This is a genomic window from Xenorhabdus japonica, from assembly GCF_900115195.1.
Taxonomy (GTDB): domain Bacteria; phylum Pseudomonadota; class Gammaproteobacteria; order Enterobacterales; family Enterobacteriaceae; genus Xenorhabdus; species Xenorhabdus japonica.
Window position 1 is genome coordinate 1 of record NZ_FOVO01000008.1, and the last position, 57,671, is coordinate 57,671.

Consider the following 57,671-nt stretch of genomic DNA (forward strand, 5'->3'; position numbering starts at 1 on the left):
CACTGAAATCGATTAATGCCCTGACACGGGATATCGATATACTGTTTCAATCTGCGCTCATGAGGTCGAAGAACGGGGCGGATATTCCCAATAAAACGGAATTTGTGCGGAATATCGGGCTGGGGAATGCAATGAGGGTGGGGGAGTATGGAATTGGTTCTGTTAGTGGAAGAGCAATCCCCAATGACGATTACAATAATGCGATTGTGAGTGGCGTTTACGCGGGGCCGGGTGTGTCAGCCAAGAATGGTAAACACAGTACCGTATATAGACCGTGTCTGGTTCTCAGCAGAAATGGCGATCATATTTATCAGCAGGCACACCTTGGTCGGCAATTCTACTACAGATATAGAGAAGCGGGCGCCTGGAGTGATTGGTGGGGTGTTTGGTCAGAGGGCAATACCACTGTCGTTGATGGATATCTAAAAACAGCCTCCCCCATCATTGAAATTCACACTGACGGCAAATTTACCACCAATGACGAATCCGAAGGCGCGACTGTTGAACGTCTATCCGAGGGCATCTATCTCATTAAAAACGTGCTGGGATTTAATGCCGATGCGGCATGGGGTGGTGTTGATGGCGGGGTTGAAATCCCAATCTGCAAAAATAAATTGCCGTTAATTTGGGTGGATTACAAAGTGCTGCCGGATGGTGCCATCAAATTAATGACCTACCACCGAGAGCACCCAAACGCACCAGAATTTGCCCGAAATGTGAAAGAGGGCTATGTGGATGGCGCTCCGATTGATATCCCTGCCGGTCGGTCTATATCTGTCCGTGTCCAAATGCCCGAAGATTCGGTGTGGAATTTGGGGTAGGGGGAGAGTGGATTGGGGACGTGATGGGGAAAGCCCTCGGGGTGAGGGCTTATAATTCATTAGGCTGCTTTTACTATGTAATTGAATGCTATGTTGCGAGGCCGAGTTTCATTTGCTGTACGCACCGCGCGGGATGCATCAAATGTCCAAGTTGCTGCGCCATAACCTGTATTAGAAGATAGCTTAAGCCCTGTTGAATGTAACCAATTTGATGCTTGGAATGGGCCAGAGGCTACTGCACCATGAAACAGTTGTGTTCTTCCAAATGTTCCTACAATATTCTGAATAGCATCAGTCTGGGATGATAATAATGCGCGCCCAGCATCATTGCCGCTCCCGCCATCCCAACCACGAATAAACTCGCCGCGTAAGTCAGGCAATTTCCCAGATGGGTAAGCAAGAGCAAGTTTCGGATATCTTGCTATATCAAATGAGTCACCGTTACACATCAACCAACCTTTTGGTGGTGTTTCTGTTGGCCAAGGAACGGGAACGCCAACAGGTAAACTAGAACCATCCATATGTGCATTAGTGACGTTTTGATTGGCGGTATTGGCTAACTCGTAGGCTTTCTTAACAGCTTTAGAGGTTGCAACGGTTATTTCACTGTCACTGCCTGTCTCATTACTTAGTGTGACCAATCCCGGCTCTACCTGAGTTGCATATGGATGATTGCGGCTTAGGGAGTGTTCTTCAATAGCTTTTTTGACATATTTAGGGGTTGGAACGACAACAAAATAACCATCTTTAGGGGTTGAAACGACAACAAGATCACCATCTTCTGGGACTGGTACATCAGGCTTTTTATCTTGAATGCTCATATTTATTCCCTTATTTAATCAACAATACACATTGCTAAATAACATGAAGGCGGGTTACTTCTCCGCCTGTGAACATCAATAAAATGGATTCATCAATACTGGATAGGACTTCTGATTAGGATGACACGAAGTGACTGTTTGGAAATTAATAAAATCCATATCCCACTGATAAGACTATGAGATAAAGGGGGGGGCACCTTTAACTCCTGCATTGTGCAGGTATCCCATAGGTTAAGGGTGGATTGCTGTCCTATAGTGATAGTAGCTCGTTCTCATCACCACCCTATAATTCCCCACTTTCCCTGTCTAACGTGCGTAAGATCCATAGCTATATGCCGTATAGCGTGCGTTTTCTGTTTGTACATGAATGTGTATATTCATGATTTTATAGATGCTTATTCTTTATTTAACTAATTGTTTTTAAATATTTAATTTGAAACTAAATATATTTCAGTCCAAATAGTTGCAAAATTGAAACCCCAATCGGAAGATTGAAATAGGATGAATTGACAGCCTCGTCCTTGCAGAAATAGGACGAGGTTATGTTTTAGCTTTGCTTGTCTCATAAATTTGATCGTGTCACAAAATGGCTATGATTTCGCTTTGTGAGATTAATTTAGCCCCTTTCGCTGCCATTTCCTCAAATGCTTGCTGGCTGTCATTTGCCTGAATATTGACACCACGGCAACCATCAGTAATGACACAGATTTCATAGCCTAGTGCTAAAGCATCAAGCACAGTAAATTTTACGCAGTAATCAGTGGCGATACCCAGCACAAACAGGCGTTGAATATTCTGTTTGGTTAGCCAATCGTGCAGGTGGGTTTCTCTTTTATGGTCATTATCAAAAAACGCACTGTAGCTATCTATTTGAGCATTTTCACCTTTTCGGAAAACTTCTTGAATGGCGGATTGGTTTAATGAAGGATGGAACTCTGCACCAAACTGTCCTTGTACACAATGGTTCGGCCACCATACTTGGGGAATGCCATTAAGTTCTCCTAATTCCCCTGCCTTCTGTCCGGCGTTTTCTGCAAAGCTCATGTGATTTGCTGGATGCCAATCCTGACTTGCGATGACAGTGATATTGTTTTTCTGACATAGTGTAATCACGTTATTTGCTACTTTAATCACCGCATCACTCTCTTTGACAGCCAGCGCACCTCCAGTACAAAAATCATTTTGCAGATCGATAAGTATTAATGCTGTTTTCATCATCTTTCTCGATTTACCTATTTATTTATTATTCATCGGTATAACTTAATTCTCCACGCATATTTTGTTGCATCAGGTGGCGAATTTCTTCAGGTGTATAAGGTTGACTCAATAAATAGTGTAATTTCGTTAAAGTTGCTTCGAAAGTCATGTCATAGCCACTGATAACACCTGACGCCGCCAGAGAATGACCAGTAGCATAGCCTCCCATATTGACTCGACCAGAAATACATTGTGTTAAATTGATCACAATTATGCCTCGCTCAGTGGCTTCCTGTAACGTTTTTAGTAAATCAGCATGTTGAGGTGCATTACCAACACCGTATGATCGTAAAATCAATGCCTTGACTGGTTGCATCAGGATATTTTCTACCACCTGACTGGATAATCCGGGATAGATAGTCACAACGCCAATCGGTTGTGATGTAATCGGATTCACAACAAACTTACCGTGACTGACAGGTATGGGATTTGTTTTAAAGGTGCGGATATTTATCCCGGCTTTCATTAGTGGTGAGCAGTTTGGTGATGAGAAGGCATCAAAGCCATCAGCATGGGCTTTAATCGTTCTATTTCCACGAAATAATTTATTGTTGAAGAACAGACTGACTTCGTTAATAGGGTAATTCGCTGCGAGATACAGTGCATTGAGGAGATTGGTTTGCCCATCGGAACGAAGTGCTTCTAGAGGAATTTGTGACCCTGTCACAATAATCGGCTTATTGAGGTTTTCAAACATGAAAGAAAGTGCTGATGCCGTGAAAGCCATAGTATCCGTACCATGCAGAATCACAAAGCCATCATAATCATGATAATTCTGATAGATATCATTTGCGATAATACCCCAGTCATCAGGACTCATATCAGAAGAATCGATCAGGGGGTAATGTTCACGAATAGTGAATGTTGGCATTTCAGGACGGTGAAATTCGGGCATTTTTGAGAGTTGTTGTTGTAAATGACCGGAAACGGGAATATATCCATTGGGAGAATGTTGCATACCAATAGTGCCGCCAGTGTAAACAACATAGATAGACTTCTTCTGCATGATAACATCTCAATAAAAATAATTAGCTGGATTATAGGGAGTATCAGAAATAAAAAAAGCCTGACGGTGAAATCAGGCTTTAAATTTGCTAGAAACTCTGTCAGACGTTGTTAACGGATATCGACACAATTCAGACAGTACGTGTAGATATTCTGTGGATCATTCATATTGCTATAAAACGCAGCTTGTTTTTTCATATCTCGGGCAGTTTCGGCGAATGGCGCTGGCAACATTGACTGCAAGGTATTTGGCAATAGAGCTTGTTCTGATGAGGTTAGCCCTTGCATAATTTTTTCAGAAAATGATAATTCAGGTTGTATCCAGTTCAGTGATGCTTTTGTGATGCCTGCCAATTCAGTAGCTTTTTTAACGGCATCATCAAAATCACCCAGTTGATCGACTAATCCGTGTTTTTTGGCATCAAGGCCACTCCAAACACGTCCTTGGGCGACATTATTGATTTCTTCCGGTGATTTGTCGCGGGCATTTGCAACTAGTCCGATAAACTTATTGTAACCATTCTCAATAGATAGCTGCATTACATCTGAGAACGCCTGATTGATACCTTTGTTTGTAGAAATATCAGCAAACGGGGTTGTTGAAACACCATCAGCATTCACGCCAATATAATTGAGGCTCTTCTCAATGGTCTGAAAAACACCAAAAATACCAATCGAGCCGGTTAATGTGTTGGGATCAGCAATAATGTAGTTAGCGGGAGTGGAGATCCAGTAACCGCCGGAAGCAGCTACTCCACCCATTGAAACAACGATGGGTTTCGCATTTCCTGTCTTATCTTCCCGGATAGCTACCAACTCATTACGAATAATTTCAGATGCACCGACACTGCCACCTGGGCTATTTATTCGTAATACGATCGCTTTTATGTTGGAGTTATGATGTGCTTCACGCAGTTGCTCAACAATAGAATCGCTTCCAACGATACCTGAGGAGTGCTTGCCTTCTGTAATAGCACCGTCGGCAATAATGACAGCAATGTTGGCTTCATTATCATTGTCTTGTACTGGTTCTAGAGCAATGTAGTCATAAATACTGATGTAATTGAAATGTTTTTTTTCTTTATCTAAACCGAATACATCCTGCATTTTCTTTTCAACGACACTGCGTGGCTTAATATAATCTACCAGCTTGTTTTGATATGCATACAGTGAATTATCTCCGCCAGCTTTACGGAGTTTCTCAATAAATTTTGTTGCCCCGGGGAAGACTTGTTCGGCAGGGATATGCCTGTTAACTGCAACAGTGTTTAAATAACTGCCCCAAAGTTCGTTGAGCCAGAGGCTGTCAGCTTCACGAGCTTCTTTTGACATATTGTCACGCATCATGGGTTCAACAGCTGATTTATACGTTCCCACTCGGAAAATATGGGTGGATACTTTCAACGTATCCAACAATGATTTGTAATATAAATGGTTGGTGGAGTAACCGTGGATATCAACGACACCTAATGGAGATAAATGTATTTTATTAGCATAGCTGGCTAAATAATATTGTGATTGGCTGTAACTATCACCAATCGCATAAACAGGCTTGTTTGTTGCTTTAAATTCATTTATGGCCTTGCCAATATATCTCATGGAAGTTGGATCTGCGCCGATAAAGTCACTCAGCTTTAATACCATTCCTGTAATTTTTTTATCGTCTTTTGCTCGACGAATGCTGTCAACAACGTCAAATAAGGAAGTTTCTTTATAATTGCGATTGGATAGATCAAAAAGACTTTTCCCGTATTGTTCAAATGGATCGGGAACAGTTACGCGATCACGAACAACTCCAGACAAGTTGACATACAATGCACCTTGATAGTTATTTTCAATCTTGGATGATTTTTGATAAGTAATGTACCCAAAAACGACAATAGCAGTCAGTAGGATAAAAATAAGATTGAAAATAAGTTGGCGAGTAAAATTTAGAAGTTTCCAACTCCATTTCAGTAATGCAGCTATGAAGTGCCATAAAGTACGCATATCGTCTCCAATTATGGTATCAAATAGGGTTATCCTAAACAGCTCGTCTAGAAATGTCAGCTGAAAATAGTGTTATTGGTTGAAAAAACAGTTTATGTACTTTCATTCATTCGTGAATAAACAGAGAATGTTAGTTTGTGACAGATTATCTTATTCAGGAGAAAATAATGAGTGCTTTGGAACTTTTGTTAAATCGTCGTTCAGTTTCACGTTTAACAATCCCCGCCCCAGAGGGAAATGAATTGCAGCATATTTTAGCAGCAGGGATGAGGGCGCCTGATCATGGCGCTTTACGTCCTTGGCATTTTGTTGTGATGCAGGGAGAAGGTATTAATAAATTCAGTAAACTCCTCGAAAAAGCAGCAATTGAGGGTGAATTAGGAAAAGAAGTTGAAGAAAAAGCGAAAAATGCCCCTTTCCGAGCACCAATGATTATTACAGTTATCGCCAAGGTTGTTGAGCATGTGAAAGTTCCTGCATGGGAGCAAGTCGTTGCTGCGGGGTGTGCTGTGCATGCCATGCAGATGGCCGCAGTTGCTCAAGGTTTTGGTGGTATATGGCGTTCGGGCTCGTGGACAGAAGATCCAACTGTTAGAGCAGGTTTGGGATGTGGGGAGAATGACAAAATTGTTGGATTTCTTTACTTAGGAACCCCAGAACTCAAGGCGCCTGCAAAAGTCGCAACACCAGATTTGACCAACTTTGTCAGTTACTTCTAACTGGAGAGGCTAATGTCAACTAAAATCCGTCTGACTCAATATAGCCATGGTGCCGGATGCGGTTGCAAAATTTCGCCCAAAGTGCTGGAAACTATTTTGCACAGTAAACAGGCAAAATTTTTCGATCCCAATCTTCTAGTAGGCAATGAAACCCGTGATGATGCCGCTGTGTATGATATTGGTAATGGTACAGGCATCATTAGTACTACCGATTTTTTTATGCCTATTGTTGATGATCCTTTTGACTTTGGTCGTATTGCCGCCACTAATGCTATCAGCGATATTTACTCGATGGGTGGAAAGCCAATAATGGCAATTGCGATTTTGGGGTGGCCAATTAATAAGCTGGCTCCGGAAGTTGCTCAAAATGTCATTGAGGGCGGCAGGGCTGTTTGCAAGGATGCGGGTATTTCCCTGGCGGGAGGGCATTCGATTGATGCACCTGAGCCGATATTCGGCTTGGCAGTGACTGGTATCATCAATATTGAGCGTGTGAAGCGTAATAATCAGGCAAAAGCGGGAAGTTTCCTGTTCCTGACTAAACCTTTGGGCGTTGGTGTATTGACTACGGCTGAAAAGAAAGGCTTGCTACAGCCTGAACATCAAGGTATTGCGAAAGAAATTATGTGTCGGCTGAATAACGCAGGGACAGATTTTGCAGGAATTGACGGTGTTACAGCTATGACGGATGTAACAGGCTTTGGCCTGTTAGGGCATTTGAGCGAAGTTTGTGAAGGTTCGGGAGTTCAAGCGAAGGTCAAATTTTCACAAATTCCGAGATTGCCAAATGTTGATGTTTATATCGAAAAAGGTTGCGTACCTGGTGGCACAGGACGCAACTTTGACAGTTATGGTCACTTAATTGGAAAGATGACAACGCTTCAACGTTATCTCTTGTGTGACCCACAAACTTCGGGTGGTTTATTGCTGGCGATTTTGCCGGATGCCGTGGAAGAGGCAGAAGTCATTGCACGAAGCCACGATATTGATTTTATTGCTATTGGTGAACTGACTGAGCCGTGCTCAGACAGTGCATTAATTGAAGTTCTTGAATAATTCCATGCGTCTTTTTATTGCAGAAAAACCCAGCCTCGCGAGAGCTATAGCAGACATTTTACCAAAGCCACATCGACGTGGGGATGGGTTCATTGAATGCGGTAATAACCAGTTTGTGACTTGGTGTGTTGGTCACTTATTGGAGCAGGCTGAACCAGATGCCTACGATAGCCGTTATGCTCGTTGGGTATTGGCTGATTTACCGATCATTCCTGAAAAATGGCAGTTGAAGCCACGGGCAGCCGTGGCTAAACAGCTCAACACTATTAAATCCCTGTTGGAAAGGGCGAATGAAATAGTCCATGCAGGTGACCCCGATCGTGAAGGGCAATTGCTGGTGGATGAAGTACTGGATTTTTTAGATCTGGACACTGAGAAAAAACAGAATGTCCAACGGTGTCTGATTAATGACCTGAATCCTCAGGCAGTCACAAAAGCCGTTGAGCGGCTGAGGAGCAATCGGGAATTTATCCCCTTATGTGTTTCTGCACTCGCCAGAGCCAGGGCAGACTGGCTTTATGGCATTAATATGACCCGTGCTTATACATTATTGGGCAAAAATGCGGGTTATCAGGGTGTATTATCGGTTGGACGTGTCCAAACACCAATTTTAGGGTTGGTTGTGCGTCGTGATGAAGAGATAGAACATTTTGTGCCGAAAGACTTCTTTGAAGTCAAAGCTCATGTTGTGACACCAAATGAAGAGCGATTTACAGCTTTATGGCAACCAAGTGAATCTTGCATTGATTTTCAGGACGAAGAAGGGAGAATTATTCATCGGCCATTGGCTGAGCATGTCGTAGCACGTATTACAGGGCAACCCGCTTATGTTTCCGCTTATCAGGACAAGCGTGAATCAGAAACTGCACCGTTGCCGTTTTCCCTTTCATCTTTGCAGATTGAAGCGGCCAAACGTTTTGGCTTGAGTGCTCAGGACGTATTTGATATTTGTCAGCGGCTTTATGAAACCCATAAGTTGATCACCTATCCACGTTCTGATAGCCGTTATCTGCCGGAAGAACATTTTGTGGGGCGTCATGCGGTCTTGAATGCCATTTCGGTCCATGCTACACATTTGCTCCCACAGGACGCATTGGATGTAGAGAAAAAGAATCGTTGTTGGGATGATAAGAAGGTTGATGCCCACCATGCAATTGTTCCCACTGCGCGTAGTAGCCAAGTCAATTTAACAGAAAATGAAGGGCATATTTATGGTTTGATTGCCCGACAGTACCTGATGCAGTTTTTTCTTGATGCAGTATTCCGAAAATGTACGATTGAACTTGATATTGCAGGCGGAAAATTTATCGCTAAAGCGCGTTTTCTGGCAGAAACGGGTTGGAGAACTTTGCTTGGCAACAAAGAACGGGATGAGGAGAATGAAGGTACTCCGTTACCCGTTGTTACTAAAGGCGATGAATTGTTGTGTGAGAAGGGGGATGTGGTGGAAAGGGAGACACAACCACCAAGGCCTTTCACTGATGCAACATTATTGTCTGCAATGACTGGCATAGCTCGATTTGTACAGGACAAGGCCTTGAAAAAGGTGCTTCGTGCAACCGATGGATTAGGTACAGAAGCGACTAGAGCAGGGATAATCGAACTGCTCTTCAAACGAGAATTTCTGTACAAAAAAGGGCGCTATATTCACGCTACTCCGGCTGGTAAGGCTTTGATCCATGTATTGCCGGATATGGCGGTATTACCAGATATGACTGCACATTGGGAATCTCGGTTGACGCAAATCAGCGAAAAGCAATTTCGTTATCAGGATTTTATGTTGCCGCTTCAGGAAACATTGCAGCAATTAATCTGGCAGGCAAAACAGTATCGTAATTTGAAAGCTTTTAGGGATCTGCCCCCTGTTTCTGCTAGTACCAAAAAAGGGAAAGGAAAGCAGGCAAAATCCAGTAAAAGTAGGACAAAGAAAGATTAGGGCAATCAGGTATAATCCGAAATGACGACACAGCACCATAATGAATGGTGCTGTGTTTCATGATCGTTGCTTATATTTTAAATTCTGTCCAAACAGGGGCATGATCGGAGGGTTTTTCCATGCTTCGAATAGCGTAATCAATACCAGAAGAGATGCATTTTTCTGCTAATGGCTGGCTGGCAAGCAGTAAATCAATGCGTAACCCACGATTATCATCAAATCCTTTTGAACGATAATCGAACCAAGAAAATTGGTCATTGACTTCAGGATGAAGTACTCGGAATGTATCAATGAATCCCCAATTTTTCAGACGTTCCAACCATTCTCTTTCTTCTGGTAAGAAAGAGCACTTTCCAGTTTTCAACCAGCGTTTTTGGTTATTTTCTCCGATGCCAATATCAAGATCAGTTGGACTGATATTCATGTCTCCCATAATCAGAATATGCGATTTAGGAGAATGGTGAGTGTTTAGATAGGACTGTAGATCCTGATAAAATTTTTCTTTTGCAGGAAATTTAAGCGGGTGATCACGGCTTTCCCCTTGAGGAAAATAGCCATTGATTACCGTTAATAGACCAAGAGGCGTCTCAATATCGGCCATAATAATGCGGCGTTGTGCATCATCGTCATCAGTAGGAAAACCTTTACGAATATCTACTGGCTGTTGACGGGTCAGTAGGGCGACACCGTAGTGTGATTTTTGACCATGATAAAAGACATGATAACCTAATTTACTGACTTCTTCCAGAGGAAACATTTCATCATGGACTTTTATTTCTTGTAATCCGATAACCTCAGGTTGGTGCTGTTCAACAATAGCAGCGAGTTGATGAGGGCGTGCTCTTAGTCCATTAATGTTAAATGATATAAATTTCATATCGTTATAATCACCTATAGAATATGCTTATTTTTAATGTTAACAGATATAAATAAATATGTAACCATTTATTAAATAATAAATTTCATCAAACTATCTTTATAACTCGCTATTTTACTCCTATATATAATACTATATTGAGTATAATACTCTCGTTACCCAAAATTTAGAGTGGCTAATCGTTTTTTAAATAATAAAAAATACAGAATTAACAAGTGTTAAATTAATGTATATATTATAATCTACTAGTTATAAGATGTTATATTTAATATCTGATATTATAATTTTCCGTAAAGGTTTTTGTCCTTGAAATTTATTTTATGGCATGCGTTATAAAAATTAATTAATGAAAAAGTAGAAGAGTTAATCAATCTCTGATAGAAATTTGAACTTGTAGGCCATGGTTATATTTATTAATGGCTTATAATCACGGTGGAATATTCATCATGATATAGGTGAATAATATAGTTCATCTAAACCGCATTATTGCATCAGGGACTGGCATTTTATATAAATGCCATTTGAAAAATATCTGTTTTTATTGTACAAAATTATACCTTCATAATATCAAGTTTGATTTAGCGGTTACCTGATGAGAAGGCCATTTCAAGGAAATTATTTTAGCCACAAGTTACATAGGAACAATGAATTATGTTTTTTTCTCGTAAATTAGAAGCATTCATGGCGGTGGTGGAAATGGGTTCTTTAAGCAAGGCGGCAAGAGTAATGAACCGTACGACTCCCCCAGTCGCTAAATCAATTAAAGACTTTGAAGCGACGTTAGGAAAGCGCTTATTTAAAAGGGAGAAGTTTGGGATGATTCTGACCAAAGACGGAGTGGAATTATATAATGACCTAAAAGAGCTCTATTTGAAAGAGAAAGAAATTACAAAGAAACACATCAGCGGGAGTATTTGTAATGTTGTAAATATATACCATGATTGGGGTAAGAAAAAGCATCTGATTTCGCTTTATAAAGCAGCGGACAGAAATAATGCTCAAGTTAATATATTACGCTTCAGTTATGATAACATTGATGAAATAGTTGACTATGAGGGCAATACAATAATTTTAAGTTCAGAAAAAATACTGAGTGATCGATTCAGTCTTGTACGGAAAATTGATGGACCAAATTTGGGGATCTGCTGCCGTAAAGAGTTATTAGATGAAGTAAATGGGGACTTTATTCAATTGTTGAAAAAGAGAACATGGTTATGTGACCCAGTACTCTATAAAGGCAATTTGATAAAGAATTTGGAAGAGGAAATGGTAAAAAATGGAGAAAAAGTTAATATTCGTCAGATGGATAATATAGAATGTTGTCTCAATTTTATTCAGTCAACTAATTATATTTTTATTACAGATTCCCATTCCGGTGCGTTGGAAGAGGGAGAAAGCCTAGGCTTCATTCCAATATCACGGCCTGATGCACTTAATCAGTGTTATGTCTACAAATCAAAATCTCATTCAAGCGTGTTAAATCGTTTCATCGACTCTGTCAGCGATATGGAATAACCGATTGCATAAGCGGAGCGAACTATCAGATTCCCTGCTCCGCTATTGATACCTGCCCAACAAATGCATTAATTTTGAAGACATTGATTTGATCGTTAATCTAAAGTGCTTTGTTGACCTGTTTTATTTCAAATATGTCTATTGTGAACAGGTTTTTTTAACATATATTGAACGTGTTAGCACTTTCCAAATCGATACATTCTATAAATTGTTATGTTGTAACTGTTGTTGCGTTGTAACTTACTGTTTATAAAGCATTAGTAGGATTTATTTTTGATTTGGATGTAATGGAATGTGAATCGTTGATGGTGGTGGGGGAAGGATTCGAACCTTCGAAGTCTGTGACGGCAGATTTACAGTCTGCTCCCTTTGGCCGCTCGGGAACCCCACCAGATTTTTGAATTGTATGCTGTCGTTATCAGCGGACGGCATGATATCAAATAGGCCGCCGCTGTAAAGTAGATAATTGAAAATAAAGTACCGAAAGGTTGTTTTTTGATCTCAATGATTGGATTGTAACCTATTTGGTGATGCTATCAATAGGAAACCCTCTATTACAGATTATATTTTCTCCTATCAGGTATAGGTGCAATACTTTATTATTTTATCTTTTATCAAAGAATAACGGTACGGTTACCATATACAAAAACACGCTGAGAAAATATCCAGTACAATGCTTGGCTCAACACATTCTTCTCAACATCTAGTCCTGCACGCATCATCTCTTCAGCTGTATAGGTATGATCCACATTTATTACATCTTGAGTGATGATTGGTCCTTCATCCAAATTGTCATTTACATAATGAGCCGTTGCGCCAATAATTTTCACGCCACGCTCATAAGCTTGATGATAGGGACGTGCACCGATGAATGCAGGCAAGAATGAGTGATGAATATTGATTATTTGATTCGGGTAATGCTGAACAAATGCTGGTGTTAAGACTCGCATATATTTAGCAAGCACAATATAGTCGGGTTTATATTGATCAATCTGAGTCATCAATGATTCATCATGTTGTTCGCGGGTTAATCCCTCATGACTGATGTAATGGAATGGAATATCAAACTGTTCAACCAGCTGTTGCAAGGTAGTATGATTGCCGATGACAGCGGCAATTTCGACATCCAGTCCGCCATAAGCGCTTTTTACTAAGATATCGCCAATGCAATGTGCTTCTTTTGTCACCATAATAACGATACGGCGTCGACCTGCTTTATTTAATTCACGGTTTGAACCCGCTGGCAGGGCGTCATCCAAATCGGCCAGAAGGGTTTCATCATTAAAAATACCTTCCAGTTCAGTACGCATAAAAAATCGTCCAGTACGATGATCAACAAATTCATTATTTTGAACGATGTTTAATTGATGCTTATAACAAATATTTGTGATTTTTGCGATTAATCCTTTGGAATCAGGACAAATTGTACGCAAGATTTTTCTTTGTATGTTTGTGTTTTGCATGGATTACAAAATCCTAAAATATTCTTCACTGTGTGTGAATTGTTATGTTTAATATTTAGATACTGTTTTAACCACAGCACTTCTTGTATTTTTTGCCTGAACCACATGGGCAAAGGCTGTTTCGGCCTACCTGAGGACGAATGCCATCTATATAAAACCAACATTGGTCAATGCGCAAAAAACGTGAGCGCTCATGAATCAATTGCCTATCTTGCTTTCCTTGTTCAATAAAGCAAGCTGAAAATTCGATATAGGCTTCGTTATTATGTTTCCCTTGATTAGTTTCGAGAATATTTAATCCCAGCCATTGTACCCCAGCAAAACTTTGTTCTATTTCTGTACGCCAGTTTTCAGCCTGGCAATCTGGGTGCCAGGTAGCGATGAGATAGCCTGCATTTTGTGTGACGTAAGCACTATATCTGGAACGCATTAAGGATTCAGCATTTGGGGCAGGGTGATGATTTTCAAGATAGGGGCTACAGCAAAGGGCGAAAGATGAGCCACTGCCGCAGGGACACATTTTTGTCAAAATAACTCCAGTTATTTAAAGTGGTTGCTGTTAGTACCAGTGATCTTGCAAAGATATGAAGAGTATAAATAGTACAGATTTATTGGGTTATCATCGAACGATAATACTCGAATATGGGCAAGAGCTGCAATGTTTGGTAAAGGCTGCCGTTATGAAAAAGAATTGAGAGGAAAGAGAATATTAACTGTAGAAGATGAGCCGGCTTTTTGCTCTTTACTAACTGGCTATTTGAATTTATTGGGGATAGCAAAATTTCCTTTAACATATTGAAGATAATTCCTTCAATAAATTTATAACTTTTAAGCCTTATTTTATAGTAATGCCTGATATCTAATCATTGAAATATGATCAGAAGCTAGCACACTGTATATCTGGTCTAATTAACTGGTATACTCGTGCGCATTATTTTTGCGAGTGCTATTTTCCTCACACATACGATTTTTTCTGAGAGTTAATGCTATTATTTAAGCTGTAAAGGAGTTTTTCAGTGAAAACATAGCAGTAGGAGACGATGTAATGTCAGTAATAAATAAAAAAGTAAAAAAAGCTGTTATACCTGTTGCTGGCTTGGGGACCCGGATGTTGCCCGCCACCAAAGCGATTCCGAAAGAAATGCTTCCTTTGGTAGATAAACCGCTTATTCAATATGTCGTCAATGAATGTATCAAGGCTGGCATTAATGAGATCATTCTGGTCACACATTCATCTAAAAACTCGATAGAAAACCATTTTGATACCAGTTTTGAGTTGGAAGCCATTCTTGAGAAAAGAGTTAAGCGCCAATTATTGGACGAAGTACAGTCTATCTGTCCAAATCATGTGACAATCATGCAAATCCGTCAAGGAATTGCAAAAGGATTGGGACATGCCGTGCTATGTGCTAAACCACTTATTGGCGATGAGCCGTTTGCTGTTATTCTGCCCGATGTCATTCTGGATGAGTACAGCACTGACCTATCAAAATATAATTTGAGCGAAATGTTGTCGCGCTTTAACAGTAGTGGCGCAAGTCAGCTCCTCGTTGAACCTGTTCCTGTAGAAAGTGTTTCGGATTATGGCATTGTTGATTGCTTGGGTGAGAATTTACAGCCTGGTGATAGTAAACCTATTGCCCGTGTTGTTGAAAAACCAAAACCAGAAGAAGCGCCATCGAATCTCTCCATTGTTGGTCGTTATGTATTATCCGAAAAAATCTGGCCATTATTGGCGAAAACTGCACCAGGAGCAGGGGATGAAATACAATTGACAGATGCTATTGCCATGCTGATGGAAAAAGAGCCTGTTGAGGCTTATCACTTACAGGGTCGTAGCCATGATTGTGGCAATAAATTGGGTTATATGCAGGCATTTGTTGAATATGGCATGAAACATAATGAATTGGGCAAATCATTCACGGATTGGATCATGGCCTTGCAAAATCAGATTGAAAAATAATCTATTAGTACTTTAAGGTGTGATATGAAAGTTACTGTATTTGGTATTGGCTACGTAGGCTTAGTGCAAGCAACCGTATTTGCTGAAGTTGGACATGACGTACTTTGTGTTGATGTTGATGCAAAAAAAGTCGAAAACCTGAAAAATGGTCAAATTCCTATTTTTGAACCGGGTTTGACGCCTTTAGTAAAGAAAAATCATGCTGAAGGACGGCTGAATTTTACAACGAATGCCAAAGCCGGTATTGCTCATGGTAAATTACAGTTTATTGCAGTAGGAACACCCCCTGATGAAGATGGCTCTGCTGATCTCAAGTATGTCACTGCCGTAGCCAGAACTATTGCGGAAAATATGGATGATCATAAAGTCATTGTCGATAAGTCAACTGTGCCAGTAGGTACGGCTGATAAAGTCAGAGCGGTGATGCAAGCAACATTGGCAGGGCGCAATATAGAGCTTCCGTTTGATGTTGTTTCCAATCCTGAGTTTTTGAAGGAAGGAGCCGCTGTTGCTGATTGTATGCGCCCTGAACGCATTATTATTGGCTGTGATAATGACGATGTGGTTGATGTAATGCGTGAATTGTATGAGCCGTTTAATCGTAATCATGATCGTATGATTGTCATGGATATCCGCAGTGCTGAGCTGACTAAATATGCTGCCAACTGCATGTTGGCGACAAAAATCAGTTTCATGAATGAAATTGCTAACTTGGCAGAAATGCTGGGGGCGGACATTGAAAATATACGTCAGGGAATTGGTTCCGATTCACGAATCGGATATCACTTTATTTACCCTGGATGTGGATATGGCGGTTCATGTTTCCCTAAAGATGTTCAGGCATTGATCCGGACTTCTGAACAAATTGGATATACGCCAAAAATTCTTCAGGCAGTGGAACAGGTTAACGAGAAACAGAAAAGCAAATTACCTACTTTTGTAAAATGCCATTTTGGTAATGATTTATCGGGCAAAACATTTGCTGTTTGGGGACTGTCATTTAAGCCTAATACAGATGATATGCGTGAGGCATCAAGCTGTGTATTGATGGAAATGTTATGGGAATGTGGTGCTAAAGTTCAGGCGTATGATCCTGAAGCTATGCAAGAGGCCCAGCGTATTTATGGGCAGCGTGATAATCTCTCTTTAATGGGAACAAAAGAAGCGGCACTAAAAGGTGCTGATGCTTTGATTATCTGTACAGAATGGCAAAACTTCAGAGCACCTGATTTTGATGTGATTAAGGATTCATTAAAAACTCCTGTGATTTTTGATGGACGCAATCTTTATGATCCAGAACGCCTGCAATCACGTGGTTTTATATACTATGGCATTGGTCGCGGCGCCTCAATCAAACCAGTTATTTGAGTTAATATATGAAATTTTTAGTTACAGGTTCTGCTGGGTTTATTGGTTTTCATGTTAGTCGGCGGTTATTGAATATGGGGCATGAGGTTGTCGGTATTGATAACTTCAATGATTATTATGACGTTAATTTGAAACAGGCGAGATTAAATTTATTACTCCCTCATTCAAATTTTAAATTTGAAAAATTAGATCTGGCTGACAGAGTTGCAATACCTGAATTGTTTGCTAAACATCAATTTCAGCGGGTGATCCATTTAGGCGCTCAGCCAGGTGTACGTTATTCAATAGAAAACCCAATGGCATATATAGATGCCAATATCATCGGTCATATCAATATTCTTGAAGGTTGCCGCCATCATTGTGTAGAACATCTATTATATGCCTCTTCCAGTTCAGTATATGGCTTAAATAAAAAGCAACCTTTTTCTACAGGTGATTCTGTTGATCATCCTGTTTCTTTATATGCAGCAACGAAAAAGTCTGATGAGTTAATGTCTCACAGCTATTCACACCTTTATCAACTGCCCACAACAGGATTGAGATTTTTTACCGTATATGGCCCTTGGGGGCGCCCTGATATGGCTTTATTTAAATTCACTAAAGCTATGTTAGAAGGTAAGTCGATTGATGTTTATAATCATGGCAATATGGTGAGAGATTTCACATATATTGATGATATTGTTGAATCTATAATCAGATTGCAGGATATCATTCCTACTTCAAATAAAGATTGGTTAGTTGAAGATGGGCAGATATCTGCCAGCTCTGCGCCATATCGAGTTTACAATATCGGTAATGGTCAGCCGACAAAACTGGGTGATTTTATTGACGCTATTGAGACCTCATTAGGGATTGAGGCAAAGAAAAACTTTATGGAAATTCAAGATGGCGAAGTATTATCAACGTGTGCAGATTCAAGCGCACTTTTCAATAAGATTGGCTTTTCGCCTAACACCCCGGTAAGGGAAGGGGTGAAACGGTTTGTAGATTGGTATTTGGGCTTTTATCAGAAGTAGGTACAGTAAAAATAGAATAAAGGAGCGAATAGCTCCTTTTTTATAAGATTATGTTAAAAAAAAACTAAGTTAGTGTTAAATTTTTTTTATCACATAGAGAATATTAAAGCGATTTAGTCATTAATATAACTCTTTGTATTCCTACATCAGCCCGTAATTAACCTAGTTAGTTATATTTATAATAAAACAAAAATACCCTTGATAGGGTATTTTTGTAATTAATTTCACAAAACAATTGATTAGATCAAGAAATCTTCCAGTTTTTTGCCTTCTTCATCAATCGCTTTTTTGATTACAGCTGGTGTACGGCCTTGGCCAGTCCAGGTTTTAATTTCACCTTCATCAACGTATGAATATTTAGCCGGACGTGCAGCACGTTTAGATTTACCAGTAGATTTACCACTTAAAGCATCCACTAAATCGCTTAATTCAATACCGTCTTTCTCCAGCATTTCACGGTATTCTTGAAGCTTACGTGTACGTTCTTCTATTTGTGCACGAGCCTGGCTATCTTCATCGCGACGTTCTTCAACAACAGTTGTAAGTTTTTCCAGCATTTCTTCTAAAGTACTAAGTTCACATTCTCTAGCTTGCGCGCGCAAGGTACGGATGTTATTTAAAGATTTTAAATTCTCGCTCATTGTCCTGGTCTCAAATTATAATGATGATGGCTGATGTAGGGATAATAATAGAATGCTATTTTATTTTCTGCAATAGTGAATTTACTTTCTCAGACTAAAACATGTCATTTTAAAATGCAATTTTTTTGATAATCGATATATTGTGTTTTAATTCTGCTATTGAGCTTACCATTTTTCAATAAGTATGAAGAAGGATTACTGTAAAGTTTAGTAAGGGTAAATCATGAGGTATAAAACTAATTTATAGTCAATTTGTAAGGAACGTTAATTATTTTGCTATGAATAAGCTGAAGAGCAAGGATGAGATGAAAGTTTTTTATGGATAATCTATTGATTATGATTATGGTGTGTGAATTGAACAAAAGTAAACCACCATGATTATTAATATTCAAATGGTGGGGGTGAAATAACGATTTATTTTTGTTGTTGACTTTGTTCATTTGACACTCAGCAAATACTTATGGTGTTGATTTTATATACGCAAATGTGATAATTATCATGAAAATAATCTTTTCTTATTCATTCTAATTTGTTTTTGCCAGTCCATATTTGACAATAACAAGGATAATCTCTTTCAGAGTTTGTGATAAACTAACGCTGATATATCACCTGATTAAATTTGACAAGAGGATGGACGGGCCAATGGCTCAGCTTTATTTTTATTATTCTGCCATGAACGCAGGGAAATCAACTTCCTTATTGCAATCTTCCTATAACTATAACGAAAGAGGAATGAGAACGCTGATCTTTACAGCGGAAATCGATACTCGATTCGGAAAAGGAAATGTCAGCTCCCGTATTGGCTTATCCGCTGAAGCTTTGTTGTTTTCACCAAAAACAAATATTGCTGAGCTTATCAGAAGTGAAAATGAGGCAGAAAAAGTTCATTGCGTTTTGATTGATGAATGCCAATTCTTGACGAAAGAACATGTCGAACAACTTTGTGAAATTGTAGATTATGACGATATCCCTGCTCTTTGTTATGGTTTAAGGACCGATTTTCAAGGTGAGTTATTCAGTGGAAGTGAATATCTTCTCGCGTGGTCAGATAAATTGGTGGAGCTAAAAACAATTTGTCATTGTGGGAGAAAAGCTAGCCGTGTGCTTCGTTTTAGCAGCGATGGTAGCGTTGTTTATGATGGTGCTCAGGTAGATATCGGCGGTAATGAAAAATACGTATCTGTGTGTCGTAGGCACTATACTGATGTTATTCGTGAAGCTAAGGCAAAAAAGGTCTAATACGTCACCAGTTGTAATCGAGTAGTATAAAACTATTACGCTAAGAAATAGGCTAAGAAATAATTGGTTAGAAAATAAAATAATAAAAGGCGTTGGATTGTTCCAACGCCTTTTAAGTTTTATCAATCAGCCTATCATTTCTTATTATTTCTTATTATTCTTTCAATTCGCTTTTGCTGCCTCCTGAGATTTGCCCTGTTCTGTGAATTCACAACCATAAAAAGAATCTAACAGTAGTTGTTTCAGTTCAGAAATTAATGGATAACGTGGGTTAGCACCAGTGCATTGATCATCAAATGAATCTTCTGCGAGTTTGTCTATTTTGGCCAGGAAGTCAGCCTCTTGCACACCTGTCTCACGAATTGACGCTGGGATGTTTAGTTGAGATTTCATTTCTTCTAGCCAAGCTAATAGTTTTTCAACTTTGACAGCTGTACGATCACTTGATGTGGTTAACCCCAAATGGTCTGCAATTTCCGCATAGCGACGTCGCGCTTGTGGGCGGTCATATTGGCTGAATGCAGTTTGTTTTGTCGGGTTATCGTTAGCGTTGTAGCGAATCACGTTACAAATTAACAGCGCATTAGCTAAACCATGTGGGATATGAAACTCAGAACCCAGTTTATGAGCCATGGAGTGACATACTCCCAAGAATGCATTAGCAAAGGCAATACCGGCTATAGTGGCTGCATTATGGACACGTTCACGGGCAACGGGGTTTTTGGCACCTTCGTGATAACTGGCAGGCAGAAAATCTTTCAGTAGCTTTAATGCTTGCAATGCCTGACCATCAGAATATTCATTGGCTAAAACAGAAACATAGGCTTCCAGTGCGTGGGTCACTGCATCCAGACCACCAAAAGCACATAGAGATTTTGGCATATTCATGACTAGGTTTGCGTCGACGATCGCCATATCGGGGGTCAGTGCGTAGTCTGCCAAAGGGTATTTCTGTCCGGTTATATCATCGGTTACAACCGCAAAAGGGGTTACTTCTGAACCTGTACCTGAAGTGGTGGTAATGGCAATCATTTTAGCTTTCACACCCATTTTCGGGAACTTATAGATACGTTTGCGGATATCCATAAATCGCAAAGCCAGTTCTTCAAAATGTGTTTCGGGATGCTCATACATCACCCACATAATTTTGGCAGCATCCATGGGGGAACCACCGCCAAGGGCAATAATGACATCAGGTTTAAACAGATGCATTTGTTCAGCGCCTTTGCGGACGATGCTCAGTGTTGGATCTGCTTCGACTTCAAAAAATACTTCGGTTTCAACGCCATAAGATTTCAAGACATTAATAACCTGATCGGCATAGCCGTTATTGAACAAGAAACGATCGGTTACAATAAAGGCGCGTTTGGTGCCATCGGTCGCGACTTCTTCCAATGCGATGGGCAAAGAACCGCGTCGGAAATAGATTGATTTTGGAAGTTTGTGCCACAACATATTCTCGGCTCTTTTGGCGACGGTTTTCGTATTGATCAGGTGTTTTGGTCCAACATTTTCAGAAATAGAATTACCACCCCAAGAACCACAACCCAGTGTCAGAGAAGGGGACAGCTTAAAATTATACAAATCGCCGATACCGCCTTGAGATGCAGGCGTGTTGATCAAAATACGCGCGGTCTTCATTTTATTGCCAAAGTATTTAATGCGTTCCGCCTGATTATCTTGTTCGGTATAGAGGCATGAAGTGTGTCCAATACCTCCCATTTCAACCAATTTCTCGGCTTTTTCGACAGCATCTTCAAAGTTTTTTCCTCGGTACATGGCAAGCAATGGTGATAATTTTTCATGGGCAAAGGGTTCTGCTTCATCTATCAGAGTAACTTCACCGATAAGAATTTTAGTATTTTCAGGTACATCGATACCAGCCATTTCAGCAATTTTTGTTGCTGGCTGACCAACAATTGCTGCATTTAAGTTACCATTTTTCAAAATAACGTCTTGAACGGCTTTTAGCTCTTTGCCCTGAAGAAGATATCCACCGTGAGTTGAAAACCGTTCACGGACTTGTGCATACACAGAATCAACGACGATGACTGATTGTTCTGAAGCACAAATCACACCATTATCAAACGTCTTAGACATCAGGATGGATGCGACAGCGCGTTTGATATCTGCTGATTCATCAATCACGACAGGGGTATTACCTGCACCAACACCAATCGCGGGTTTACCTGAGCTATAGGCTGCTTTTACCATGCCTGGGCCACCTGTTGCCAGAATAAGATTAATATCAGGGTGGTGCATTAAGGCATTTGAAAGCTCAACGGAAGGTTCATCTATCCAACCGATGATATCCTTTGGTGCGCCTGCTTCAATTGCTGCGTTTAAGACGATTGAAGCCGCTCTGTTGGTTGCTTTTTTGGCGCGTGGATGAGGAGAAAAAATAATACCATTACGGGTTTTCAGGCTGATAAGCGCTTTAAAAATTGCGGTAGATGTTGGGTTTGTTGTTGGAACAATACCGCAAATTAAGCCAATAGGTTCAGCAATAGTAATGGTACCGAAAGTATTATCTTCAGATAAGATACCGCAAGTTTTATCATCTTTATAAGCATTATAGATATATTCAGAAGCAAAGTGGTTTTTGATCACTTTATCTTCCACAATTCCCATACCAGATTCGGATACAGCTAATTTAGCTAATGGAATACGGGCATCAGCAGCAGCAAGAGCTGCCGCTCGGAAAATTCGGTCAACTTGCCCCTGAGAAAAATTAGCAAATTCATGTTGGGCTTTTTTTACGCGAGCAACTAATTCATTGAGTTCTGAGATCTGAGTTACAGCCATAAAAATTACTCCTGATAAACGTTAAATTTTTTAAGGTAATTAGCTGTAAGATGATTAAGTTATCAAATAATATTATGAGATTAATCGTTTGGATTTAATCGTGAATACCGCTAATTACCTTAAAAAATTGCTTAATAAAATAATTGATATGTGAATAGTTTTTTTCCTTGATATTTTAGATTGAATCCAGCTTACCATTTACAGACTTTTATATTGTGATTTAGATCACGAAAACATCAAGCTGACTCAATTCAGCTATTGTATTTGGAATAATGAATTGGGTTGATATTTAGGTGGTTTTAAATTTTTATTTAACCCAAGAGATACAATTTATTAACTTTTGCTTTTTGCTGCTGGTTGTTACTCCGCTCAGCATCTTTGTTGGTAAAATTTTTGGGACAAACCGGCATTAATGTGATTACTCGAATTATGGAGTTATTGTTAATGTCGCTGGGTGTTGAGTTTATTGTCACTGGAGTAAAAACTTTGTTTCTGGATTACTGTGATATAACAAAGATAACTTATGTATTTATTTAATCTATTAATGTAATAAGGCAAAATTTTATACTTAAACTGAAAGTATATTAAACAAAGATTAACTAATAAATAACCAATTAAAGTGTGATGGGTCAATAACATCATTTCTGCGTAATTTCTTCGAAGTCATTGTTTATATTTTATTCCTTTTTAGTTTGTACTTTCCTCAAAATAATACTGTGATTTTTCACACTATTTTGTTTTTTATAACCTTACCTGCTTGGTGGCTTGTTTCATTGTTTTGTGATGAAGGTGGACTTTTACTCTGCAGTGATTGCATTTTGTTAAAATAATGTTTATTTTCTATTTCGATAGAATTTCATAAATATCGCCTTGAGGTAATAGAATAAATCTACTGTTATCAATAGGTTACATTAATTATGTGAATGAATTGTATACAAGGTTAATGAATTGCCTTAATGTTTTAATAAATTTATTATAAAAATTATATAACAATTATTATGTGGTCATAGTTTTTTAGTGGGGTTAATTACCATTTGTTAACGTGATAAGTAACTTATTAGAGTTAGTAGATTAAAAACGATTTATTTGCTGTTTATAATTTGGAGCGAAAACGAAAAATGAGAAAAAAAACATCAAAGTTGGGTTGGTTGATTTCGAGTATCGTTTTATTATCTTTTCCTGCTGTACAGGGCATTGCTGCGACTATTCCTGCAGGAGTGACACTAGCCGAAAAACAAGAAGTCACCGTTAACAATGGGGTTGAAGTTACTTCATTGGATCCGCATAAAGTTGAAGGTAATCCAGAAACTGCCATTATCCGCAATTTGTTGGAAGGGTTGGTAACCACTGAGTCAAATGGTGAAACTGTGCCTGGCGTAGCAGAAAGATGGGAAAATGAAGGTTATAAAGTATGGACATTCTATTTACGTGACGATGCCAAATGGAATGATGGCAAGCCTGTTACTGCGCAGGATTTTGTCTACAGTTGGCGTCGTCTCGCCGATCCAAGCACAGGGTCACCCTATGCCAGTTATTTACAATATGCCTATGTTCAGAATGTTGACGATATTCTGAAAGGCATAAAGTCACCAGAACAGTTGGGCGTTAAGGCACTGGATGATCGTCGTTTCCAAATCACACTTAGTCAGGCGGTTCCTTATCTGGTCGATATGTTGAGCCATACAGCAGTAAAACCCGTCAGACAGGATGTTGTTGAAAAATGGGGTAATAAGTGGACATTGCCAGAAAATTATATTGGTAATGGAGCTTATATATTGAAAGATTGGGTGGTCAATGAACGAATTATTCTAACGCGTAATTCTCAGTACTGGAACAATAAAGAAACCGTCATTGAAAAAGGTATTTTTCTGCCTATTGTCTCAGGAGTGAGTGATGTTAACCGTTATCGTAGTGGGGAAGTGGATATTACTAACAATGCCATTCCTCCTGATCTGTATCAAAAAATGAAACGGGATATTCCTGATCAATTAAAAACTTCACCTTACCTGTGTACGTTCTACTACGAAATCAATAATCAGAATCCGTTGTTTAAAGATAAGCGGGTACGTGAAGCCATAAAACTGAGTCTTGATCGGGATATTATAACGGAAAGAATCATGGGGCAGGGGCAAATCCCCGCGTATGGTTTTACCCCAACTTATATTGGTGGTGGCTTGACCCTCAAGCCGGAATGGGTAAGTTGGACACAGGAACAGCGCAATCAGCGGGCAAGGGAATTGTTGAAAGAAGCTGGTTTTAATGCCAGTAATCCTCTTAAATTTGCTTTGTTGTACAACACATCAGAACAAAATAAACAACAAGCTATCGCTGCGGCTTCTATGTGGCAAAAAAATATTGGTGCGAAGGTCACTTTGCAAAATCAGGAGTGGAAAACCTCTCTCCAGAACCGTCATCAAGGAAATTATGATGTCGCGAGGGCGACATGGTGTGGCGATTATAACGAACCCTCTTCTTTCTTGAATATATTGTTGTCAAGTAGCAGCAACAATACCACTTTTTATCAAAGTACCGATTTTGATGATTATCTTAATCAGGCTCTTATTGCTAAAGACAACTCTACACGTAAGGAACTTTATCAGTTGGCTGAAGCTCAGCTTGATAAAGATTCAGGATTAATACCGGTTTATTACCGTGTCAGTGTGCGCCTCATTCGCCCCACGGTTGGGGGAATGACAGGAAAAGATCCGCTGGATTATATCGATTTAAAGAATTTATATATTAAAATGGTGAATAATTAACCAATATCACAGGGTATTGTCTTGCTGTAAACAAAATAGTTATTTTTGCACGCGGATAATAACCATCCCAATGTGTGGATATGACTTTAATGGGTCAGATGATTTCAAGTGGAGTAATAAGATGATAAACACAACAAAGAAAAAACTTGCTATTGGCATTACGGTAGCGCTAAGCATGATGATGGGGCAGTCCTTTGCAGCGCAAGTGCCCGCTGGCGTGCAACTTGCGGACGCTGCAAAACAGGTGTTAGTCCGCAATAATGGCTCTGAACCCCAATCATTGGATCCACATAAAATTGAAGGTGTGCCTGAATCCAACATCGCACGTGATTTGTTTGAAACTCTGGTGATAAATGAACCTGATGGTAAAATTATACCGGGAGTTGCAGAAAGTTGGGAAAATAAGGATTTTAAGGTTTGGACGTTTCACTTACGTAAAGATGCAAAATGGTCTAATGGTGACCCTGTCACTGCACAGGATTTTGTTTACAGCTGGCGTCGTGTAACAGATCCAAATACTGCATCTCCTTATGCAAGTTTTCTTCAATATGCTCACATTCTTAATGTTGACGATATCATCAGAGGTAAACAAAAGCCGGAAACATTGGGTATCAAAGCATTGGATGATCATACGTTAGAATTAACACTCAGCGAGCCTGTACCTTATTTAGTCAGATTACTTGTCCATACAAGTACATCACCGGTCCATCGTGGAACCGTAGAAAAATATGGCGAGAGGTGGACACAACCACACAATTTTGTTGGCAATGGCGCTTATAAACTGAAGAGTTGGGTAATCAATGAACGCCTTATCTTCGAACGTAGCCCAACTTATTGGGATAATAAAAACACGGTCATTAATCAAGTTACTGTCCTGCCTATTTCCTCTGAAGTTACTGACGTTAATCGCTATCGGGCTGGCGAAATCGAGATGAGCTATGACAACTTGCCGATTGAATTATTCCAGAAATTGAAAAAAGAGATCCCTGAACAACTACGTGTTAACCCGAAATTGTGCACTTACTACTACGAAATTAATAACGAAAGGCCACCATTTAACGATCCACGAGTACGTACTGCACTGAAGCTGGGTATGGATAGCGATCTTATGACTAATAAGGTGAAAAATCAGGGGGATATACCAGCTTATGGATATACACCACCCTATATCGCCGATTTTAAAGATGAAAAACCAGACTGGTATGCTAAATTGAATCAGCCACAGCGTAATGTAGAAGCGAAAAAACTTTTATCTGAAGCTGGATTTACTAAAGAGAATCCCCTGAAAATTAAGCTACTGTACAACACTTCCGATCTGCATAAAAAGTTAGCCATTGCCGCCGCTTCCGTTTGGAAAAAGAATATCGGTATTGACGTTTCCCTCGAAAATCAGGAATGGAAAACTTTCCTTGATTCCCGTCATCAGGGTAATTATGACATTGCCCGTGCCGGATGGTGTGCTGATTATAATGAAGCCTCTACCTTCTTGAATCCCATGTTATCTGATAGTAGTAACAATACTGCTCACTATAAGAGTAAAGAATTTGATGCATTAATGAAACAATCACTCCAAGTAAAAACTGATAAAGAACGAGCTGAAGTTTATGCCAAAGCTAATGCTCAATTGGATAAAGATTCTGCGATTGTTCCAATCTATTACTATACAAATACTCGTTTATTAAAACCTTATATTGGTGGTTATACCGGAAAGGATCCATTAGATAATTTCCATACCAAAGATCTATACATAATAAAACATTAGGAATTAGCGGATGATCCGGTTTGGTCATCCGCTTGTCAGATAATTAAAAGCCATGGTTTGGTTAAACAATAGGAACGGGCAATGCTAAAATTTATTTTACGCCGCTGCTTAGAGGCGATCCCGACACTTTTTATACTTATTACTATTTCGTTTTTTATGATGCGGCTTGCACCGGGCAGCCCGTTTACAGGGGAAAGGAAGCTACCGCCAGAAGTTATGGCAAATATTGAAGCGAAATATCATCTGAATGACCCTATCTATAAACAATATTTCAATTATTTAATCCAGCTTTCCAAAGGGGATTTTGGTCCTTCATTCAAATATAAAGACTACAGTGTAAATGATCTGGTTGCAGAAGCTTTGCCTGTTTCTGCTAAATTGGGATTTGCAGCCTTTGTTATGGCAGTAATATTCGGAGTCAGTGCAGGGGTTATTGCCGCATTGAACCAGAATACAAAATGGGACTACACGGTGATGGGGTTTGCCATGACAGGGGTTGTGATACCCAGTTTCGTGGTTGCCCCCTTATTAGTTTTAATATTCGCCATTACATTAAAATGGTTACCGGGAGGAGGCTGGAATGGTGGAGCGCCTAAATATATGCTCTTGCCTATGGTTGCACTTTCCCTCTCCTATATTGCCAGTATCTCCCGTATTACCCGTGGTTCTATGATCGAAATCTTACACTCCAACTTTATTCGTACTGCACGAGCGAAGGGCTTGCCATTGCGGAAGATTATTTTCCGTCACGCACTAAAACCCGCTTTATTGCCAGTTATTTCTTATATGGGTCCAGCATTCGTCGGCATCATTACCGGTTCTATGGTTATTGAAACTATTTTCGGTTTGCCGGGGTTGGGGCAATTGTTTGTTAATGGCGCATTAAACCGTGATTACTCACTGGTACTTAGTTTAACGATTTTGGTGGGGGGCTTGACAATTATGTTTAATGCCATTGTTGATGTGCTATATGCCGTTATTGATCCGAAAATTCGTTACTAAGACTGGAGCACGCAATGTTACTGAATAAAAAAAATAGCGAAGCTCTGGAAAATTTTTCTGAGCAGCTGGAAATTGAAGGCCGCAGTTTATGGCAGGATGCACGCCGTCGTTTTATACATAACAAGGCGGCGATTACGAGTTTATGTATTCTATTCCTGATCACATTATTTGTAATTTTAGCCCCGATGCTGTCTCAATTTGCTTATGATGACACTGATTGGAATATGATGACGATGTCGCCAGATTTTGAATCCAAACACTATTTCGGCACTGACTCATCGGGACGTGATTTGTTAGTTCGTATAGCTATTGGCGGACGTATTTCATTAATGGTCGGAATTGCTGCAGCTTTGATTGCCGTGTTATTCGGTACCCTATATGGTGCAACGTCAGGTTATCTCGGCGGCAAAATTGACATGGTCATGATGCGTTTGTTGGAGATCCTTAATTCTTTCCCATTCATGTTCTTCGTTATCCTTCTGGTTACTTTCTTCGGTCAAAACATCTTGTTAATTTTCGTTGCAATAGGCATGGTGTCGTGGCTGGACATGGCGCGTATTGTCCGTGGTCAGACATTGAGTTTAAAACGCAAGGAGTTCATTGAAGCCGCGTTGGTTGGTGGGGTTTCTACCCGTCATATCGTTTTGCGTCATATCGTGCCAAATGTATTGGGTGTTGTAGTGGTTTATGCTTCATTGCTCGTTCCCAGTATGATCCTGTTTGAATCGTTTTTGAGCTTCCTTGGTTTGGGAACTCAGGAACCACTCAGCAGTTGGGGAGCTTTGTTAAGTGATGGTGCCAACTCAATGGAAGTAGCTCCGTGGTTACTGTTATTTCCGGCAGGCTTTCTGGTAATGACCCTGTTTTGTTTTAACTTTATTGGTGACGGCCTGCGAGATGCCCTCGACCCGAAAGACCGTTAAGGAGAGCCTATGAATAGCGTAGAAACTTCGAAAAATGTTGAATCACTCTTATCGGTAAAAGACCTGAATGTAGTATTCAGCACTCCTGATGGCAATGTGACTGCCGTGAACAAATTGAATTTTGACTTACAGGCCGGCGAAACACTGGGGATCGTGGGAGAATCTGGTTCAGGTAAATCACAGACGGCGTTTGCATTAATGGGGTTATTGGCCAGTAACGGTTCTGTCAGTGGTTCTACCACCTTTAATGGACGAGAAATCCTCAATCTGAAAGAAAAAGAATTGAACCGGATGCGGGCAGAAGAGATCTCAATGATATTCCAAGATCCCATGACTTCTCTAAATCCTTATATGCAGGTGGGTGATCAATTAATAGAAGTATTGATGTTGCATAAAAATATGGGTAAAAGTGAGGCTCTTGACGAATCCATCCGCATGCTGGATGCCGTTAAGATGCCGGAAGCGCGTAAGCGCATGAAAATGTACCCGCATGAGTTTTCTGGTGGTATGCGTCAACGAGTCATGATTGCAATGGCACTATTGTGTCAACCTAAGCTGTTGATTGCTGATGAACCAACAACTGCATTGGACGTAACAGTTCAGGCACAGATCATGACGTTGCTCAACGAGCTGAAAAAAGAGTTTAATACTGCCATCATCATGATTACCCATGACTTGGGTGTGGTTGCCGGCATTTGTGACAAAGTATTAGTCATGTATGCAGGGAGAACAATGGAATATGGTACGGCGCGTGATGTATTTTACCATCCTACACATCCATACTCGATCGGGTTATTGAATGCTGTTCCTCGTCTGGATGGCGATGAAGAAGCATTGGAAACAATTCAAGGTAATCCTCCTAACTTATTGCGTTTGCCAAAGGGATGCCCATTCCAGCCACGTTGCCAATTTGCTACTGAGCGTTGTGCTTGTGAGGAACCACAGTTGGAAAAATTTGGCATGGGGCGCTTGCGTGCCTGCTTTAAACTCCAGGAGGAATTAGTATGAGCACAATAGCTGAAAAACGCGTCTTATTGGAAGTTGACGATCTCAAAGTTTATTTTGACATTAAAGATGGAAAACAGTGGTTCTGGCAGTCGGCAAAAACCTTAAAGGCGGTAGATGGCGTCACCTTAAGGTTATATGAGGGTGAAACACTGGGAGTTGTGGGAGAATCTGGCTGCGGGAAATCAACACTTGCCAGGGCAGTGATTGGGCTGGTGAAAGCGTCGGGTGGTGCAGTTTCATGGCTTGGCCAGAGCTTGCTGGATATGAATAACAAGCAATGGCGCGATATTCGCAATGATATCCAGATGATTTTCCAAGACCCTCTGGCATCACTGAATCCGCGCATGACCATTGGCGATATTATCGCAGAGCCATTGAGAACTTATTACCCTAAAATGAAAGATGGGGAAGTAAAAGAAAAAGTCAAAAAGCTGATGATGCGGGTAGGGTTGTTGCCTAACTTGATAAACCGTTATCCTCATGAATTCTCTGGAGGGCAGTGCCAGCGTATTGGAATTGCTCGCGCTTTGATTCTGGAGCCTAAATTAGTTATCTGTGACGAACCTGTTTCGGCACTTGATGTTTCCATTCAGGCACAAGTCGTTAACTTGTTGCAGGAATTACAGCGGGAAATGGGGCTTTCCCTGATTTTTATTGCTCATGACTTATCGATAGTAAAACACATATCAGACCGCGTCTTGGTAATGTATTTGGGGAATGCCGTAGAATTAGGTACTTACGACGAGGTTTATCATAATCCGTTGCATCCATATACCCGAGCGCTGATGTCGGCAGTGCCAATCCCCGATCCAGATAAAGAGCGCAATAAACATATTGAATTGTTGGAGGGAGAACTCCCTTCACCGATTGATCCCCCATCCGGATGTGTATTTCGCACCCGTTGTCCGATGGCAGATGCTGAATGCGCTAAAACCCGTCCATTGCTTGAGGGAAGTTTTAAACATGCGGTGTCTTGCTTGAAGGTTGATCCTCTCTAGTCAGTTATATGCAAACAGTTATATGCAAATATGTCAGCGTGACATTGTCACGAATTTAGATTTAATGCCCTCAAGATGAGGGCATTTTTATCGGTTAGGGAGACATATTAAAAAAGACAGAATTATTATTTTTTCCATAGAATATGGCAGATAGAGTGAGATTTTTCCCGACAGATCAAGATACGGGCAAAGATATCATCAATTTCAGCATCATCTGATTCAGCTAATCCAATAATAACTTCTGAAAAAAAGTCCGGATCCAAATCAAAATCAACATGTTCAAGCCAGACTCGTGAAGGACCCAATAATTCAGCGCCGCCCCGTTCCTCAAATTGCAGATTAAACAATAGACTATCAGCCGGATCGAGATTAGAAAGCGCTTGTTCTAAAAAGATATCGTAAGCTTTTTCAAGCGCTTCATCTTCAGTTATTCGGTTGTTTAAATCCAATTGCATAGAATGTGTCGATTGATGTTCCATAATGGCAATGTCCGAGATTAATAACAAAGTGAAATTAAAACATGTTCTATATTGAATAAATACTTATTCGCGTTGAAAAAATTATTGACCAATTTGCTTTCTTTCTGCTTTTTACCATGAGTTATATTTGCTATGAGCTATAAAAGTGGGCTGAAAAAGTAGCAAATACGTTCAAGGATACGATGCCACACTGGACGTTTTTCCCATTTGCTGTTTGCAAGCAATGTTGAACGCATAATGTAGTCTTGTTGAACCAGTGTTAAATCACTGCCAAAGTATTCATCGTCAATCACAACTGTAATTTCAAAATTCAACCACAGGCTACGCATATCTAAATTGACAGAACCGACCATACTGAGTTGTCCATCGACCAAAACACTCTTGGTATGTAACAAGCCATCTTCAAATTGATAAATTTTTACGCCAGCTTCCAGTAATTCTGAAAAAAACGCACGGCTGGCCCAGCGAACAAGAAATGAGTTGTTCTGACTTGGCACAATGATGTTGACATCTACACCTCGCATAGCCGCAGTGCAAATTGCATGCATTAAATCATCACTGGGAACAAAATATGGGGTAGTAAGAATAAGCTGTTTGCGGGCAGAAAAAATAGCGGTCATTAAGGACTGTTGGATCAATTCATCCGGGAATCCTGGCCCGGAAGCAATAACTTGAGCTGTATGACCACTGGCTTGCTCGAAGGGCATTATGATACTGTCTGGCGGAGAAGGAAGGTGACGTTGGCCTGTTTCCATTTCCCAGTCAAAGGCGTAAATGATCCCCAAAGTTGTTGTAACAGGGCCTTCCATTCTCACCATGATATCGATCCATTGACCAACACCGGCATCTTGTTTAAAAAAACGTGGGTCGACCATATTCATGCTACCAGTGTATGAAATATGATTATCGATAAGAATAATTTTTCTATGCTGACGTAAATCCATGCGACGCAAGAATAAACGGAATATGTTGACTTTTAGCGATTCGACAAAGGCAATACCAGCCTTCCGCATAATATCAGGATAAGGGCTACGGAAAAATTGCCAGCTTCCTGCTGAGTCCACCATGATTCGACATTTCACACCGCGTTTGGCCGCGCGCATCAGGGCATCAGTGACCTGATCAACCAGCCCTCCGGATTGCCATATATAAAACACCATCTCGATATTGTATTTGGCATTTTCGATATCATGAACGATCGCTTTCAGTGAGTTATCATAAGATGTCATTAACTGCATTTTATTGCCTCTGACACCTTTGAGCTTTTGGCGACGCTCGCACAGTTGAAACAGTGGAGTAGCAACTTCACTGTTTTCGTCGGCAAAAATTTGAGGGGATTTTCTTAACTCTGCTAGCCATTTGTCCACCGATGGGCGCATTTGTTTGGCCTGCTCAACCCTACGCTTGCCAAGGTATAATTCGCCAAATGACAAATAAGCAATAATACCGACCAAAGGGATGATGTAAATAATAAGCACCCAAGTCATTGCTGATGTCACAGGGCGACGTTTTATCAAAACCCGTATGGTAATACCCGCAATAATTAACCAGTATAAGAAAATCGCCAGCCAGCTCAGTACGGAGTAGAAAGTTGTCATACGTAGCAATCAATCCTGTTTATTTAAGTATTTCATGCAGTCATTACCGTAAGTTTCTAGAAATTTGGGTAAACGATCAACTTAATATCATTGATTAAATACATACCTCGAACAATACACTATTTGTATCAGATTCGTGGACAAAATTGGCAATTGGTTGACATCTCTAATAGTGCCGATTAAGAATAATGTTATTCACCCTGAGAGAATTAGCCTGGAATATCTTATGAAACACAGTAGAAGAGAAGTAGGACGTTGGAGAATGCTTCGTCAAAGTATCCGTCGCCGCCGTCGCTGGATGGAAGGGCAAACGCGCCGTAATTTTCGTATCTATACAGCACGCAAGATAGGTGCTTATAAGCGTCGTAGATCGATTCTATTCATCCATAACGCAGAATGGGTTTAACATGATGTTCCGCATGATATATACCTAGGTGTTTGATCCCAAATTTCAGGTTGCACACAGTCAACGCAGTACAGTTAACAAAGCTGCAATTTGAAAGATGATGGATACAGATGTTTTGAATCTTTATTGAATATGATAGTCATTTGCATTTAAACTAATGACTATCTAAAAACTGACTATCATGCTGCTGAGCAAAAATTCTCTTATGCGTTGGATACATTGGCCGATACTACTTTCTGTTTGTTTACATATTTCTATTTCTGCGGCGCTTTTTCAAGCTATTGAACCTGAAAAACAGCCAGAAGCGGCACCTATGTCTGTTGCTATGATCCAGTTGGCTGCTGAAGAGGCGTCTGTCTCTAAATCTGCTATGCCTGAACCACCAGAACCTGAGCCAGAACCTATTGCGAAAATTGCTCTGCCAAAACCTAAACTTGAAAAAAAACCGGAAGTGAAAAAGCCGGAAGAGAAAAAAGTTGTCAAAAAAGAATTTAAGCCAATAGAGAAAAAGACAGAAAAAACTTCAGAACAACCGCTGAAGCCTACTTCTGATCAGAATCCTCAGATGGCAAAGAATTTGAGCGATCAAAAAACGGATCATCATTCTATTAGTGAAAAAGGGAATGTACAAAGAGGGCCAAAGGCATTGAGTAGGCCAAATCCCGGTTATCCATCCAGAGCTCAGCAATTGGGCACAGAGGGGACGGTAAAGGTAAAATTTGATATTGATGAAAATGGTCGAGTTAAGAATATCGAGATTATTTCTGCAACCCCCAGAAATGTCTTTGAACGTGAAGTGAAAAATGCCATGAGAAAATGGCGTTATGAAAAAACGCCTGCTATTGGATACGTGGCGACTATTGAGTTTAAAATCACGGGTATTTCACAATCCTAATCTACCAAAACGTTTCTTTCTAAATTCAGGGGGATGCAGAACATTCCCTTGAATTCATCAGCAAAACTCGTTTTTATTATCACAGGAAGATAATAAATATTAAATTTCGTAATGGTTATGTAAATCCGCGTCTTACTATTTCCGCGTCTTATCTATTCAAAACAGAATAAAAAAGGGGACAATCAAAAAATGTACCCCTTTAATTTACAATTAGTTACTTTCTTAATGAATCATTACTCTGAGTCACTGCTTTCCAATTTGAAGTGTCTTTTATCTTCAGGCAAAGATCGGGAAGTATTATTTTCATTAACAGCAACATATGTGAAAACAGCTTCTGTTGCACGATAACGCTGGCCAACTGGCTCGGAAGCCACTTTTTTCACCCAAACCTCAATATGGATGGTGATAGATGAATTTCCCGTTTTGAGGCAACGGGCATAACAGCATACGACGTCACCTACCGCAACTGGTTTCAGAAAACTGATGCCATTCACGCTAACAGTTACTACGCGTCCCAGAGCAATCTCTTTTGCCAGAATTGCGCCGCCAATATCCATTTGAGACATCAGCCAGCCACCGAAAATATCCCCATTGGCATTGGTATCAGCAGGCATGGCCAGTGTACGGAGAACCAATTCTCCGTTTGGTAAGCATTGTTGTTGTGTCATTAGAAAACTTGCTTTATTTGGTGAATACAACAATACCTGCATCAGCAGGTATCTATATGAGGGTCATTACATTATTTTTGTTCGCGAGGCAGATGACGGTAGATATATACCACACTCAATACAGTAAAGACTAGTGTCAATGCCGTTAATCCGAACACTTTAAAGTTTACCCAAATATCTTGAGGTAGCCAGAAAGCGACATAAATATTCGCGAGTGCACAGGCAAGAAAAAAGACAGCCCAAGCCATGTTCAGTTTGTTCCAGACAAAATCAGGTAATTTTAATTCTTTGCCTAACATGCGTTGAATCAGTGGCTTTTTCATAATCCATTGGCTGATAAACAGAATCAGAGCAAAAATGCTATAAATTACAGTTACTTTCCATTTAATGAATAGATCACTGTGGAAAGCTAGCGTTAGTGTGCCAAAGATAGCAACCATAGCAAATGTAATTAAGGAGGATTTTTCAACTTTACGATAAATTAGGTAACTAATGACAAGGGTTAATCCTGTTGCGGCAATCAAGGCACCAGATGCATAAAAAATGTCATACATTTTGTAGACGATGAAAAAAACGACCAGTGGTAAAAAGTCTAAGAGTTGTTTCATAAGTTGAATCCATTGTGAAGTCAATGATGGCATGTTTTTGAATTTGTGCCAGAGTGTATCAGATCTCAATGAAATGGTTTATTTATCAGGTAAAAAACATTTTTCATCTGTTTCGTGTAATTTTATCACAATAAGCGAAAAACTGAGTGTGGGCGAGAAACTTGTGAGTTTCCATTTAACAACGCATTATAATCAGTTCCATTTTCACGAAGGGACGTAAAGGCCATGTTGTGGGAAATATTGAATCGCTGGATGCCGGGCTTGAAAAGCATCTGTAATTATCGTAGAGACTATTTTAGTTATGATATGCGAGCGGGCCTTTCCGTAGCTGCGGTCGCACTACCTGTTGCAATTGCTTATGCTGAATTAATGGGGATTAGTGCCATTATTGGCTTATATGCCTGTATTTTACCTATGTTCGCTTATGCTTTGTTTGGTACTTCCCGGCAGTTAATCGTTGGGCCTGATGCAGCAACTTGCGCAGTTATTGCTGCAACTGTTATACCATTAGCAAATGGAAATGAGCATATCCGTTGGCAGCTCGCTATAATTATGACGTTAATGACAGGATCTTGGTGTATTCTTGCCAGCCGTTTCCGACTTGGCGCTTTTGCTGATTTTCTATCTCGTCCCATTTTAAAAGGCTTTATCAACGGCGTTGCAATTACTATTATCGCTGATCAACTTGCTAAAGTTTTTGGATTATCTGGTTTACCTGAGGAATTGATCGAACGATTGATTGCACTTCCTCATGCATTATTAAAATCTCACTGGCCAACGGTGGGAATGTCAGTAATAACGCTGTTGGTGTTACTCAGTGTGCGTTTCCTTCGTTCAAGCTGGCCTGCACCACTGGTAGCAATGATCGTATTGACTTATATCAGCTGGCAATTTGAACTCAGTAAATACGAGATCCAGATTGTCGGTAATATGAGTAGTGGTTTGCCCGTTGTACCAATGCCTGAATTTAAACTTAGCGAAATACGTGATTTGGTTGTTCCTTCCATTAACTTAGCTGTGATTAGCTTCGTCAGCTTTATGATGACCGCTCGTAGTTTTGCCAGTAAAAATGGCTATCAAATTGATGCAGATTTAGAACTCAGGGCATTGGGGATTTCTAATATTGCTGCATCATTATCACAAGGTTTTGCTGTCAGTGCTGCCGGTAGTCGTACTGCTGTCAACGATGCATTAGGTGGTAAAACGCAAATGGTGTCTGTAATTGCCGCTTGTACTATCTTGTTAGTACTGCTGTTTATGACAGAGTTTCTGGCATATATCCCTCTGTCATCACTGGGTATTGTCTTAATCTTTTCCTCGTGGTCGTTATTAAGTTTTAAGAATATTTGGTCTTATCGAAAACGTAATCGTCAGGCTTTTACACTGTCAATTTTCACATTAATTGCTGTTTTGTTGGTAGGTGTGATCGGTGGTGTCGGTTTTGCTGTTTTGTTGGGGCTATTTCAATTTTTACTGATAGTTTTTCGACCTTCGGATCAATTGCTGGGCGTAAATGAGCAAGGCATGGTTCGTTCCATCCACCAACATAGTGATATCAAACCTGTGGATGGCATTATGATATACCGTTTTAACTCTCCTCTTACTTATTTCAACGTCGGATACTTCAAAAAGCGGGTATTACAGCATGTAAACCGTGCTGCAAATAACCCTGTATGGTTGGTAGTCGATGCGACGGTTAGTTTTACCTACGATGATGTTAGTGTTTTTGTTGTTTTGGATGAATTGATCACAGAATTAAAAGAGAAAGGGGTGACATTGGTTCTAGCAGGGCGTAGAACAGAACTGAATCGCTGGATTAAACAAAACAAATTGAGTCGTAGTGATGAAGATCTGATAGTTGTACCTGATATCTATTTTGCCATTCGTTTGATTCAAAGTAAGTATCAAGCCAAGGAAAAACAAGAAAAATAATTGTGGCTCACTTATGATAGTTTGTATTAATGATGTTTGTATTGATAATAGTTCACCTCGCAATATTGGAGCGAAGTGAACTATTTGGCGTTTATTGCATGCCGTTTGTAGTTTTATTTTGTGGTTTGACCAGCATATATAAACGGAACAGGTAAACCAGTAGCAGAGATGCTAATAAATTATCTAGCACTGATAGTAAAATGCTGGGCATTTTAGCCAGCACAAGAACCAGTATCAGCTTGATGGCAAGCCATAACAGCACAGCGGGGATCAACAGACGTAAATTATCGAATGCCAACCTCCAACTATTTTGCATGGCAGAAAAAACATTTTTGCCTTTTTCAAACAAGAAGATAGGAGCAAGTGCGAAAGCAATAGAAAATAGTATTCCTGGCAGGAGCATCAAAGCATAGCCAATTTGAACTAACAGGTTACAGATCAACATTAGCAAAAACATTTTAGGCAGCAGTGTTATTGATAATATGCTGGCATGAATAGCATTGGTTTTCTGACCGTTAGAGATTGCATTGATGAGTATTAACACACTGGCAGTAAGTAAAGTATTGCCAAATACGCTGGTAAATAAAATCCCGAACATTGTGCGTATTAACATGAATTGTTCATCTGGCGTTAATTGTGCCACAAAATGTTGAATTCCCGTATTACCGGACTCTCTGACGATATTTTGTATTTCTGCCAATAACTTGAGTTGTTCACCATTCGGCATTAGTAAATGCCCCAGCAATGTTGTCACCAACGCGGCAAAGGCAGAGAGGATGACAATACTCAACAGTTGATTTTTTAAAAAGTTGATGCTGTCACGATACAGGGTATTTGCCGTAATGGGCATGAAAGTAACTCCTATCAAATAAAACAACAATAGTAGTTAATTGTACCTTGTTCGAGGGATTATTGGATACCTAAGATTTGCCCCTTTATCTCCATTCTGTAACTTGAGGCTGGAGGGGAATGAGTGTTCTTTTTTTATCCGCACACTTATCATGGGCTTTATGGAAATGATAAATTTATTAATAATATGTTAATTGGTTTATCGCGAATTAAAATATTGGATAAATGTCTTTAATATAAGATTGCTATTGTTATTAACTCAAAAATTAATATTAAGACATAAAACATGAATGACAATAAATTTTATTCTAAGAGAATCTTGATTTGGATCAATTTAAAATATCCCGCAAATGAAATAATAAAACGGTAAATACCTTACTTTGCCAAAAATCTTTAAAAGATGTGATCTATCTTGGATCGCAACAGTAAACAGACGGGTATATTTCTGACTGCTTTAAAACTACAAAAATGGGATGGATAATGAAAAAGATTTCTGCGCTTGTATTGGCTGCGGTTACGTTAGCACCGTCAATGACTTTTGCCCATGAAGCAGGTGACTTCCTGTTCCGCACAGGTACAGCAACGGTAAGGCCAAATGCTGGTTCTGATAATGTATTAGAGTTGGGGTCTTTTGATGTCAATAATAATATTCAGTTAGGTTTAACTTTTGGCTATATGATTACCGATAATATTGGTGTTGAATTATTGGCAGCGACACCATTTCAACATAAAGTCAGTTTACCTGGAGCAGGTGAAATAGCTGAAGTTAAACATTTACCGCCAACTCTAATGGCGCAATATTATTTTGGTAACACGGAAAATAAAATACGTCCTTATATTGGAATTGGTATCAACTATACGACATTTTTTAGCGAAAAATTTAATAATAATGAGACTGTAAAGACTGCTAATTTAAATAGTCTGGATCTGAAAGATTCTTGGGGTGTAGCGGGTCAGGTTGGTCTGGATTATAAACTGGACAAAAACTGGATGCTGAACACTTCGCTTTGGTGGATGAATATTGAAACTGATGTGAAATTCAAAGTAGGTGATGTAGATAAAAAATATAAAACCCGTCTTGACCCGTGGGTCTTTATGTTCGGAGTGGGTTATAGTTTCTAACTGTTTGAATGTTTAAAAGAAATAATTTTTAAAAAAGTAATGTTGAAAAAAGTAAGTCGATTACGAGTGTGTTTGGCACAAGAGAGAGCTAATGGGGCGTAATTGCCCCATTTTTCATATACCCGTTATCTTTCAGGTTGTAGCGCAATAAACTATTTTACAAAAACCATTCTATAAAAAAACGTTCTATAATAATCTATGCTAATAGATTATTAGCGAAGTTTGATTGAATTAATTACCGTATTAACTCCTTTTACTTCTTTTGCTATCTGAATTGCGCGCTTGATGTCTTCAGGAGAACGGACAAATCCGCTTAGTTGTACACGGCCTTTAAAAGTTTCGACATTGATTTCTGTCGACTTTAACACCTTATCTGAAAGTAGAGCTGATTTTATTTTGGTGGTGATCACCGTATCATCAATGTAATTTCCTGTACTCTCTGTTGTTGCAGTTGGGGCGCATGCAGATATTGCCATTGCCATGAAGATTGCAATAAAAAATGCAGAAATTGTTTTTAATTGTTTCATGATGAACTCCATTATTATCAAAAGAAATTTGTATGAGAGGAAAATGACCTTTTGTAACATACCGTTATTTATTTCTAACTTTGGCTGTCAGTATTGTTGAAAAGCAGAGAAGCGGCAAACTCAGTGGGAAGAAATTTATGCATTCCCCCATAAAAATCTTATAGGGGAATAGTGAAACTAAAGGGAATTCACAAAGAGGATCATAACATAAATAGTAAGATCATAATTGTGTAGCATTTTTCATGGTACGAACGAAAAACGTTAATTTTTCCAGCATGATTTTAGGGTGGTGCAAGTTATCTTCAATGATTTTGACGATGGCAGAACCTGAAATTGCTCCCGCTGTACCACTGTGGAGAGCGGTTATGACCTGTTCAGGTTCTGAAATGCCAAAACCTTGTAGAGCCGGGGCTGCGTGATATTCTTTGAGTTTATTAACTATATGACTAAGTGGCTGTTTCGCGCGATTTTCACTACCCGTCACCCCCGCCCTCGACAGCAAATAAGTATATCCTTGCCCAAATGAAGCGATTTCACGCAATAAATCGTCATCTGCATTAGGTGGACAAATAAAAATTGATGCAATACCGTGCTTCATAGCTGACGCGCGGAAAGGAGATGACTCGGATAACGGTACATCAGCAACAAGTACGGAGTCAACACCCGCATCCTTACAGCGACGGTAAAACTCATCAATTCCATTATGAAAGACAAGATTAGCATAAACTAACAAGCCAATCGGCGTGTCAGGGTGTTTAGCCCGAATTCTAGCCAGCAGCTCAAAACACAATGTAGGAGTGACTTTGGATGATAGCGCACGTAGATTGGCATTTTGGATAGTTGGGCCGTCGGCAAGGGGATCTGAGAATGGGATGCCTAATTCAAGCGCATCAGCACCACCTGAAATTAATGTATCAATAATTTCCAATGACTGTTCGGGATTAGGATCGCCGAGGGTGACAAAAGGAACAAAAGCCCCTTGATTTTGTTTTTGTAGTTGCTTAAAAAGTTGTTCGTAACGTTCCATCAGATTTTCCCCCTGGATTTTAAAATATCGTGAACGGTAAAGATGTCTTTGTCGCCACGGCCAGATAAATTGACAATTAATAATTGTTCTTTGTCTGGAGCCTGATGGATCATTTTCAAGGCATAGGCCAATGCATGAGATGATTCCAATGCAGGAATAATGCCTTCATTGCGTGAAAGAGTCTGAAAGGCTTCCAGAGCTTCATCATCGGTAATTGAAACGTAATCGGCCCTACCGATGCTATTTAAATAGGCATGTTGGGGACCAACGGAAGGAAAATCCAACCCAGCCGAAATAGAATAAGATTCTTCAATCTGCCCGTTTTCTGTCTGCATAATTGGCGCTTTCATACCAAAGTAAATCCCTAATTTTCCGTGTTTCAATGGGGCACCATGCTCTCCAGTTTCAATACCATGCCCCGCAGGTTCAACACCGATCAGACGAACATTATTTTCTGGAATAAACTCAGCAAACAGACCAATGGCATTTGAACCACCACCAATACAGGCAATTACTGCATCGGGTAAACGGCCTTCTTTTTCTAGAATTTGAGCTTTAGCTTCTTCACCAATCATACGCTGGAATTCTCGCACCATTGTCGGATAGGGATGAGGACCAGCAGCAGTTCCCAATAAATAATGGGCTTTTTCATAACAACCAGACCAGTCACGCATCGCTTCGTTACAGGCATCTTTCAACGTTGCTGAGCCACTGTGGACAGGGATCACTTCAGCCCCCATCAAACGCATACGAAAGACATTGGGTGATTGACGCTCAATATCTTTTGCTCCCATATAAATACGGCATTTTAGCCCTAACAGTGCGCAAGCCAGAGCGGTTGCTACGCCATGTTGACCCGCACCTGTTTCAGCAATGATTTCATTCTTTCCCATTCGTTTTGCCAACAAGGCTTGCCCTAAAACCTGATTAGTTTTGTGAGCGCCACCGTGGAGCAAATCTTCACGTTTCAGGTATAAACGTGTTTTTGTTCCTTTAGTCAGGTTTTGGCACAGAGTTAAAGCGGTAGGTCTACCTGCATAGTTTTTCAAGAGATCTTGAAAAGCATACTGAAATTCAGGATCTCTTTGTGCATCAATAAAGGCTTCTTCTAACTGATTAAGTGCAGGGATTAACATTTGAGGAACAAACTGTCCACCAAAATCGCCAAAATAAGGATTCAATTTACTCATTATTCTACTCATCTATTTTTTGTCTGAAAAATTAGTGATAGCAGCGTAATTGCTGAAATATCTGCTTGATTTTTTGACTACTTTTGATACCCGGAGCAACTTCGATTCCTGAGTTAAAATCCAGTCCATAACAGCCAAATGTTGCTGCCTGCTGACAGTTTTCGGTATTCAGGCCACCAGCCAGAAAACTGTTATGTTGAAGCCGAGGGTTGATTAACTGCCAGTCAAACGGTTTTCCTGTTCCTCCTGAACCATTATCCAGCAATAAATGATCAACATTGGGCATTTCGGAAAATTCCCCAGCTTTAGACATATCAATAGCTTTCCAAATCTCACAATGCTCAGGAAGCACTGAACGCAGAGTGTTGATGTAGTTTTCATCTTCATGTCCATGAAGTTGAACGGCAGTAAGTGAAAGTATCTGGGTTATGCTACTGACAAAATCAATAGGTTGGTTTTGAAATACTCCGACATATTGCAAAGAAGCTTCATTGATAATCTGTTGAGCTTTTTGCAGATTGATTCTGCGCGGTGATTTCTCAGCAAAAATTAAACCGCCGTAGACTGCTCCCATCTGTAACGCAACTTTGGCATCTTGTGGGCGAGTCAGACCGCAAACTTTGTTGTTACCTAAGATCAGGCGACGTAAAGCAAGATCTAAATTTTGTTGCGCCATTAAAGAGCTACCAATCAGAAAACCATTGGCAAATTGGCTTAATTCCCGCACTTGTTGATGCTGGTGGATGCCGGATTCGCTGATGACGATGGTGTCTTCGGGTAAACCAACAGCCAGTTTGCGTGTACGTTCTAAATCAATGGATAGATCACGTAGATCACGATTATTGATACCGATAACTTTTGCTTCCAATATCACTGCCCGTTGCTGTTCATCCTCATTACTGACTTCGGTTAGTACACCCATGCCAAGACTGTGTGCCAGTGATGACAATTCGCGATACGTGGCATCATCAAGAACAGAGAGCATGAGTAAAATAGCGTCGGCTTGATAATAACGAGCGAGGTAAACTTGATAGGCATCAATAATAAAATCTTTGCACAAAACGGGTTGATGCACGGCTGAGCTGACCATTGCGAGAAAATCATAACTGCCTTGAAAATATTTTTCATCGGTCAAGACAGAGATTGCGGCGGCATAAGGCTGATAAGTTTTAGCAATGCGAACAGGATCGAAATTTTCACGAATTAACCCTTTTGAAGGAGACGCTTTTTTGCATTCCAAAATAAAAACTATTTGTTTATGGGTTAATGCCTGATAAAACCGACGGTGACTCGGTACAATCGCATCAATAAAACTCTCCAGCGGTTGTTCTGCCTTACGGGTAATCAGATATTCCGCCTTATCATCAACAATTTTCTGTAATACGCTGGTTTTCATGATTTAGTCCTTGCCGCCAATGCTGTTACTTTTTCATAAGCCTGACCGCTATAGATAGTATTGAGTGCCAATTGAGTATTTTCCCGCAGATCTTCTTGCCCGTGAATTTTCATCAAAAGCGCCACATTTGCCGCTACGGCATCGGCATGGGCTTTGTTGCCGCGACCTTGTAATAACATTGCCAACATGTCGCGGTTTTCTTTAGGTGTTCCGCCTTTCAGTGAAGATATTGGATGGCTAGGTAAACCAAAATCTACCGCTGTTAACTGATATTGGCTAATTTTTCCGTGATTGAGTTCTGCAACATGAATTGGCGCATGTAAAGCAACTTCATCCATTCCTCCGCTGTGTACAACGGCGGCACGTTGATAGCCTAAGGTTTGTAACGTGCGGGCTATGGGTTCAACTAATTCAGGGCTGTAAACCCCAATGAGTGACAGGAGAGGACGAGCTGGATTAATCAGTGGGCCAAGAACATTAAATAATGTTCGCGTTTTTAACTGTTGGCGAACTCGCACCGCATGATGAAATCCAGTGTGATATTGAGGAGCGAACAGGAAACAGACACCAATATCATCCAAAGCACTGCGTGATTTTTCGGCGCTGGCATTTAATGCAATATCGAATGCGGCCAATAAATCAGATGATCCAGACCGACTGGAAATACTGCGGTTTCCATGTTTTGCTACTTTGAGGCCACAGGCAGCAGCAATAAAGGCGCTGGCTGTTGAGATATTGATGCTATTTGTGCCATCTCCACCTGTGCCGACGATATCACAAAACATATAATCAGGACGAGGAAAGGGAGCTGCATTTGCCAAGAACGCTTGGGCTGCGCCCGCAATTTCTTGTGGCTGTTCGCCACGCAGTTTCAGGCTAATCAATACAGCAGCCAGTTGCGCATCGCTCAACTCGCCATGAATAATAGTGGTGAATAACTGTTGGCTTTCTTGCTGTGTCAGTGTTTGGGCACTGAATAATTTGTCAAAAATCAACTGCATTTTCCCATTCCTTCAAGTTTATGCTTGTAATTCGATACCTTTAACTCAAAATTTTTAATTCAGTGCCCACGCCAGAGTTTGTTCGAGTAGTTTGGTGCCTCGAGTGGTCAAAATAGATTCTGGGTGGAACTGGAGTCCACAAACTTTGTGTGCATCATGACGTACTGCCATCACTGTATCGCCGCATGAAGCAGAGACAATGAGTGTTGTCGGCACGTACTCAGCCGTAAGGGAGTGGTAACGAGCGACAGGCAAAGGGTTTGGCAGGCCGGAAAACATACTTTTCCCATCATGTGTAGCTAGCGTCGCCTTGCCATGCAAAATTTTCTTGGCAGCGGAAATCCTTCCTCCATAGGCTTCAATAATCGCCTGATGTCCAAGACAAATTCCGATAATTGGAATCTGCCCTATTACCTGCTTGAGCAGTTCGGGCATGCAACCTGCCTCTGATGGTTTTCCCGGGCCGGGAGATAACATCAAAAGAGGTGATTCCATCTCATTAAGTTTGGCAATAATGGTGTTTGTTGAAACCGTATTGCGGTAAACAACGACATGATGACCATGGGTACGCAGTTGATCCACGAGGTTATATGTAAAGGAATCAACATTATCGAGCAGGAGAATATGAGCCATCAGAATGATACCTCCACATGATGGGCTTGCGTAATTGCACGAATTACGGCTCTGGCTTTACTGTGAGTTTCATCCACTTCTGACTGGGGAATGGAATCCAATACCACACCAGCCCCTACTTGAACGGTAGCTTGGCCGTTTTCCACATAAGCAGAACGGATCACTATGCAGGTATTAAAATCGCCCTTGCCAGTGAAGTAGCCGACAGCGCCGCCATAGCTGCCACGTCGTTCACCCTCATGTTCTGCGATGAGTTGCATGGCCCGGACTTTAGGCGCTCCTGTCAATGTGCCCATATTCATGCACGCTTGATAGGCATAGAAGATATCCAAATCATGGCGGAGTGTACCAACGACACGGGAAACAAGATGCATGACAAACGAGTAGCGATCGACTTTGGTTAAATCGGCAACATAGCGACTGCCCGGTTCACAAATGCGTGCTAAATCGTTGCGGGCCAGATCAACCAGCATCACATGTTCAGACATTTCTTTCGCATCAGTACGCATTTCCAGCTCGATACGGCTATCGAGATCAGCATCCAGTTCACCGTTATCATCACGTCCACGTGGCCGGGTTCCGGCTATCGGATAGATTTCGATTTGACGGTTACTGGCATCATATTTAAGAGCACTTTCTGGTGAAGCACCAAACAGGCAAAAATCCTGATCTTGCATAAAAAACATATAGGGGCTTGGATTTTGTTTTTTTAATGCATGGTAAGCGTTCAGCGGAGAAGGGCACGGTAAAGTGAAACGACGTGATGGAACTACCTGAAAGATATCTCCTTGACGGACAGATTGCTGTAGTTTCCGCACGATATTTGCGTATTGCTCATCACTTTGATTGTAGTCAATAGTGACGCTGGGTAATGTGGCAGGCGGAAGTGGTGGAAGTGGTTCTGAAATGGCAGAGGCTAATGTTGTTAAACGTTCTTGAAGGCGCTCTTTTTCTGAATCGGATTCACCAAACAATGAAGTTTGCAGATGTGAATGCCCATACCGATGATCGATCACCAATAGCGTTTCTGCGAGATAAAAACAGAAATCAGGGCAGTGTTGGTGTTTTTTTACTGTGGGTAATGGTTCAAATCCAGCGACTAAATCGTATGTAAATAGCCCGCCAACGAAAATGGCATCGGGTGATTCTGAAAAGGATGCCAAGGCTGTCAGAGCACGAAGTGCGTCAAAAACTGAATCGGATTTTAGCCGACTGTCTTCATCCAGATTGTGTTCAGTAGAAGGAAATTGCGCTCGCATAACCTGCGATTCCACATCCAATTGAGCTTTTTCTGCAAGTAAAGCAGCGAGTATGGGAAGTAGGTTTTGGCCATTTTTGGTGAGAGCTTCAAAAGTAACCTGACGCTCGTTGGCTGTAATGCGCATAGCACTGTCAATGATCAAAATGCTTTTGATATTATTTTTGCTCTGAATTTCAGCAGACTCTAGCAATAACGTCGCTGGACGATTACTGCAAAGTTGATGAAAAAGCAGAGTTGGATCTGTCTGATAGAGAGTATCCATTTGATTTATAGAGATATTAAATTCTTTACCAATCATCTTCATCCCTCGTTGCTAACTTCATCTGCAAAAAATTACGTTATAAGAAATCCATAAGAAAATAGTTATAAAAAACCCGCCTTTTGGGGCGGGTTTCGGCACTTGTGTATCTGTACTTATGTGAGTGAGCCAACCGCCCTGAATGGGAAGTTGTGCCACCAACGACTGATTTGCATAAATACGATCATTTTAGAGTGCCTTAATTATTCAATGATTTTTATCGAGAATCTTTTAATTAATCCACGTACTAGTAAACTGGAGCGATTTTGACTTGTCAACGGTTTTTTTGATGTCTGTAGCAATGAAATCACCTAAGAATGTAGATAAAATACTAAGCCCTTCTTTTGTTTTGGTTTTACTGGCGTGCAATTCTATTATTTCTCTATATTTTTTCATGCAATATAATTAATATTGTTTGCATTTATAAGAATAATCTAGTTAGAAATTTAATTTCATAATGTCAATGTAATTAAGAAACTCGATCATATCGTAAAATAATATTTCCTTTTAAGCAAGGGGGTATCACTGTGAAAATAAGTAAAATTAAATTATGTGCCATGTTATTTTTTATTGTATTAATTTTTTATCATAATGCAAATGCAATGGAAATGGTCAAAGGCGAAATAGTATCAAATAATATAGTCAATGAAAAAGAACTAAATAACAATAAGAATAATTTATCTAGGAATTATAATTTAACGTTCATAAATAATAGTAAGTATGACATGCTGAATATTAAGCGTACTGATGAAAAGTGTATGTATAAAACAGGAAGTAGTGATATTAATCTAATGGCTAGTGAAAGAATAAACCAAGAAATTGAAGATAAAAATACTTTTGGTGTACCATTTTGCTTTGGACTGGATAAGTATATCAGTTGGACGGCTGAAACGTATATAGATGGCGAAAAATATCAATCATGTGATATACAGTTTTATGTTGATTTTATTCCTAGCCCATGGATTACTGGAAGTATGAGTGACTGGTATACTCGAGTTGATACTAGTAGTTGCAAACTTAAAGTTACTGCTACCTGTGATGGCGTAGATTGTTTAAATATAGAGTATGGAGTTAGTAATCCACCAAGTGATGTTGTTATTACTATCAAAGATGATAACACGTTGTCACCTCCAACAATTAATTCACCTCAACCGGATTCAACAGTTGAAAACAACTATATTACAATTTTAGGAACAGGTGTTATGAAAGATGGTTTCTTGCCTTTAATTATAACGGATTTTAATCCGTATAATTATGCAACACAATTTACAGGAGACGATAAAAATTGGATAAGCCATCTTTGGATAAGCTGCGGCATCACCGGCACAATTAGTATTAAGGGAATAAAAAACTCTGATGTCACCTTAAATGGTCCACCATGTGGAGCAACAATTACCTCAATCCAAGATGGACAAATTATCCCTACAGGAAAATATAGCTTATCAGGCCGAATGAATAGTGATACTGCTGATAATGCCAAACATATGCAGGTACAAATTACGGGTTATCAAATGGATGGAACTATTTATGTACCGACAACAAGCTATATTCCAAATGTTGATACTGGAACGGGGAAATGGGAACTGGGGGGGTTAGAAGCTGTTTGTGGTATTAACTATAACGTATCTGTATCTATTAATACATTTTCAACGTCTTCTGGTAATTATCCAACTTTACCCAATTTAATAGGATCAAATATTTCCTATCATACCGCGAACTGTCCAATTGAGATAACCAAACCGGAAAACTATGAAGTGGTTTCTTCGACAATTAATGATGTGCAAAATATTTTAATTGAAGGTAAGGCCACTGATGGAACCCGTATTGATGGAAGTATTAATTCTTTGAATTCTCAAGATTATTCAAATGGTTTTGCTATTTCTGTTATTAATAACAATAGGTGGAGTACAGAGATACAAGATGTACCCATAGGCTTTATGAAGATTACAGTTACTAATTATGGAACAGAAGAAGTTCCTATTGAAACTAATAGTGATGAAGTGACGATATTGAGTTCTAAAATTTTTTCTGTAGAAGCTAAAAAAGATAATGTGTTTACTGGATTTTATGGAACATCAATGCCATATGTTGAGGATGAAGATTTTAGTCCTGAAGTCGAAATATCATCTGATAATCTTGGTTTTTTTGAGAGAAATATCACAGATGAGAAAGGTGACTGGAAAGCAAAAAACAAACATTATGCTAAGAGAGGAGTATATTTATTTACTTTTCAAGAATACAACGATAGCGAAAATTATGCAGCGAGAGATAAAAAGAAAATAAAATGTACAGGTGGTGATTCCGGAATGAGTTGCATTAATCAATAGTAACTATTATCCATATTAAAGGAGATTGTTATGATTTCTTTTAGAACTGTTTTTACATTGTTTTTTTTATTTTATTTCAGTCAATCATTTTCTGGTTATGCATTAGAAAATCCACCCTTAGAGACTATTGCTGGAGGTGAAGAGAGTTGTGTTAATATTGAAAGTGATAAATGTAAGCATTGGGTTGTTAGTATTCATTATGAAGATGAAAATAATCAAAATGGATTTCTCTGCAGTGGTTCTTTAATTGCATCAAACTATGTTTTGACTGCTGCACATTGCAAAATTAAAAATGCTAAAGAATATATTATAAAAGATTATAAAAAAAACATTATCGGCACTGCACAATCTGAAGAATTTCAATCAAGTTACTTGGGTAATGATTTTGCACTTATTAAATTAAAAGAAAAAGTGTCAGATGATTATGGTCGTGGGCGTATTCGTCGTTTCTTTAATTATGACGAAGCCTACGAAAAATTAAATAAAGATTATTATCAATCTTCCATCTATGGCTATGGTTTACTTGGAGTTGATAAAAATACAGGAGAACAAATAAAAAATGATGGAACTCAGCGTCGAGCTGATGTGAAGATTTTCACTACAGCTATCGATGCTAAAGGTAAAGAGGGATTGATGGTAGAGGCAAGTAAAAATAAAGCGTTAAGCCCAGGAGTTATACAAATGGGGGACTCTGGTGGGCCGATTATTTGGAACGATACAATTATTGGTGTTTCTTCTTGGGGATATGATGCATTAAAAATAAAAGATAAAAATGACTATCCTTTTTTTTTCTTTTCAGATGTTACTGGGAAATATTCTGATGCTGGTTCAAGTAAAAAACATGATCTTGGCAATTGGTTTTCTACAATAATGAAACAAGTTTGGATCAATAATCCAGATTGGAATACCCATTTAAGTAAGAGAGGAAAGTATGTTTTTGTTGAAGGTTGGGGAAGGAAAGGTAGTGAAATAGAGGTTGCTTACTCTATTAAAAATGGTAAAGAAAACGTATATGCATGTGGGAAAGCTGATTCAAGGGGAAAATGGAAATGCTATATACAGCATGATAATTTCTTTGTTGAAGATATTAATGAAATAGAAGAATATAAGGTAACTATTATAGCCAGAGAGGTAAATAAGGTAAGTGAATCATGGGAAGAAGATACTGTACAAGCAAAAATATCTTCTATTTCAGAAGAGTTTGGTATTGTATATCCAGCTGACGAATCAACTGTAATAACTAAGAATTTTATAGTACGTGGGTATGCTGATCCTGGTTCGGACGTTAAACTAATAATTCAATCTAATTTAGATAATGAAGAAATTTATACTCAAGATAAATTATGCGAAGGGCTTGAAGATGAAGAATTAATAAAAACAGAAAAGTATGGGCTTTGGTCATGCACTGTAAAATCTGAATTTATATATGAAATTGAAAGTAATAATTATAAAATAATAGCAAGCCAAAATACAGGTAATGTAAATTTACATGATCAGGTTAATATACTTTTAAAACCACAGGAATACACTGAGTTAAAATTAGATCAAGATAATAAAGATCAAAGCAACATATATAGAAAAAAAGTGGAATATGATGTAAGTTATGCTAATGAGGCAAGTGCTGTTTGTATTTTCAATAATAAATCATTCGATTGTAGAAATAATAAGGATGATAAATATAGATTTTATTTGGATAATGTATCAGGAGATTATAATAATCCTGAGCCAATAATGGTTTATACAGGTGCAATACAAAAGATTAAGGATACTGATTTTTTTGATAAAAAATTGTGGTATAATAAATACTTACGTGTTGAGGGGGGATATTTTGAACCTGATTTCCTTAATGAAAATAAAATTGGAAATCCAAATAAAATTTCTTCTGTAGAGCTTAAAAATAAAAAAATATCTGGTGTTGGTGGTGATAGCAAGAGTTATATTGAGATGAATGGTGATATGATTTTACCATCAGAATACTCTATTTGCATGAAGAAAAATGAAAATTCACTTTTATCTCTTGAGGCTTCTATATGCTCCAGACAAGAGAATGAAGATATTTATTTAAAAGTTCCATTGAAAGACGGAAAAGATTTTGAGGAAATTCCTATAAGATATGGAAATTATTCAATGGTGAATGGATTAAAAATGAATGACTTCCCAATTTGGGATATTCCTCTTCTTTCCACATTAAAAGATGGATTTTATTATATTGAGGTAACAGATAAGTATCATCCATTAGGGTTAACTAATATCAAAAAGACTTGGAATTCAATTTCAAATAGGAGTTACTTTCAAATAAAAACCCCTGAAGTTAAGATTACAACCCCTTCTGTAGGAGAAACAGATACTGTAGGTATCCCAAGTTTTTTGTCAGGAAGTGCTAATGAGCCGGGAGATGAGGTCGCGATTAAGAGACGTAAGATCGACCTTTCATCAGAGTTGAAAGAAAACAATCAAGATCTTGCTAAGGAAATGTTTATTTGCACAGGAGCTGTGGTTAGTGACAGTGGTAACTGGCAATGTGGCAAACCAATAATTTTTCCAGCAGGTACTTATGAATTAACTGCAGAGTTAATAAAAGAAGGAAAAATAGTCGCTACAGACGTTACACATATTACTATTAAAGATGAAAATGATGATGAGCCAGAAAAGAAAAAATTCGAAGTAAAGAATCCCAAGAATAATTCAATTGTTGATCCGGATAACCCCATCACTTTTTCTGGCACATTTAGTGGTTCTGGAGGCGGAGGCGGAGGCGGAGGCGGTGGATTTGGTGGTTTTCTAAGTAGTATATTTGGGGCAATTTTTGGTGCGTTCGAGGGAATTGCCTCCTTATTCAGCGGGGCTTTTGGTTTCTTTTGGGAATTTATGATTCATCCTGGAGATATTTTAGGGGGTGATACCTATACAATGGAGTTACAGGAAACTCAAAATGGAGTGAACGTAGGTGACCCTATTAAATGGACGTTTACTGTTCCGATGCGTATTACTGAGCCTAAACCGGATGCACAATATAGATTACATGATGAAATTTCTATTAAAGGTCAGGGAAGCCCCAACCAACTTGTTTTTGTTACAGGTTCTGAATATCTCTTACCGCCAGAAAAAATGACCTTACCGATTTCAAGTGAGGGGATCATTTGCACGGCAACTGTGGATAAAGGAGGAAAATGGTTATGTCCTAATAACCCTGTCATGAAAGCGACCAACGAAGGGAAATTCTTTCTTTATGCGGCCCAGTATAAAAAAACAGATTCAACCCAATTAGGGCAATTAGGCGATACTTATGAAAAAACCTCACAAGTTACGCGTAAATACGAAGTGACCAAAACAAAAATACAAATCATAATCCCTGTGCATGGCGCGAAAATAACAACATTGCCTTTTACGATTTCAGGGACTGGAGAAAAAGGTGCTCAGGTCTATGTTGAAGGCTTTGGTGGCGCTAAAGATTGTAATACTACCGTTGATTCATCGGGTAAATGGTCTTGTGGGTCTTATCAACCTGAAGAGGGGAAATATAGCGTTTCAGCCGATCAGTTTATTGATAATGCATTAGATTCAAAAGCCGTTATTTCTTTTGAGATCCAGACAAAAACGGTCAAGCCAGTCACCATCACACAACCGCATAATGGCGGGATATTCCAGTATCTTGAAAATATCTTGCCGAAAGGAACGGGTGAGCCGGGTACAACGGTTTGTCTGGCTCAAAAATCCTTGTCACAGATTTGTCAGGATGGGGTCACCATCAATGAACAAGGTCATTGGGAGTGGGTCTATGGTTTGGATACTTCAGTCAAAGGGGAGCAAAAACTGGTAGCGACGGCTTTTTTGGGTAAGGTGCGTCAATCCACAGCGAAAGTCACATTTAAGATAGAACCCGCTCCCGGTGAAACTACGTTGACCGTGGAAACACCCAAGGAAGATGAGGTGATAAAAACACCTTCTTATATGTTCAGCGGTACGATGCCGAGTAATGCCAAGACAGTGACAGTGCAGGGATTTGGTGGTCATGGTGATTGTATCGCTAAGCTCAATGCGGAAGATTACACTTGGTCATGCGGGCCTTACAGTTCTGTACCGGGAGATTATGATGTGGCGGTGGTGGATGATGCCGATTCCCAAATTAACAGAAGCTTTAAAGTGCGTTATGGGGATAATTTGCAAATGCGTATATTAAACCCAACAGAAGGGGAGCAAATTGACAAATATTCCTACTGGATCAGCGGCAAAGGGCAGGCTGGGGCACGTGTAACCGTTAATGGTGCAGTAACATGTGATGTTTTGGTGGATGAGAATCAAGATTGGGTTTGTCCGTATGATTATAAATCCATTCCCGGATCACATAAGCTTTTAGGGCAGCAATGGGTGGATGATGTACCATCGGGCAAACCAGTAACACGTAATTATGAAGTAATATATGGGATGTCGGATATTACTATTGATGGTACAGCTGAGGCAACTTGTTCAGTATCAAGTTTAAATGAAGAAACAAAAAAACCAGTAATATATGCTCCCATTATGGAGAATAATGAAGCTTTTTCTGCGTTAATTACAGGGACTGCAACAAAAGGTATGTATGTTTCTCTGAAAGTGAAACGTGGCAATCAAAATATTAGATCTTGTGGGCCCGTACAGGCATCGGAGGCAGATGGTAAGTGGAGTTGTCGCATAGATGATATCGAATTAGGGTTATATCATTTGACGGCAACACAGGCGATTACATCAAATAGTAACCCTGTAGGTTCTGCCGCTAATCAAGATATTTATGTTACTCATAATGACCTGAAAATTACTTTCCCTCAGGATAATAAAGCTTATTGTTATCATTATAAATATGATCATTCTAAGTGGAATATCACAGGTGTGGGAGATCCGGGAGCCGAAGTTTTAGTAGAGTGGCCGAAGCAAGGTTTCTCACAAAAAACCAAAGTTGATCAACAGGGAAATTGGTCAGTAATTTCAGTAATTCCACCAGTTGGATACAGCACGATTAAAGCTTCTTATGAAGGGAAAAGATGTGGTTTAGAACCATCGGACAGTGTTCAATTTCAGGTCGCGGGAGATCTGACAATTGGCTTCCATCCACCTCCGTGTTGATCAAATGTTATCAATAGCTGTTCTATTTTTTGAGAAAGCTGTACATCAGGTGATGTGCAGCTTTTTGTTCCCAACTTAAAACCACAACAATCATATAGAAATTAAATCTCTAACAAGTAAATTCCCTCTTTAATTCCATCCCCTGTGTTATCATTTGCGCTTTGTACTTAATATCAGTTGATAGCTTGATAGAGAGTATCTCCAGTTTCCCACCCAATAAACAGGTACAGGACAATGACTGAAGCCGTCAGTGAAATGACAAGACGCTACGATCTGCATAGCCATACGACTGCTTCAGATGGTGTGTTATCACCAGAACAGCTCGTGGATAGAGCTATTTCTATAGGCATTGATGTACTGGCAATCACCGATCATGATACGACGGCAGGTATTCCGCCAGCTTTGAACCATATCCAGCAAAATAATCTGCCATTAACCTTGGTATCCGGCGTTGAAATTTCGACATTATGGGAAAATTTTGAAATCCATATTGTTGGCTTAGATATTGATATCAACTCTGTTTCTTTAAGAAAACTCTTAATTAATCAGGTTGATTTAAGAAAACAGCGCGGTATCGAAATCGGACGGCGATTAGCCAAATCGGGTATTCCCGATGCTTGGGAAGGTGCATCTCGATTGGCAAATGGTGGTCAGATCACGCGCGGCCATTTTGCCCGTTATCTGATAGACGCAGGCATTGAACCCACAATCCCGAAAGTTTTTAAAAAATATCTGGCAAAGGGAAAAATCGGTTATGTCCCGCCGCAATGGTGTACAATTGAGCAGGCTATTGAAACCATTCATCAGGCAGGGGGACAGGCTGTGATTGCTCACCCCGGCAGGTATGATTTGTCGATGAAGTGGCTAAAACGGTTAATAGCTTGGTTCAAACAACATGGTGGTGATGCAATGGAAGTTGCACAGTGCCAGCAAGCACCTAATGAAAGGCAACAACTTGGTCAACTGGCAAGAGAATATGGCTTGAAAGTATCATTAGGATCGGATTTTCACCAACCTTGTTCATGGATAGAACTTGGGCGCAATTTGTGGTTACCCGGTGATGTTGTACCGATATGGCACGACTGGTCACGTTAGGGATTGCGTAGGAAGTATAGAGGTTATCGTTATGAGCCAGTTTTTTTATATCCACCCTGATAATCCACAGAAACGTCTTATTGACCAATGTGTGGAAGTGCTGAAAAAGGGCGGAGTTGTCATTTATCCTACTGATTCAGGTTACGCCATTGGTTGCTGTCTTGAAAATAAGGATGCGATGACCCGTATATGTCGTATTCGTCAAGTGGAAGGACATCACAATTTTACTCTGGTGTGTCGTGATCTGTCTGAAATTGCAACTTATGCCCATGTGGACAATCAAGCGTTCAGGTTGATCAAAAATAACACGCCGGGTAATTACACTTTTATTTTACAGGCGACAAAAGAAGTGCCTCGCCGATTGATGAACGAAAAACGTAAAACTATTGGTCTGCGTGTTCCTTCTAACTCTATCGCTTTGGCACTGTTGGAAGAGATGCGTGAACCATTGATGTCTTGCAGCCTGATTTTACCCGGTAATGATTTTGCCGAATCTGATCCTGAAGAGATAAAGGATACATTAGGTAAACAAGTTGATTTAATTATTCACGGTGGTTATCTTGGGCAGCAACCGACAACGGTAGTAGATTTAACTGGGGATTCACCAGCAATTCTTCGTGAAGGTGAAGGTGATGTCACGCCTTTTTTATAAAGTACACGTTTAATAAAGTACACGATTTAATTTTTATTTATTAATACATACGACGCCTGTGAAGGCGACAATAGAGGTTGCTCAATGAGCGATAAAACAGAAAAGTTACAAAAAGTTCTCGCGCGTTCTGGCCATGGCTCTCGTCGCGAAATCGAGGGATATATCCAACAAGGACGCATCAGCATTGATGGCAAGACCGCAAAGTTGGGTGATCGAATTGAGGTTAAACTCTCAGTAAAAATTCGTCTGGATGGACGGATTTTGAATATCAAAGAACCACAGAAATCAGTTTGTCGTGTTTTGGCTTATTACAAGCCGGAAGGCGAATTGTGTACCCGCCATGATCCTGAAGGCCGTCCGACTGTATTTGATCGCCTGCCCAAAATGCAGGGCGCGCGCTGGATTGCAGTAGGGCGTCTGGATATTAACACTTGTGGATTGTTGCTGTTTACTACCGATGGGGAGTTAGCTAACCGTTTGATGCACCCAAGCTGTGAAGTTGAGCGTGAGTATGCGGTTCGCGTTTTTGGGGAAGTGGATAATGCAAAACTGCGTCAACTGACGCAAGGTGTGCAATTGGAAGATGGCCCGGCTTCATTCAAAACCATCGCTTTTAAAGGTGGTGAAGGGATCAACCAATGGTACAACGTCATTTTGACAGAAGGTCGTAACCGTGAAGTCAGACGTTTGTGGGAAGCTGTTGGTGTTCAGGTCAGCCGCCTGATCCGTGTGCGTTATGGTGATATTGATCTGCCGAAAGGCTTGCCGCGTGCTGGATGGACTGAGTTAGGACTGGAACAGACTAACTATTTACGTCAGTTAGTTAGTTTGGATGCAGAAGTTGTGACAAAGGTTGCAGTTGAACGTGATCAGCGTCGCATCAAAGCTAATCAAATCCGCCGTGCAGTAAGAAGACATACACAGGTTGCATCCCGCCCAGCTGGTGGGAAGCGTCCTGCAAGCAGTTCTCGCCAGAATGCTGGCAGGAAGACGACATCTAAAGGCCGTTAATACGGCTAAGCCGCTGTTTCAGTTTAGATCAGCATTTATACTAAATTTATGCTAATCAATATTGAAACAGCGGATTCATTTATCAATCAATTACACTCATCAACTACACCAATTAACTACCAATCAACGCCTTTCTGTGCTTTGATTCCGGCATCAAAAGCATGTTTTACCGGGCGCATTTCCGTAATTGTATCGGCATATTCCAGTAATTCTCGATGGCATCCTCTGCCTGTGATAATTACACTTTGATGTGAAGGGCGCTGTTTGAGGGCAGTCAGGACATCGGCAAGCTCTAAATAACCGTAACTGATCATGTAAGTCAATTCATCCAGCATCACAAGATGCAATGAAGGATCGGATAACATTCTCACAGCATGTTTCCATGCGGCTTGGCAGGCAGCGGTATCTGTTTCACGATTCTGTGTCTCCCATGTGAAACCAGTTGCCATCACATGAAATTCAACACCTTGTTGCGCTAGCAAGTTTCTTTCACCGCTTTCCCAAGTTCCTTTAATGAATTGGATAACGCCAGCATGCTGTCCATGACCGATTGCACGAACGACTGTGCCAAATGCAGCAGTGGTTTTTCCTTTACCGTTTCCGGTGAATACAATGACGATCCCCCGTTCTTGCTGTGCGGCTTCAATACGGGC

General features: G+C 39.9%; 47 protein-coding genes, 1 tRNA gene, 1 pseudogene and 1 other annotated feature (1 of these 50 running past the window's edge). Of the genes and pseudogenes, 26 read left to right on the plus strand and 23 right to left on the minus strand.

The window, feature by feature from the left end:
* On the plus strand, positions 1-821 hold an 821-nt coding region (locus BM135_RS16885; RefSeq protein ID WP_217644288.1), incomplete at its 5' end, for a pyocin knob domain-containing protein.
* Between the two features lie 59 nt (positions 822-880).
* Here BM135_RS16885 and BM135_RS04965 read toward each other — a convergent pair.
* From BM135_RS04965 to sppA, 4 genes are all read right to left on the minus strand, one after another.
* Complete coding sequence (locus tag BM135_RS04965; RefSeq protein ID WP_092518448.1) at positions 881-1,642, minus strand: phage tail protein; 762 nt, start codon at positions 1,640-1,642, stop codon at positions 881-883.
* A 579-nt stretch (positions 1,643-2,221) separates the two neighbouring features.
* Positions 2,222-2,857, minus strand: a complete 636-nt coding sequence (gene pncA / locus BM135_RS04970) for a bifunctional nicotinamidase/pyrazinamidase (RefSeq protein ID WP_092518594.1) — start codon at positions 2,855-2,857, stop codon at positions 2,222-2,224.
* A gap of 28 nt (positions 2,858-2,885) precedes the next feature.
* On the minus strand, positions 2,886-3,905 hold the full coding sequence (gene ansA / locus BM135_RS04975; RefSeq protein WP_092518450.1) for an asparaginase: 1,020 nt from the start codon (positions 3,903-3,905) through the stop codon (positions 2,886-2,888).
* A 110-nt stretch (positions 3,906-4,015) separates the two neighbouring features.
* A complete protein-coding gene (gene sppA, locus BM135_RS04980; protein WP_092518452.1) occupies positions 4,016-5,893 on the minus strand; it encodes a signal peptide peptidase SppA in 1,878 nt (625 codons plus the stop codon).
* A gap of 167 nt (positions 5,894-6,060) precedes the next feature.
* Between sppA and BM135_RS04985 the strand changes: the two genes are divergently transcribed.
* From BM135_RS04985 to BM135_RS04995, 3 genes are read left to right on the plus strand one after another with little or no spacing between them, the layout of a single operon-like run.
* Positions 6,061-6,612: an NAD(P)H nitroreductase gene (locus tag BM135_RS04985; protein ID WP_092518454.1), complete on the plus strand. Its 552-nt coding sequence runs from the start codon at positions 6,061-6,063 to the stop codon at positions 6,610-6,612.
* A 12-nt stretch (positions 6,613-6,624) separates the two neighbouring features.
* Positions 6,625-7,668, plus strand: a complete 1,044-nt coding sequence (selD, locus tag BM135_RS04990; RefSeq protein WP_092518456.1) for a selenide, water dikinase SelD — start codon at positions 6,625-6,627, stop codon at positions 7,666-7,668.
* Between the two features lie 4 nt (positions 7,669-7,672).
* The gene (locus tag BM135_RS04995; protein WP_092518458.1) at positions 7,673-9,604 is read left to right on the plus strand and encodes a DNA topoisomerase III; all 1,932 of its coding nucleotides are present in this window, start codon (positions 7,673-7,675) and stop codon (positions 9,602-9,604) included.
* 70 nt (positions 9,605-9,674) lie between these two features.
* Here the strand turns inward: BM135_RS04995 and xthA are convergent, their stop codons facing one another.
* On the minus strand, positions 9,675-10,481 hold the full coding sequence (gene xthA, locus BM135_RS05000) for an exodeoxyribonuclease III (RefSeq protein ID WP_092518460.1): 807 nt from the start codon (positions 10,479-10,481) through the stop codon (positions 9,675-9,677).
* A gap of 651 nt (positions 10,482-11,132) precedes the next feature.
* On the opposite strand from xthA, the gene BM135_RS05005 reads away from it, so the two are divergent.
* Complete coding sequence (locus BM135_RS05005; RefSeq protein ID WP_092518462.1) at positions 11,133-11,996, plus strand: helix-turn-helix domain-containing protein; 864 nt, start codon at positions 11,133-11,135, stop codon at positions 11,994-11,996.
* 306 nt (positions 11,997-12,302) lie between these two features.
* Here the strand turns inward: BM135_RS05005 and BM135_RS05010 are convergent.
* The 3 genes from BM135_RS05010 to BM135_RS05020 all read right to left on the minus strand — a co-directional run bounded on the left by BM135_RS05010 (position 12,303) and on the right by BM135_RS05020 (position 13,988).
* Positions 12,303-12,387, minus strand: a tRNA-Tyr gene (locus BM135_RS05010).
* Between the two features lie 223 nt (positions 12,388-12,610).
* Positions 12,611-13,459, minus strand: a complete 849-nt coding sequence (purU, locus tag BM135_RS05015; protein ID WP_092518464.1) for a formyltetrahydrofolate deformylase — start codon at positions 13,457-13,459, stop codon at positions 12,611-12,613.
* Positions 13,460-13,526: 67 nt separating this feature from the next.
* Complete coding sequence (locus BM135_RS05020; protein WP_175485961.1) at positions 13,527-13,988, minus strand: YchJ family protein; 462 nt, start codon at positions 13,986-13,988, stop codon at positions 13,527-13,529.
* A 129-nt stretch (positions 13,989-14,117) separates the two neighbouring features.
* On the opposite strand from BM135_RS05020, the gene BM135_RS16890 reads away from it, so the two are divergent.
* The 4 genes from BM135_RS16890 (at position 14,118) to BM135_RS05035 (ending at position 17,806) form a co-directional block, all read left to right on the plus strand.
* Positions 14,118-14,258, plus strand: coding sequence for a hypothetical protein (locus BM135_RS16890; protein WP_175485963.1), 141 nt, complete (start codon positions 14,118-14,120; stop codon positions 14,256-14,258).
* Between the two features lie 246 nt (positions 14,259-14,504).
* Positions 14,505-15,422, plus strand: a complete 918-nt coding sequence (gene galU, locus BM135_RS05025) for a UTP--glucose-1-phosphate uridylyltransferase GalU (RefSeq protein WP_092518466.1) — start codon at positions 14,505-14,507, stop codon at positions 15,420-15,422.
* 24 nt (positions 15,423-15,446) lie between these two features.
* Entirely contained in the window at positions 15,447-16,790 is a 1,344-nt protein-coding gene (locus tag BM135_RS05030; RefSeq protein ID WP_092518467.1) for a UDP-glucose dehydrogenase family protein, read from the plus strand.
* A gap of 8 nt (positions 16,791-16,798) precedes the next feature.
* Positions 16,799-17,806 (plus strand): NAD-dependent epimerase, encoded by a 1,008-nt coding sequence (locus BM135_RS05035; protein WP_092518468.1) that lies wholly within the window; start codon positions 16,799-16,801, stop codon positions 17,804-17,806.
* 239 nt (positions 17,807-18,045) lie between these two features.
* On the opposite strand, the gene hns is transcribed toward BM135_RS05035, so the two are convergent.
* Positions 18,046-18,447 (minus strand): histone-like nucleoid-structuring protein H-NS, encoded by a 402-nt coding sequence (gene hns / locus BM135_RS05040; RefSeq protein WP_092518469.1) that lies wholly within the window; start codon positions 18,445-18,447, stop codon positions 18,046-18,048.
* A 642-nt stretch (positions 18,448-19,089) separates the two neighbouring features.
* On the opposite strand from hns, the gene BM135_RS05045 reads away from it, so the two are divergent.
* The gene (locus BM135_RS05045; RefSeq protein ID WP_092518470.1) at positions 19,090-19,686 is read left to right on the plus strand and encodes a thymidine kinase; all 597 of its coding nucleotides are present in this window, start codon (positions 19,090-19,092) and stop codon (positions 19,684-19,686) included.
* 162 nt (positions 19,687-19,848) lie between these two features.
* Here BM135_RS05045 and adhE read toward each other — a convergent pair whose 3' ends face one another.
* On the minus strand, positions 19,849-22,491 hold the full coding sequence (adhE, locus tag BM135_RS05050) for a bifunctional acetaldehyde-CoA/alcohol dehydrogenase (protein ID WP_092518471.1): 2,643 nt from the start codon (positions 22,489-22,491) through the stop codon (positions 19,849-19,851).
* Between the two features lie 330 nt (positions 22,492-22,821).
* On the opposite strand from adhE, the pseudogene BM135_RS05055 reads away from it, so the two are divergent.
* From BM135_RS05055 to oppF, 7 genes and pseudogenes are all read left to right on the plus strand, one after another.
* Positions 22,822-23,028, plus strand: a pseudogene (locus tag BM135_RS05055) (MarC family protein); the annotation flags it as partial.
* 581 nt (positions 23,029-23,609) lie between these two features.
* Entirely contained in the window at positions 23,610-25,250 is a 1,641-nt protein-coding gene (locus BM135_RS05060; protein WP_092518473.1) for an ABC transporter substrate-binding protein, read from the plus strand.
* Positions 25,251-25,371: 121 nt separating this feature from the next.
* On the plus strand, positions 25,372-27,012 hold the full coding sequence (oppA, locus tag BM135_RS05065; protein ID WP_092518475.1) for an oligopeptide ABC transporter substrate-binding protein OppA: 1,641 nt from the start codon (positions 25,372-25,374) through the stop codon (positions 27,010-27,012).
* 81 nt (positions 27,013-27,093) lie between these two features.
* The gene (gene oppB / locus BM135_RS05070; protein ID WP_092518477.1) at positions 27,094-28,014 is read left to right on the plus strand and encodes an oligopeptide ABC transporter permease OppB; all 921 of its coding nucleotides are present in this window, start codon (positions 27,094-27,096) and stop codon (positions 28,012-28,014) included.
* Positions 28,015-28,028: 14 nt separating this feature from the next.
* Positions 28,029-28,937: an oligopeptide ABC transporter permease OppC gene (gene oppC, locus BM135_RS05075; protein WP_092518479.1), complete on the plus strand. Its 909-nt coding sequence runs from the start codon at positions 28,029-28,031 to the stop codon at positions 28,935-28,937.
* 9 nt (positions 28,938-28,946) lie between these two features.
* On the plus strand, positions 28,947-29,945 hold the full coding sequence (oppD, locus tag BM135_RS05080) for an ABC transporter ATP-binding protein (protein ID WP_092518481.1): 999 nt from the start codon (positions 28,947-28,949) through the stop codon (positions 29,943-29,945).
* On the plus strand, positions 29,942-30,943 hold the full coding sequence (gene oppF / locus BM135_RS05085) for a murein tripeptide/oligopeptide ABC transporter ATP binding protein OppF (protein ID WP_092518483.1): 1,002 nt from the start codon (positions 29,942-29,944) through the stop codon (positions 30,941-30,943). The genes oppD and oppF overlap by 4 nt, the downstream gene beginning before the upstream one ends.
* Before the next feature lie 125 nt (positions 30,944-31,068).
* Here oppF and BM135_RS05090 read toward each other — a convergent pair whose 3' ends face one another.
* Together BM135_RS05090 and cls are read right to left on the minus strand one after the other, a co-directional pair.
* Positions 31,069-31,398, minus strand: coding sequence for an HI1450 family dsDNA-mimic protein (locus tag BM135_RS05090; RefSeq protein WP_175485965.1), 330 nt, complete (start codon positions 31,396-31,398; stop codon positions 31,069-31,071).
* A gap of 161 nt (positions 31,399-31,559) precedes the next feature.
* Positions 31,560-33,020, minus strand: coding sequence for a cardiolipin synthase (cls, locus tag BM135_RS05095; RefSeq protein WP_092518487.1), 1,461 nt, complete (start codon positions 33,018-33,020; stop codon positions 31,560-31,562).
* Positions 33,021-33,246: 226 nt separating this feature from the next.
* On the opposite strand from cls, the gene BM135_RS05100 reads away from it, so the two are divergent.
* Entirely contained in the window at positions 33,247-33,426 is a 180-nt protein-coding gene (locus tag BM135_RS05100) for a YciY family protein (protein WP_092518489.1), read from the plus strand.
* Positions 33,427-33,631: 205 nt separating this feature from the next.
* Positions 33,632-34,321 carry a TonB system transport protein TonB gene (gene tonB / locus BM135_RS05105; protein WP_245737295.1) on the plus strand — a complete coding sequence of 230 codons (690 nt, stop codon included), beginning with the start codon at positions 33,632-33,634 and terminating at the stop codon, positions 34,319-34,321.
* Positions 34,322-34,554: 233 nt separating this feature from the next.
* Here tonB and yciA read toward each other — a convergent pair whose 3' ends face one another.
* Both yciA and BM135_RS05115 read right to left on the minus strand, forming a co-directional pair.
* Complete coding sequence (gene yciA / locus BM135_RS05110) at positions 34,555-34,989, minus strand: acyl-CoA thioester hydrolase YciA (protein ID WP_092518596.1); 435 nt, start codon at positions 34,987-34,989, stop codon at positions 34,555-34,557.
* A gap of 71 nt (positions 34,990-35,060) precedes the next feature.
* A complete protein-coding gene (locus BM135_RS05115; protein ID WP_092518493.1) occupies positions 35,061-35,597 on the minus strand; it encodes a septation protein A in 537 nt (178 codons plus the stop codon).
* Between the two features lie 225 nt (positions 35,598-35,822).
* On the opposite strand from BM135_RS05115, the gene BM135_RS05120 reads away from it, so the two are divergent.
* On the plus strand, positions 35,823-37,529 hold the full coding sequence (locus BM135_RS05120) for a SulP family inorganic anion transporter (protein WP_092518494.1): 1,707 nt from the start codon (positions 35,823-35,825) through the stop codon (positions 37,527-37,529).
* 91 nt (positions 37,530-37,620) lie between these two features.
* On the opposite strand, the gene BM135_RS05125 is transcribed toward BM135_RS05120, so the two are convergent.
* On the minus strand, positions 37,621-38,379 hold the full coding sequence (locus tag BM135_RS05125; protein WP_092518495.1) for a YciC family protein: 759 nt from the start codon (positions 38,377-38,379) through the stop codon (positions 37,621-37,623).
* A gap of 479 nt (positions 38,380-38,858) precedes the next feature.
* Between BM135_RS05125 and ompW the strand changes: the two genes are divergently transcribed.
* On the plus strand, positions 38,859-39,500 hold the full coding sequence (gene ompW / locus BM135_RS05130; RefSeq protein WP_092518496.1) for an outer membrane protein OmpW: 642 nt from the start codon (positions 38,859-38,861) through the stop codon (positions 39,498-39,500).
* Between the two features lie 212 nt (positions 39,501-39,712).
* On the opposite strand, the gene BM135_RS05135 is transcribed toward ompW, so the two are convergent.
* From BM135_RS05135 to BM135_RS05165, 7 genes are all read right to left on the minus strand, one after another.
* Entirely contained in the window at positions 39,713-40,027 is a 315-nt protein-coding gene (locus tag BM135_RS05135; protein ID WP_092518497.1) for a BON domain-containing protein, read from the minus strand.
* A gap of 220 nt (positions 40,028-40,247) precedes the next feature.
* The gene (gene trpA, locus BM135_RS05140; protein WP_092518498.1) at positions 40,248-41,054 is read right to left on the minus strand and encodes a tryptophan synthase subunit alpha; all 807 of its coding nucleotides are present in this window, start codon (positions 41,052-41,054) and stop codon (positions 40,248-40,250) included.
* Positions 41,054-42,244, minus strand: a complete 1,191-nt coding sequence (gene trpB / locus BM135_RS05145; protein ID WP_092518499.1) for a tryptophan synthase subunit beta — start codon at positions 42,242-42,244, stop codon at positions 41,054-41,056. Before trpB ends, trpA begins: the two co-directional genes overlap by 1 nt.
* 31 nt (positions 42,245-42,275) lie before the next feature.
* Complete coding sequence (gene trpCF / locus BM135_RS05150; RefSeq protein ID WP_092518500.1) at positions 42,276-43,640, minus strand: bifunctional indole-3-glycerol-phosphate synthase TrpC/phosphoribosylanthranilate isomerase TrpF; 1,365 nt, start codon at positions 43,638-43,640, stop codon at positions 42,276-42,278.
* Positions 43,637-44,641 (minus strand): anthranilate phosphoribosyltransferase, encoded by a 1,005-nt coding sequence (gene trpD / locus BM135_RS05155; protein ID WP_092518501.1) that lies wholly within the window; start codon positions 44,639-44,641, stop codon positions 43,637-43,639. Before trpD ends, trpCF begins: the two co-directional genes overlap by 4 nt.
* Positions 44,642-44,695: 54 nt before the next feature.
* The gene (locus tag BM135_RS05160; RefSeq protein WP_092518502.1) at positions 44,696-45,274 is read right to left on the minus strand and encodes a glutamine amidotransferase-related protein; all 579 of its coding nucleotides are present in this window, start codon (positions 45,272-45,274) and stop codon (positions 44,696-44,698) included.
* Positions 45,274-46,839 carry an anthranilate synthase component 1 gene (locus BM135_RS05165; RefSeq protein WP_422646127.1) on the minus strand — a complete coding sequence of 522 codons (1,566 nt, stop codon included), beginning with the start codon at positions 46,837-46,839 and terminating at the stop codon, positions 45,274-45,276. Before BM135_RS05165 ends, BM135_RS05160 begins: the two co-directional genes overlap by 1 nt.
* Positions 46,840-46,899: 60 nt before the next feature.
* Positions 46,900-47,000 (minus strand) — a sequence feature (Trp leader region).
* Between the two features lie 360 nt (positions 47,001-47,360).
* Between BM135_RS05165 and BM135_RS05170 the strand changes: the two genes are divergently transcribed.
* The 5 genes from BM135_RS05170 (at position 47,361) to rluB (ending at position 57,018) form a co-directional block, all read left to right on the plus strand.
* Complete coding sequence (locus tag BM135_RS05170; protein WP_245737296.1) at positions 47,361-49,160, plus strand: hypothetical protein; 1,800 nt, start codon at positions 47,361-47,363, stop codon at positions 49,158-49,160.
* A 30-nt stretch (positions 49,161-49,190) separates the two neighbouring features.
* Positions 49,191-54,260: a trypsin-like serine protease gene (locus BM135_RS05175; protein ID WP_092518505.1), complete on the plus strand. Its 5,070-nt coding sequence runs from the start codon at positions 49,191-49,193 to the stop codon at positions 54,258-54,260.
* Between the two features lie 234 nt (positions 54,261-54,494).
* On the plus strand, positions 54,495-55,355 hold the full coding sequence (gene rnm, locus BM135_RS05180; protein ID WP_092518507.1) for an RNase RNM: 861 nt from the start codon (positions 54,495-54,497) through the stop codon (positions 55,353-55,355).
* A 31-nt stretch (positions 55,356-55,386) separates the two neighbouring features.
* On the plus strand, positions 55,387-56,007 hold the full coding sequence (locus BM135_RS05185; RefSeq protein WP_092518511.1) for an L-threonylcarbamoyladenylate synthase: 621 nt from the start codon (positions 55,387-55,389) through the stop codon (positions 56,005-56,007).
* An 84-nt stretch (positions 56,008-56,091) separates the two neighbouring features.
* Positions 56,092-57,018, plus strand: a complete 927-nt coding sequence (rluB, locus tag BM135_RS05190) for a 23S rRNA pseudouridine(2605) synthase RluB (RefSeq protein ID WP_092518513.1) — start codon at positions 56,092-56,094, stop codon at positions 57,016-57,018.
* 116 nt (positions 57,019-57,134) lie between these two features.
* Here the strand turns inward: rluB and cobO are convergent, their stop codons facing one another.
* Positions 57,135-57,671 carry the 3' portion of a cob(I)yrinic acid a,c-diamide adenosyltransferase gene (cobO, locus tag BM135_RS05195; RefSeq protein WP_092518515.1) on the minus strand. 60 nt of this gene lie beyond the right edge of the window, so only the last 537 of its 597 coding nucleotides appear in the window; its start codon lies off the right edge, out of view — the gene reads right to left on this strand; it ends in the stop codon at positions 57,135-57,137.

Bases quoted from the DNA above. Each gene is read 5' to 3' on its own strand.
- BM135_RS04965 (WP_092518448.1), bottom strand. From the start codon at position 1,642: ATGAGCATTCAAGATAAAAAGCCTGATGTACCAGTCCCAGAAGATGGT.
- pncA (WP_092518594.1), bottom strand. From the start codon at position 2,857: ATGAAAACAGCATTAATACTTATCGATCTGCAAAATGATTTTTGTACT.
- ansA (WP_092518450.1), bottom strand. From the start codon at position 3,905: ATGCAGAAGAAGTCTATCTATGTTGTTTACACTGGCGGCACTATTGGT.
- sppA (WP_092518452.1), bottom strand. From the start codon at position 5,893: ATGCGTACTTTATGGCACTTCATAGCTGCATTACTGAAATGGAGTTGG.
- BM135_RS04985 (WP_092518454.1), top strand. From the start codon at position 6,061: ATGAGTGCTTTGGAACTTTTGTTAAATCGTCGTTCAGTTTCACGTTTA.
- selD (WP_092518456.1), top strand. From the start codon at position 6,625: ATGTCAACTAAAATCCGTCTGACTCAATATAGCCATGGTGCCGGATGC.
- BM135_RS04995 (WP_092518458.1), top strand. From the start codon at position 7,673: ATGCGTCTTTTTATTGCAGAAAAACCCAGCCTCGCGAGAGCTATAGCA.
- xthA (WP_092518460.1), bottom strand. From the start codon at position 10,481: ATGAAATTTATATCATTTAACATTAATGGACTAAGAGCACGCCCTCAT.
- BM135_RS05005 (WP_092518462.1), top strand. From the start codon at position 11,133: ATGTTTTTTTCTCGTAAATTAGAAGCATTCATGGCGGTGGTGGAAATG.
- purU (WP_092518464.1), bottom strand. From the start codon at position 13,459: ATGCAAAACACAAACATACAAAGAAAAATCTTGCGTACAATTTGTCCT.
- BM135_RS16890 (WP_175485963.1), top strand. From the start codon at position 14,118: ATGTTTGGTAAAGGCTGCCGTTATGAAAAAGAATTGAGAGGAAAGAGA.
- galU (WP_092518466.1), top strand. From the start codon at position 14,505: ATGTCAGTAATAAATAAAAAAGTAAAAAAAGCTGTTATACCTGTTGCT.
- BM135_RS05030 (WP_092518467.1), top strand. From the start codon at position 15,447: ATGAAAGTTACTGTATTTGGTATTGGCTACGTAGGCTTAGTGCAAGCA.
- BM135_RS05035 (WP_092518468.1), top strand. From the start codon at position 16,799: ATGAAATTTTTAGTTACAGGTTCTGCTGGGTTTATTGGTTTTCATGTT.
- hns (WP_092518469.1), bottom strand. From the start codon at position 18,447: ATGAGCGAGAATTTAAAATCTTTAAATAACATCCGTACCTTGCGCGCG.
- BM135_RS05045 (WP_092518470.1), top strand. From the start codon at position 19,090: ATGGCTCAGCTTTATTTTTATTATTCTGCCATGAACGCAGGGAAATCA.
- adhE (WP_092518471.1), bottom strand. From the start codon at position 22,491: ATGGCTGTAACTCAGATCTCAGAACTCAATGAATTAGTTGCTCGCGTA.
- BM135_RS05060 (WP_092518473.1), top strand. From the start codon at position 23,610: ATGAGAAAAAAAACATCAAAGTTGGGTTGGTTGATTTCGAGTATCGTT.
- oppA (WP_092518475.1), top strand. From the start codon at position 25,372: ATGATAAACACAACAAAGAAAAAACTTGCTATTGGCATTACGGTAGCG.
- oppB (WP_092518477.1), top strand. From the start codon at position 27,094: ATGCTAAAATTTATTTTACGCCGCTGCTTAGAGGCGATCCCGACACTT.
- oppC (WP_092518479.1), top strand. From the start codon at position 28,029: ATGTTACTGAATAAAAAAAATAGCGAAGCTCTGGAAAATTTTTCTGAG.
- oppD (WP_092518481.1), top strand. From the start codon at position 28,947: ATGAATAGCGTAGAAACTTCGAAAAATGTTGAATCACTCTTATCGGTA.
- oppF (WP_092518483.1), top strand. From the start codon at position 29,942: ATGAGCACAATAGCTGAAAAACGCGTCTTATTGGAAGTTGACGATCTC.
- BM135_RS05090 (WP_175485965.1), bottom strand. From the start codon at position 31,398: ATGCAATTGGATTTAAACAACCGAATAACTGAAGATGAAGCGCTTGAA.
- cls (WP_092518487.1), bottom strand. From the start codon at position 33,020: ATGACAACTTTCTACTCCGTACTGAGCTGGCTGGCGATTTTCTTATAC.
- BM135_RS05100 (WP_092518489.1), top strand. From the start codon at position 33,247: ATGAAACACAGTAGAAGAGAAGTAGGACGTTGGAGAATGCTTCGTCAA.
- tonB (WP_245737295.1), top strand. From the start codon at position 33,632: ATGCGTTGGATACATTGGCCGATACTACTTTCTGTTTGTTTACATATT.
- yciA (WP_092518596.1), bottom strand. From the start codon at position 34,989: ATGACACAACAACAATGCTTACCAAACGGAGAATTGGTTCTCCGTACA.
- BM135_RS05115 (WP_092518493.1), bottom strand. From the start codon at position 35,597: ATGAAACAACTCTTAGACTTTTTACCACTGGTCGTTTTTTTCATCGTC.
- BM135_RS05120 (WP_092518494.1), top strand. From the start codon at position 35,823: ATGTTGTGGGAAATATTGAATCGCTGGATGCCGGGCTTGAAAAGCATC.
- BM135_RS05125 (WP_092518495.1), bottom strand. From the start codon at position 38,379: ATGCCCATTACGGCAAATACCCTGTATCGTGACAGCATCAACTTTTTA.
- ompW (WP_092518496.1), top strand. From the start codon at position 38,859: ATGAAAAAGATTTCTGCGCTTGTATTGGCTGCGGTTACGTTAGCACCG.
- BM135_RS05135 (WP_092518497.1), bottom strand. From the start codon at position 40,027: ATGAAACAATTAAAAACAATTTCTGCATTTTTTATTGCAATCTTCATG.
- trpA (WP_092518498.1), bottom strand. From the start codon at position 41,054: ATGGAACGTTACGAACAACTTTTTAAGCAACTACAAAAACAAAATCAA.
- trpB (WP_092518499.1), bottom strand. From the start codon at position 42,244: ATGAGTAAATTGAATCCTTATTTTGGCGATTTTGGTGGACAGTTTGTT.
- trpCF (WP_092518500.1), bottom strand. From the start codon at position 43,640: ATGAAAACCAGCGTATTACAGAAAATTGTTGATGATAAGGCGGAATAT.
- trpD (WP_092518501.1), bottom strand. From the start codon at position 44,641: ATGCAGTTGATTTTTGACAAATTATTCAGTGCCCAAACACTGACACAG.
- BM135_RS05160 (WP_092518502.1), bottom strand. From the start codon at position 45,274: ATGGCTCATATTCTCCTGCTCGATAATGTTGATTCCTTTACATATAAC.
- BM135_RS05165 (WP_422646127.1), bottom strand. From the start codon at position 46,839: ATGAAGATGATTGGTAAAGAATTTAATATCTCTATAAATCAAATGGAT.
- BM135_RS05175 (WP_092518505.1), top strand. From the start codon at position 49,191: ATGATTTCTTTTAGAACTGTTTTTACATTGTTTTTTTTATTTTATTTC.
- rnm (WP_092518507.1), top strand. From the start codon at position 54,495: ATGACTGAAGCCGTCAGTGAAATGACAAGACGCTACGATCTGCATAGC.
- BM135_RS05185 (WP_092518511.1), top strand. From the start codon at position 55,387: ATGAGCCAGTTTTTTTATATCCACCCTGATAATCCACAGAAACGTCTT.
- rluB (WP_092518513.1), top strand. From the start codon at position 56,092: ATGAGCGATAAAACAGAAAAGTTACAAAAAGTTCTCGCGCGTTCTGGC.